At 65.0% G+C, this 57,671-nt stretch carries 44 protein-coding genes (1 of these 44 running past the window's edge); 34 read left to right on the forward strand and 10 right to left on the reverse strand.

Annotation, left to right across the window (positions count from 1 at the left end):
* On the forward strand, window positions 1-228 hold a 228-nt coding region (locus tag HNP02_RS42315; RefSeq protein ID WP_221318345.1), incomplete at its 5' end, for a hypothetical protein.
* A 44-nt stretch (window positions 229-272) separates the two neighbouring features.
* Window positions 273-1,658: a hypothetical protein gene (locus HNP02_RS33870; RefSeq protein WP_184445047.1), complete on the forward strand. Its 1,386-nt coding sequence runs from the start codon at window positions 273-275 to the stop codon at window positions 1,656-1,658.
* Between the two features lie 22 nt (window positions 1,659-1,680).
* Here HNP02_RS33870 and HNP02_RS33875 read toward each other — a convergent pair whose 3' ends face one another.
* On the reverse strand, window positions 1,681-2,421 hold the full coding sequence (locus tag HNP02_RS33875; RefSeq protein ID WP_184445048.1) for a hemolysin III family protein: 741 nt from the start codon (window positions 2,419-2,421) through the stop codon (window positions 1,681-1,683).
* Window positions 2,422-2,477: 56 nt separating this feature from the next.
* Here HNP02_RS33875 and HNP02_RS33880 point away from each other — a divergent pair, with 56 nt between their 5' ends.
* The 4 genes from HNP02_RS33880 to HNP02_RS33895 all read left to right on the forward strand — a co-directional run bounded on the left by HNP02_RS33880 (window position 2,478) and on the right by HNP02_RS33895 (window position 5,692).
* The gene (locus HNP02_RS33880; protein WP_184445049.1) at window positions 2,478-3,266 is read left to right on the forward strand and encodes a (2Z,6E)-farnesyl diphosphate synthase; all 789 of its coding nucleotides are present in this window, start codon (window positions 2,478-2,480) and stop codon (window positions 3,264-3,266) included.
* A 30-nt stretch (window positions 3,267-3,296) separates the two neighbouring features.
* Window positions 3,297-4,655, forward strand: a complete 1,359-nt coding sequence (locus HNP02_RS33885; RefSeq protein WP_184445050.1) for a hypothetical protein — start codon at window positions 3,297-3,299, stop codon at window positions 4,653-4,655.
* A gap of 119 nt (window positions 4,656-4,774) precedes the next feature.
* Window positions 4,775-5,185, forward strand: a complete 411-nt coding sequence (locus HNP02_RS33890) for a hypothetical protein (protein ID WP_184445051.1) — start codon at window positions 4,775-4,777, stop codon at window positions 5,183-5,185.
* A 99-nt stretch (window positions 5,186-5,284) separates the two neighbouring features.
* Window positions 5,285-5,692: a hypothetical protein gene (locus tag HNP02_RS33895; protein ID WP_184445052.1), complete on the forward strand. Its 408-nt coding sequence runs from the start codon at window positions 5,285-5,287 to the stop codon at window positions 5,690-5,692.
* Window positions 5,693-5,765: 73 nt separating this feature from the next.
* Here HNP02_RS33895 and coaA read toward each other — a convergent pair whose 3' ends face one another.
* Window positions 5,766-6,704 carry a type I pantothenate kinase gene (coaA, locus tag HNP02_RS33900; RefSeq protein WP_184445053.1) on the reverse strand — a complete coding sequence of 313 codons (939 nt, stop codon included), beginning with the start codon at window positions 6,702-6,704 and terminating at the stop codon, window positions 5,766-5,768.
* A gap of 30 nt (window positions 6,705-6,734) precedes the next feature.
* Between coaA and HNP02_RS33905 the strand changes: the two genes are divergently transcribed.
* From HNP02_RS33905 to HNP02_RS33940, 8 genes are all read left to right on the forward strand, one after another.
* Window positions 6,735-7,937 (forward strand): DUF885 domain-containing protein, encoded by a 1,203-nt coding sequence (locus HNP02_RS33905; RefSeq protein ID WP_184445054.1) that lies wholly within the window; start codon window positions 6,735-6,737, stop codon window positions 7,935-7,937.
* 37 nt (window positions 7,938-7,974) lie between these two features.
* Complete coding sequence (locus tag HNP02_RS33910; RefSeq protein WP_184445055.1) at window positions 7,975-9,435, forward strand: glycine hydroxymethyltransferase; 1,461 nt, start codon at window positions 7,975-7,977, stop codon at window positions 9,433-9,435.
* Window positions 9,436-9,510: 75 nt separating this feature from the next.
* On the forward strand, window positions 9,511-10,338 hold the full coding sequence (locus HNP02_RS33915; RefSeq protein ID WP_184445056.1) for an acyl-ACP desaturase: 828 nt from the start codon (window positions 9,511-9,513) through the stop codon (window positions 10,336-10,338).
* 204 nt (window positions 10,339-10,542) lie between these two features.
* Complete coding sequence (locus HNP02_RS33920; protein WP_184445057.1) at window positions 10,543-11,856, forward strand: PhoH family protein; 1,314 nt, start codon at window positions 10,543-10,545, stop codon at window positions 11,854-11,856.
* 86 nt (window positions 11,857-11,942) lie between these two features.
* Window positions 11,943-12,824, forward strand: a complete 882-nt coding sequence (locus tag HNP02_RS33925) for a polysaccharide deacetylase family protein (RefSeq protein WP_184445058.1) — start codon at window positions 11,943-11,945, stop codon at window positions 12,822-12,824.
* A gap of 593 nt (window positions 12,825-13,417) precedes the next feature.
* Entirely contained in the window at window positions 13,418-16,066 is a 2,649-nt protein-coding gene (locus HNP02_RS33930) for an AAA family ATPase (protein WP_255507285.1), read from the forward strand.
* A gap of 45 nt (window positions 16,067-16,111) precedes the next feature.
* The gene (locus tag HNP02_RS33935; RefSeq protein WP_184445060.1) at window positions 16,112-18,733 is read left to right on the forward strand and encodes an AAA family ATPase; all 2,622 of its coding nucleotides are present in this window, start codon (window positions 16,112-16,114) and stop codon (window positions 18,731-18,733) included.
* 214 nt (window positions 18,734-18,947) lie between these two features.
* A complete protein-coding gene (locus HNP02_RS33940; protein WP_184445061.1) occupies window positions 18,948-21,986 on the forward strand; it encodes a hypothetical protein in 3,039 nt (1,012 codons plus the stop codon).
* An 83-nt stretch (window positions 21,987-22,069) separates the two neighbouring features.
* On the opposite strand, the gene HNP02_RS33945 is transcribed toward HNP02_RS33940, so the two are convergent.
* Window positions 22,070-24,025 carry a sensor domain-containing protein gene (locus tag HNP02_RS33945; RefSeq protein WP_184445062.1) on the reverse strand — a complete coding sequence of 652 codons (1,956 nt, stop codon included), beginning with the start codon at window positions 24,023-24,025 and terminating at the stop codon, window positions 22,070-22,072.
* Between the two features lie 213 nt (window positions 24,026-24,238).
* Here HNP02_RS33945 and HNP02_RS33950 point away from each other — a divergent pair, with 213 nt between their 5' ends.
* Window positions 24,239-25,201, forward strand: a complete 963-nt coding sequence (locus HNP02_RS33950) for an NAD-dependent epimerase/dehydratase family protein (RefSeq protein WP_184445063.1) — start codon at window positions 24,239-24,241, stop codon at window positions 25,199-25,201.
* A gap of 38 nt (window positions 25,202-25,239) precedes the next feature.
* Here the strand turns inward: HNP02_RS33950 and HNP02_RS33955 are convergent, their stop codons facing one another.
* The gene (locus HNP02_RS33955; RefSeq protein ID WP_184445064.1) at window positions 25,240-25,632 is read right to left on the reverse strand and encodes a VOC family protein; all 393 of its coding nucleotides are present in this window, start codon (window positions 25,630-25,632) and stop codon (window positions 25,240-25,242) included.
* A gap of 194 nt (window positions 25,633-25,826) precedes the next feature.
* Between HNP02_RS33955 and HNP02_RS33960 the strand changes: the two genes are divergently transcribed.
* The 3 genes from HNP02_RS33960 to HNP02_RS33970 all read left to right on the forward strand — a co-directional run bounded on the left by HNP02_RS33960 (window position 25,827) and on the right by HNP02_RS33970 (window position 29,332).
* Window positions 25,827-26,453 carry a response regulator transcription factor gene (locus HNP02_RS33960; protein WP_184445065.1) on the forward strand — a complete coding sequence of 209 codons (627 nt, stop codon included), beginning with the start codon at window positions 25,827-25,829 and terminating at the stop codon, window positions 26,451-26,453.
* A gap of 87 nt (window positions 26,454-26,540) precedes the next feature.
* The gene (locus HNP02_RS33965; RefSeq protein WP_221318347.1) at window positions 26,541-27,293 is read left to right on the forward strand and encodes a DUF4255 domain-containing protein; all 753 of its coding nucleotides are present in this window, start codon (window positions 26,541-26,543) and stop codon (window positions 27,291-27,293) included.
* Entirely contained in the window at window positions 27,290-29,332 is a 2,043-nt protein-coding gene (locus HNP02_RS33970) for an ATP-binding protein (protein WP_309241792.1), read from the forward strand. Before HNP02_RS33965 ends, HNP02_RS33970 begins: the two co-directional genes overlap by 4 nt.
* Before the next feature lie 8 nt (window positions 29,333-29,340).
* On the opposite strand, the gene HNP02_RS33975 is transcribed toward HNP02_RS33970, so the two are convergent.
* From HNP02_RS33975 to HNP02_RS33985, 3 genes are all read right to left on the reverse strand, one after another.
* Window positions 29,341-29,730 (reverse strand): DUF4280 domain-containing protein, encoded by a 390-nt coding sequence (locus tag HNP02_RS33975; RefSeq protein ID WP_184445066.1) that lies wholly within the window; start codon window positions 29,728-29,730, stop codon window positions 29,341-29,343.
* A gap of 30 nt (window positions 29,731-29,760) precedes the next feature.
* Window positions 29,761-31,203: a hypothetical protein gene (locus HNP02_RS33980; protein WP_184445067.1), complete on the reverse strand. Its 1,443-nt coding sequence runs from the start codon at window positions 31,201-31,203 to the stop codon at window positions 29,761-29,763.
* Between the two features lie 669 nt (window positions 31,204-31,872).
* A complete protein-coding gene (locus tag HNP02_RS33985; protein WP_309241793.1) occupies window positions 31,873-32,595 on the reverse strand; it encodes a DUF4157 domain-containing protein in 723 nt (240 codons plus the stop codon).
* A gap of 284 nt (window positions 32,596-32,879) precedes the next feature.
* On the opposite strand from HNP02_RS33985, the gene HNP02_RS33990 reads away from it, so the two are divergent.
* The gene (locus HNP02_RS33990; RefSeq protein WP_375373743.1) at window positions 32,880-35,255 is read left to right on the forward strand and encodes an Hsp70 family protein; all 2,376 of its coding nucleotides are present in this window, start codon (window positions 32,880-32,882) and stop codon (window positions 35,253-35,255) included.
* 53 nt (window positions 35,256-35,308) lie between these two features.
* Here the strand turns inward: HNP02_RS33990 and HNP02_RS33995 are convergent, their stop codons facing one another.
* Window positions 35,309-38,242 (reverse strand): Ig-like domain-containing protein, encoded by a 2,934-nt coding sequence (locus HNP02_RS33995; protein ID WP_184445070.1) that lies wholly within the window; start codon window positions 38,240-38,242, stop codon window positions 35,309-35,311.
* A 555-nt stretch (window positions 38,243-38,797) separates the two neighbouring features.
* Between HNP02_RS33995 and HNP02_RS34000 the strand changes: the two genes are divergently transcribed.
* Window positions 38,798-41,152, forward strand: a complete 2,355-nt coding sequence (locus HNP02_RS34000; RefSeq protein ID WP_184445071.1) for an LpqN/LpqT family lipoprotein — start codon at window positions 38,798-38,800, stop codon at window positions 41,150-41,152.
* Window positions 41,153-41,678: 526 nt separating this feature from the next.
* Window positions 41,679-41,870 (forward strand): hypothetical protein, encoded by a 192-nt coding sequence (locus HNP02_RS34005; protein ID WP_184445072.1) that lies wholly within the window; start codon window positions 41,679-41,681, stop codon window positions 41,868-41,870.
* Window positions 41,871-41,952: 82 nt separating this feature from the next.
* Here HNP02_RS34005 and HNP02_RS34010 read toward each other — a convergent pair whose 3' ends face one another.
* Together HNP02_RS34010 and HNP02_RS34015 are read right to left on the reverse strand one after the other, a co-directional pair.
* Window positions 41,953-43,878, reverse strand: a complete 1,926-nt coding sequence (locus HNP02_RS34010; protein ID WP_255507290.1) for an Hsp70 family protein — start codon at window positions 43,876-43,878, stop codon at window positions 41,953-41,955.
* A 268-nt stretch (window positions 43,879-44,146) separates the two neighbouring features.
* On the reverse strand, window positions 44,147-45,457 hold the full coding sequence (locus HNP02_RS34015; protein WP_184445074.1) for a hypothetical protein: 1,311 nt from the start codon (window positions 45,455-45,457) through the stop codon (window positions 44,147-44,149).
* A 273-nt stretch (window positions 45,458-45,730) separates the two neighbouring features.
* On the opposite strand from HNP02_RS34015, the gene HNP02_RS34020 reads away from it, so the two are divergent.
* The 13 genes from HNP02_RS34020 to HNP02_RS34080 all read left to right on the forward strand — a co-directional run.
* Window positions 45,731-47,275, forward strand: a complete 1,545-nt coding sequence (locus HNP02_RS34020) for a phage tail sheath subtilisin-like domain-containing protein (RefSeq protein WP_184445075.1) — start codon at window positions 45,731-45,733, stop codon at window positions 47,273-47,275.
* Between the two features lie 47 nt (window positions 47,276-47,322).
* Window positions 47,323-47,772, forward strand: coding sequence for a phage tail protein (locus tag HNP02_RS34025; protein WP_184445076.1), 450 nt, complete (start codon window positions 47,323-47,325; stop codon window positions 47,770-47,772).
* Window positions 47,765-48,208, forward strand: coding sequence for a phage tail assembly protein (locus HNP02_RS34030; RefSeq protein ID WP_184445077.1), 444 nt, complete (start codon window positions 47,765-47,767; stop codon window positions 48,206-48,208). Before HNP02_RS34025 ends, HNP02_RS34030 begins: the two co-directional genes overlap by 8 nt.
* Window positions 48,205-48,363 carry a hypothetical protein gene (locus HNP02_RS34035; RefSeq protein WP_184445078.1) on the forward strand — a complete coding sequence of 53 codons (159 nt, stop codon included), beginning with the start codon at window positions 48,205-48,207 and terminating at the stop codon, window positions 48,361-48,363. Before HNP02_RS34030 ends, HNP02_RS34035 begins: the two co-directional genes overlap by 4 nt.
* 136 nt (window positions 48,364-48,499) lie before the next feature.
* The gene (locus tag HNP02_RS34040; protein WP_184445079.1) at window positions 48,500-50,482 is read left to right on the forward strand and encodes a hypothetical protein; all 1,983 of its coding nucleotides are present in this window, start codon (window positions 48,500-48,502) and stop codon (window positions 50,480-50,482) included.
* A 12-nt stretch (window positions 50,483-50,494) separates the two neighbouring features.
* Window positions 50,495-50,926 (forward strand): phage tail protein, encoded by a 432-nt coding sequence (locus HNP02_RS34045; protein WP_184445080.1) that lies wholly within the window; start codon window positions 50,495-50,497, stop codon window positions 50,924-50,926.
* Window positions 50,927-50,928: 2 nt separating this feature from the next.
* Window positions 50,929-51,690: a peptidase M23 gene (locus HNP02_RS34050; protein ID WP_184445081.1), complete on the forward strand. Its 762-nt coding sequence runs from the start codon at window positions 50,929-50,931 to the stop codon at window positions 51,688-51,690.
* A gap of 14 nt (window positions 51,691-51,704) precedes the next feature.
* On the forward strand, window positions 51,705-53,519 hold the full coding sequence (locus HNP02_RS34055; RefSeq protein WP_184445082.1) for a VgrG-related protein: 1,815 nt from the start codon (window positions 51,705-51,707) through the stop codon (window positions 53,517-53,519).
* Between the two features lie 12 nt (window positions 53,520-53,531).
* On the forward strand, window positions 53,532-53,978 hold the full coding sequence (locus tag HNP02_RS34060) for a GPW/gp25 family protein (RefSeq protein WP_184445083.1): 447 nt from the start codon (window positions 53,532-53,534) through the stop codon (window positions 53,976-53,978).
* A gap of 1 nt (window position 53,979) precedes the next feature.
* Window positions 53,980-55,938, forward strand: a complete 1,959-nt coding sequence (locus HNP02_RS34065) for a putative baseplate assembly protein (RefSeq protein ID WP_184445084.1) — start codon at window positions 53,980-53,982, stop codon at window positions 55,936-55,938.
* Window positions 55,935-56,483, forward strand: coding sequence for a phage tail protein (locus tag HNP02_RS34070; RefSeq protein WP_184445085.1), 549 nt, complete (start codon window positions 55,935-55,937; stop codon window positions 56,481-56,483). The genes HNP02_RS34065 and HNP02_RS34070 overlap by 4 nt, the downstream gene beginning before the upstream one ends.
* A 293-nt stretch (window positions 56,484-56,776) precedes the next feature.
* Window positions 56,777-57,499, forward strand: a complete 723-nt coding sequence (locus tag HNP02_RS34075; RefSeq protein WP_184445086.1) for a DUF4157 domain-containing protein — start codon at window positions 56,777-56,779, stop codon at window positions 57,497-57,499.
* Between the two features lie 5 nt (window positions 57,500-57,504).
* On the forward strand, window positions 57,505-57,671 hold the 5' portion of the coding sequence (locus HNP02_RS34080) for a hypothetical protein (RefSeq protein ID WP_221318349.1). 3,421 nt of this gene lie beyond the right edge of the window; 167 of the gene's 3,588 nt are visible here — the first part of the coding sequence; the start codon lies at window positions 57,505-57,507; the stop codon falls past the right edge of the window.

Below are 57,671 nucleotides of genomic sequence, written 5' to 3' on the forward strand. Positions count from 1 at the left end.
GTAGACCTGGCACAGGGGGCAAAGGTCCTGTTCTCGAGCCGCAGCCCGCACCTCCTGAGCCCGGCACCGTTCCAGCGGCCGCTGTCGGTAGACCTGGCACAGGGGGCAAAGGTCCTGTTCTCGAGCCGCAGCCCGCACCTCCTGAGCCCGGCACCGTTCCAGCGGCCGCTGTCGGTAGACCTGAGACAGGGGGCAAGGGCCCGGTGTACCAGCCCGCACCTGTCGTAGGAACACCTCCTACAGTCCAGGTTCCTGCTGCCAAAACTCCGATCGTGAACGTGCCTTCAGGCGGAACGCCCGGCCCGTCACCCGGAGGCTCGCCGGGCGTCCCAAGCATCGGTGGCTCGGGCGGTCCGTCTGGCGGCGGCGCACCAAGCCCATTGGGCAACACGTCATCGCCCTCGGTGTCGCCGGCCGCTTTCGACCCCACGCAAGCAGCGGCGGCTGGGCCCCAGACAGCGGGCGCCGTGCCGCAGACGCCCGCCCAGGCGTTTGGGCAGGGGCTTGCCGATGCCGCGGCAAATGGCAGTCCGACGGTGCAGGCCGCGTCGGCGCCACCGGTATCGCCGACGGCGCCGCCGGTGTCCGCGCCGATCACTGATCAGTCAGCCCCGGCTCCGCCGTCCGCTTTGCCGGGCACGCCCGGCGGTCCCGTCGGTGGCGGGCCAGCGGCGCCCGCGGCTCCGGTGGGCGGTGGCCCCATGATGGGCGGTCCGGTCGCGCCGTCGATGCCGTTGGGTGCGCCCGCCACGCCGCCGCCGGCCGCGCCGCTGCCGCCCGTGAATCCCGCGGGTCTCGGGCCGGTCGTGCCGCCGATTAACCCAAATGCCGGCGCCATCGCCGGTGCCGCGATACCGGTGTCCGTGGCACGCGCGGAGCGGGACGCGATTGCGAGGTCGATGCGGCGTGCTCCCGGCAACGATCCTGCGCAGGTCGCGCGGCGGATCGCTGCGGCGCTTAACGCGGAGCCGTCAGTCGATTTCGGGTTCTACTGGATGACGGCCTTGGCGGCGGACGGCACCATCGTCGTCGCCAATAGTTATGGCATCGGCTACATCCCGGAGGGGGTGAATCTGCCGGAGCAGGTGAAGGTGGCCTCGGCCGATGAGTCCATCTCGCCGGCGGATCGTGGTCGGTGGGCGACCTATCCGCTGTTGACGTTGCAGGGCTGGGCGCAGCATCACGCCGTGGGTCTGCGGCAGGTCATCGCGACCGAGGCGCAGTTCAAGGGATTCGACGCGGGGGCGGCTCGGATTACCTTGCAGCCGGACGACATTCCCGAGAGCGGGCAGATGCAGGGCCGGTCCCGGTTGGAGGTGATCGCTCCCGCGGCCGCGGCAACCTTGGCGGCGGTCAGTGATGCCCGGTTGTCCGAGGTGTTGCCGGTCGCTCAGACCGACGTGAACCCTCCTGCCGACGAGACCTTCACCAAGTGGTTCGAGGTGATGAAGCCGATGATGAGCGAATCCCCCGACCGTGGGCAAGCTCATCTGCGAGCGTTCGTCGACTACGCCGACCACGCGCAGGAGAAGTATCTCTTCATGGCGCACAACGCCATTGACGCCACCGCCCAACGCGCGGCCATCGCCGACTGGATCTATTGGCAGCACCTCAGCGTGCTCATGTCGGACGCATTGGTAGGGCTGCAGCCGGCGTGAGATTCTGCCAGCCCAACTAGCTCTAAAAGACCGCGAACCACATCGCGATGTAGTGACAGATCGCCGCCACCGCCGTGCAGGCGTGGAAGAACTCGTGATGCCCGAACGTCGTCGGCCACGGATTCGGCCACTTCAACCCGTAGAGCACGCCGCCGATGCTGTACAGCGCGCCACCGACGATCAGCAGCACCAGCGCTGCCACCCCGGCGCCATGCATGATCGGCACGATGAAGAACGCGGCGACCCAGCCCAACAGCAGATAGAGCGGAACACCGACCCAGGCCGGCGCCGACGGCCAGAACATCTTCAGGAACACGCCTGCGATCGCCCCGCCCCAGACGATCCAGAACAGCACCATGCCCTGGTTCGACGGCAGGGCCAGAAGGGCGAACGGCGTGTAGCTGCCCGCGATGAACACGAAGATCATCGAGTGATCGAGGCGCTTCATCCACTTGCGCTTGGTCGGTGACACCCAGGTCACCCGGTGATAGGTCGCACTGACGGCGAACATCGCCACGATCGTGAACGTGTAGAGCAGCGTGGCCAGCCCGGCGCGGGTGCCCTCGAGCGCCCACGACACCGACACCAGAGCGGCGCCTGCGATGAAGGCCACGACCGCCGAGTAGAGGTGAATCCAGCCCCGGGCGCGCGGCCTGCCGAGGAATTGGGCGACGCCGTCGGCCAATGCCTCCGGTAGGTCTTCGGCCTCTCCGCGCGACGAACCGGGACGCTCGGAGTCCGCGGTATCGATCGAAGTGGTCACAACACCTCCTCTGACTGCCAGGGGACTAACCGATTCCCACAGTAGTCTGGATCTTCGTGGACCTCATTCCCCCGCGACTCAAGGAACCGGCCTACCGGGTCTACGAGATGCGGCTGCGCCAGGAGCTGGCGCGCTCCCGAGCAGACCTACCTCGGCATGTCGCCGTTCTGTGTGACGGGAACCGGCGTTGGGCCCGTGACGAGGGTCACGACGACGTCAGCTACGGCTACCGCGTCGGGGCCGACAAGATCGCCGAGATGCTGCGGTGGTGCCAGGACGCCGGCGTCGAACTGGCCACGGTGTACCTGCTCTCCACCGAGAACCTGCAACGCGATCCGGCCGAGCTGGCAGCGCTCATCGAGATCATCACCGGCGTCGTCGAGGAGATCTGCGCACCCGCCAACCGGTGGAGCGTGCGCACCGTCGGCGACCTTGCGCTGCTCGGCGAGGAGCCGGCCCGCCGGTTGCGCGAAGCCGTCGACTCGACCACCAACAACGGCGGATTCCACGTCAACGTCGCGGTGGGCTACGGCGGACGCCAGGAGATCGCCGACGCCGTCCGCGCGCTGCTCGGCAAGGAACTCGCCAACGGCGCGACGGCCGAGCAACTCGTCGAAGCCGTCACCGTCGAGGCGATCTCCGAGAACCTCTACACCTCCGGGCAGCCCGACCCCGACCTGGTGATCAGGACCTCGGGGGAGCAGCGACTGTCGGGATTCCTGTTGTGGCAGAGCGCCTATTCGGAGATGTGGTTCACCGAGGCGCATTGGCCGGCCTTCCGGCGGGTCGACTTCCTCCGGGCCCTGCGCGATTACACCCGTCGGCACCGGCGTTACGGCGTGTAGGCCGAGCGGGCAACGTGTCAGACTGGTGACATGGCGGCGATGTCCGCAGTGGTCTTCGGTCTGAGCTGGTGGCTCGGGCTCTATCTGCTGGCCCGCGATCCGCGTAAACCCGTGCTGGTGCTGGCCGCGATCGGGCTGATGAGCTTCGCCGTCGTCGTCGCCCTCGACGCCGTTCGCGTCAGCAGAGGTCCGTACGCCGAACTGCTCAGCCGCATCGAGGTGTACATCGTCGTCGTGCCCGGCATCGCCTGGTTCGCCGTGCTGCTGGAGCTCTCCCGGCCCGGCGACACCTGGCGCAGCCGCGTCGGGGAACTGGGTGCGATCGCCGTCGTCGCGGCACTCGCCCTGACCGGCGCGACGCTGGCCGGTGGAGTGAATGGTCCACTGCGCCTTGGACATTGGGTGATGTTTGGGGTCACCTCCGTCTCGACTCTCGGTGCGATGGCCGTGGCGGTACGACGCCAGAGCAGGCCGCGGCGGGTGCGCCGGGTTGCCGTCGTAGCGACCCTGTTCTTTGCGCTCGGCAACGCGATCATCGTCATACCGCTCGGGTTGGTCCCCAGCTGGCTGGCGCTGGCGGGCACCGGTTTCGACCTGTTGCTTCTCGGCATCGCCGTCGCACTGTGGGACGCATTCGACGAAGGGCAGGCGCTGCGCGCCGACATGCGCCGGTCGTTCGTCGGCAGCGTCGTCGTCGCCGCGCTCTTCGGCGGACAGGCCCTGATCGGCATGGCGGTCACCGACGAGCACACCGCGCTGACGGTGCTGCTGTTCACCAGCCTGGCGATCGCCCTGTCGATCAACGTGCTTGCCGACCCGCTCGCCGGGGTGCTCGACCGACTGGCGTTCTCCCGCTCACCCGACCTGCGCGCCGACCGTGCCACGTTGCGTCGCACCGAATCTGCGCTGCCGCTGCGTTCGCAAAGCCCGCTCGACGGCATCGACGACGACACCTTCGTCCGACTGACGCGGCGCGCGCTCGGCCACTACGGCGATCTGTCCAAGCTCGTCGCGAGCCCGCTGACCGCGCTGCCCGTCATCGACGATCGGCTGGCCCAGCGTGGCGTGCCCGACCAGCCCCTCGAACGGGCCAACGAACTCAAGGCGCTGCTCGCCGACCGCATCGCGGCGCTCAAGCCGCGTGACGGCGGCGACTTCGGCACCACCGAGCAGTGGCGCCACTACAACTCGCTCTACTTCCCCTACGTCGTCGGCGTGCGGGCCTACGCGCAGAACGCGACGGCCGCCGGTCTGGACCCGGTGGCCCGCCGCGCCTGGCAGTGGTTCGTCACCGAGGTGCCGCAGCGCTCGCTGCACAACTGGCAGAACGCGGCAGCGCGCGTCATCGCCGCGGACCTGCGCGGGACCCCGGTACCCGCGACTTCGTAACCCCTCTGACCTGCGGCTGGCAGTGATTGGCAGCGTCAGGCGTCGATCTGGCAGTGGTTCCTGAGCAGTGTTCGTGGTGTCAGCAACACCAGCACAGCCTCACCGCCGAGGAGCCCACGATGACCGCCACGATCACCACCCGCCCCCTGTCCAGCAGTACCGATTCCCTGCTCCGATTCGCGATGCGCGCCGACGCCACCCTGTGCGCAGGCACGGGCCTGCTCATCGCCATCGCCGCCGACCCGCTGTCCCGATTGTCGGGACTGTCCGCCACGTCCGAGTGCATCGCGGGTGCCGCGCTCGTCGCCTACGGCGTGACGTTGTACGTGCTCGCCGCCGCACCGGCCATTCGGCGCATCGGCGCCGGCATCATCGCCGCGAACGTCGTGTTCGCCATCGTCGCGCTGGTGGTCCTGGCGGCCGGCGTGGTCCCGCTGACCGCCACGGGCGTCGCCATGATGCTCGCCACCATCGCGTCCACTCTCGGCTTCGCCTACCTGCAGTACCTCGGAGTGCGCCGTCTGGCGTGACTCCCTCCGAACCGGTGCGCGGCCGCCCGCCGCAAGAGGTTACGGCGTGCGGCCCGCACCGGCCTCTCCGCTCCACTCACCAAACTGAAGGGAAGTTCCATGACTGCCATCACCGTTCCAGCGACCACCACCCGCGACTCCTTCCTGCGATTCGCGCTACGCCTCGACGCCGTCGGCAGCGGCCTGATGGGCGTCGTGGGCCTCGCGTTCGGCCCGCAGATCGCCGAGTTGTCGGGCACCACCACGAGCTTCGAGTACACCGTCGGCGCGCTGTTCGTCGCCTACAGCGCTGCCGTGCTCTTCTTGTCCTCGCGGCCGTCGGTGCGCCAGACGGGCCGCGTGTGCGCCATCGGCAACCTCGTCTACAGCGTCGCCACGGTCGTCGCCGTGCTCGCCGGCGTCTTTCCGCTGACGACGGCGGGCATCGTGGGCACCGTGGGTAGCGGTGTCTTCACCCTGGTGATGGCCGACCTGCAGTACCTCGGCCTGCGCCGCCTGCGCGCCTGACCATGTGAGTTCGGCACGCTGGGTTGCGATGAGCGCAACCCAGCGTGCACAAATCGCGTGAGGGGTGGGGAGGTTAGAGCTTGCGGAGCCGCAGCCGGTTGATCGAGTGGTCGGCGTCCTTGCGCAGCACCAGCGTCGCGCGCGGCCGGGTCGGCAGGATGTTCTCGATCAGGTTGGGTCGGTTGATCGAATGCCAGATGTCGCGGGCGGCGAACACCGCCTGGTCGTCGGTCAGCGTGGAGTAGTGGTGGAAGTGCGACTGCGGATCGGCGAACGCGCCGGCGCGCATCGCCAGGAAGCGTGAGACGTACCAGCCCTCGATGTCCTCGATGCGGGCGTCGACGTAGACGGAGAAGTCGAACAGGTCGGACACCATCAGCGCTGGACCGGTTTGCAGGACGTTGAGGCCCTCCAGGATCAGGATGTCCGGATGCCGGACGCACGTCTGGTCGCCGGGCACGATGTCGTACAGCAGGTGCGAGTACACCGGCGCACACGCCTGATCGGAGCCCGACTTAACCGCGGTGACGAATCGCATCAGGCCGCGCCGGTCGTAACTTTCGGGGAAACCCTTGCGGTGCATCAGGTTTCGCCGCAAAAGCTCGGCGTTGGGGTACAGGAAGCCGTCGGTGGTGACCAGGTCGACGCGGGGGTGATGCTCCCAGCGGGCCAGCAGCGCCTGCAGCACGCGGGCGGTGGTCGACTTGCCCACCGCGACACTGCCCGCGACGCCGATCACGAACGGCACCGGGCGGTCCGGATTCTGCTGCGGCTCGCCGAGGAACTCAGCCGTCGTGGCGAACAGCCGTTGACGTGCCGCGACCTGCAGATGGATGAGCCGGGCCAACGGCAGGTAGACCTCTTCGACTTCGAGCAGGTCCAGCTGCTCACCGAGGCCGCGCAACCCCGTCAGGTCTTTCTCATTGAGCTTCAACGGAGTCGACATGCGCAGCGCCTGCCACTGACTGCGGTCGAACTCGACGTATGGACTCGGCTCGCTGGTCCGCGCCATGTGTTCAGTCTTGCATTTACGGTTGGGGGTATGGACTCCGCCACCCTCATCAATGAGTATCTGCTGCTCGGTCTGCGATTCGACCGGGTCGAGGAGGGATACGTCGACTCATTCACGGGAGATCCCGCGTTGCGCCGCGCGGTCGAGTCCGAGCCCGCGCCCGACCCGGCTGCTCTGGCGCGGACCGCCGAACGACTCTTGGCCGAGGTGCCCGGCGCCGACGGTCTCGACGCCCAGCGCGCCGACTACCTCGCTGCGCACCTCAAGGCGTTGGCGTGCGCGGGTCGCAGGTTCGCAGGCCAAGACGTCGGGTTCGTCGAGGAGGTCCGCGACTACTTCGACGTCGACATCGTCAAGGGCGATCCCGAGCGGTACCGCGAGGCGCACCGCAAGCTCGACGACGCGCTGGGCGGCAGCGGCCCGCTCGCCGAGCGGATGCAGGCCCACCGCGACAGCGAGGAGATTCCGCCGGAGCGGCTCGAGGAGTGCATCCACGCGTTCTCCAGCGCCCTGCGCGATCGGGTCCGCGCCGAGTACCCGCTGCCGGACACCGAGACGATCGTCTACGAGGTCGTCACCGACAAGCCGTGGTCGGGGTTCAACTACTACGAGGGCGACTACCGCTCCACCGTCGCCGTCAACGCCGACCTCAAACAGCAGATGTCCAACCTGCCGCGCCTCGTCGCGCACGAGTCCTATCCCGGTCACCACACCGAGCACTGCCGAAAAGAAGCCGGGCTCGTCGCACGGGATGGCCAGGCCGAGCAGACCATCTTCCTGGTCAACACCCCGCAGTGCCTGATGGCCGAGGGCCTGGCCGATCTCGCATTGCACGCCGCGATCGGGCCGAAGTGGGGCGCCTGGGCCTCCGAGATCTACGCCGACCTCGGCCTGCGCTTCGACGGTGAACGGGCCGAGGCGATCTCGGAGGCGTCCGCGGCGCTGGCCGACGTCCGTCAGGACGCCGCGCTGATGTTGCACGACGAGCACCGCCACGTCGACGACGTCGCCGTCTTCATGCAGCGCTGGCTGCTCACCAACGAGGTCAGGGCGCGGCAGTCGCTGCGGTTCCTGTCCTCACCGCTGTGGCGGGCCTACACCAGCACCTACGTCGAGGGGTACCGGCTGCTGCGTGGCTGGCTGGACGCGCGGCCCGCCGAGGTGACGCTGGGGGAGCGGTTCGGCCGGCTTCTCGACGAGCCGTTGATCCCCTCGAGTTTGCGGGCGGGCTGACCCCGACGGGCGCTTGCCGAGGATTAGGCTGGTCGGCATGACTGCTGACTCCGTGACTTCCTCCGCAGGCCTCGGTGCCGAGTACGCCGACACCGCGAGCGCCGCGTACCGCGCGGCGTTGGAGGTCATCGAATCCGTCGAACCCCGTATCGCGGCCGCGACGCGCAAGGAGCTTGCCGACCAACGGGATTCGCTCAAGCTGATCGCCAGCGAGAACTACGCCTCGCCCGCGGTGCTGCTGACCATGGGCACCTGGTTCTCCGACAAATACGCCGAGGGCACCATCGGGCACCGGTTCTACGCCGCCTGCCAGAACGTGGACACCGTCGAGGCGTTGGCCGCCGAGCATGCCCGCGAGTTGTTCGGCTCGCCGTACGCCTATGCACAGCCGCACTCCGGCATCGACGCCAACCTGGTCGCGTTCTGGGCCATCCTCGCCACCCGCATCGAAGCGCCGGGGCTGGCCGAGCTCGGCGCCAAGCACGTCAACGACCTCTCCGAGGCGGACTGGGAGACGCTGCGCGCCAAGCTGGGCAACCAGCGTCTGCTCGGCATGTCGCTGGACACCGGCGGACACCTCACCCACGGCTTCCGGCCCAACATCTCCGGAAAGATGTTCCACCAGCGCAGCTACGGCACCGACCCGGAGACCGGGCTGCTCGACTACGACGTCGTCGCCGCGGCCGCCCGCGAGTTCAAGCCGCTGATCCTGGTGGCGGGCTACTCGGCCTACCCGCGCCGGGTCAACTTCGCCAAGATGCGCGAGATCGCCGACGAGGTCGGCGCGACCCTCATGGTCGACATGGCGCACTTCGCCGGCCTGGTCGCGGGCAAGGTCTTCACCGGCGACGAGGACCCGGTGCCCCACGCCCACGTCACCACGACGACGACGCACAAGTCACTCCGCGGACCGCGCGGCGGGTTGGTGCTGGCCACCGAGGAGTACTCCGGCGCCGTCGACAAGGGCTGCCCGATGGTGCTCGGCGGACCGCTGAGCCACGTCATGGCCGCCAAGGCCGTCGCACTCGCCGAGGCCAGGCAGCCGTCGTTCCAGACCTACGCCCAGAACGTCGCCGACAACGCCAAGGCGCTGGCCGACGGGTTCCTCAAGCGCGACGCCCGGCTGGTCACCGGTGGCACCGACAACCACCTCGTGCTGCTCGACGTCACGTCGTTCGGGCTGACGGGCCGTCAGGCCGAGTCCGCGCTGCTGGACGCGGGCATCGTCACCAACCGCAACTCCATCCCCAACGACCCCAACGGCGCCTGGTACTCCAGCGGCATCCGGTTCGGCTCCCCCGCGCTGACCACCAGGGGCTTCGGCGCCGACGACTTCGACCGCGTTGCCGAGCTGGTGGTCGACGTGTTGAAGAACACCGAGCCGCACGCCACCTCGAAGGCCAAGTACACGCTGGCCGACGGAATGGCCGAGCGCGTGCATGCGGCGGCGGCCGAACTCCTGAACGCGAATCCCCTGTACCCGGGGTTGTCGCTGTAGGTCCTGCGATCGGGTCCGTTGACACGCGGTACCCAGATTTCCGGGAACATGTGAATCCGGGTTACAGTTACTTTCATGGCAGATAAACCGGTCGCCAACGCGCTGATCCTCGAGCTCGAGCCGGTCGTGGACGAGAACCTGGCCCGCCACCTCGCAACCGAGGAACTCTGGTACGCGCACGACTACGTGCCGTTCGACCAGGGTGAGAACTTCGCCTTCCTCGGCGGCACGGACTGGGATCCGTCCTCGGTGACGCTGCCCAAGCACATCACCGACGCCCTCGAGATCCTGCTCATCACCAAGGACAACCTCGCCGGGTACCACCGGGAGATCGTCGAGCACTTCATCCTCGACGGGCGATGGGCCCGCTGGATCGGACGCTGGACCGCCGAGGAGCACCTGCACGCCGTCGCGCTGCGCAACTACCTGGTCGTGACCCGCGAGATCGACCCGTCCGCCAACGAGGACGTCCGCGTCGCCCACGTGATGAAGGGCTATCGCGCCGACACCTACAGCCAGATCGAGACACTCGTCTTCATGGCGTTCTTCGAGCGTGCCCACGCCGTGTTCTGCCGCAATCTGCAGGCGCAGATCGAGGAGCCGGTGCTGGCGGCCATGGTCGGCCGGATCGCCCTCGACGAGGAACGCCACGAGGAGTTCTTCGCGAACCTGGTCGCCCACCTCGTCGCCAACGACCGCGACGTGACCGTCGCGGCGATCGCCAAGCGCGCCGCCGCCATCGAACCGATCGGCGCGGACATTGAGGCCTATCAGGACAAGGTCCAGCTGGTCGCCGAGAGCGGCATCTTCGACGCCGCCGCGCTGAAGAAAGTCCTCTCCGACCGCATTACCGCATGGGGCGTCGCGGACGCTCCCGAGCTCGCGAAATTCGTCACCACGTAGTTAACCGAGTGGACACATTTCGGCCACGGCGCGCCTGCGCGGCGCAATCCTCGCGTCGGGGGTAGCGTCGGTTTCGATGGCCGACATGCTCTGCTATCCGGGCGGTATCCGTCGTTTCGACGAAGACGGGACCGGCCCCGGTCCTGGTACCGCGGTAACCGCCGAGGGAGTTCGTGCGGTGCCGCACGGGCCTAGGAGCGCCACGTGACTGATTCGTCCGTTCGGACCTATGTGCTCGACACCTCCGTGCTGCTGTCCGATCCCTGGGCGTGCACTCGGTTCGCCGAACACGAAGTCATCGTTCCATTGGTAGTCATCAGCGAATTGGAGGCCAAACGCCATCATCACGAGCTGGGCTGGTTCGCCCGCCAGGCGTTGCGGATGTTCGACGATTTGCGATTGGAACACGGACGGCTAGATCAACCGATTCCCATTGGCACGCAAGGCGGTACGCTGCAGATCGAGTTGAATCACAGCGACCCGACGGTGCTGCCCCTCGGCTTCCGGACCGACACCAACGACGCGCGGATCCTGACCTGCGCGGCCAACCTCGCGGCCGAGGGCAAGCAGGTGACGTTGGTCAGCAAGGACATTCCGTTGCGGGTCAAGGCGGGTGCGGTCGGCTTGGCCGCCGACGAGTACCACGCCCAGGACGTCATCACGTCGGGCTGGACGGGGATGGCCGAGATCGACGTCGCCGCCGACGAGATCGACACGCTGTTCGCCGACGGTGAGATCGACCTGGCCGATGCACGTGATATGCCGTGCCACACGGGAATTCGCCTCCTAGGCGGAAATTCGCACGCACTGGGCCGGATCAACGCCGAGAAGAAGGTGCAGCTGGTCCGCGGTGATCGCGAGGTGTTCGGCCTCCGGGGAAGGTCAGCCGAACAACGCGTCGCCCTCGATCTGCTGCTCGACGAGTCGGTCGGCATCGTCTCGCTCGGCGGCAAGGCGGGCACCGGCAAGTCGGCGCTGGCGTTGTGCGCGGGCCTGGAAGCCGTGCTCGAACGCCGCACGCAGCGCAAGGTCGTCGTCTTCCGGCCGCTGTACGCCGTCGGCGGCCAGGACCTCGGCTACCTGCCAGGCAGCGAGAGCGAGAAGATGGGCCCGTGGGCTCAGGCCGTCTTCGACACCTTGGAGGGGCTGGCCAGCCCGGCCGTGCTCGAAGAGGTGCTCTCCCGCGGCATGCTGGAGGTACTGCCGCTGACGCACATCCGCGGCCGCTCCCTGCACGACTCCTTCGTCATCGTGGACGAGGCCCAGTCGCTGGAACGCAACGTGCTGCTGACGGTGCTGTCCCGACTCGGCGCCGGGTCCCGCGTGGTGCTCACCCACGACGTGGCGCAGCGTGACAACCTGCGGGTCGGCCGCCACGACGGTGTCGCGGCCGTCATCGAGAAGCTGAAGGGTCACCCGCTGTTCGCCCACATCACGCTGCTGCGCAGTGAGCGTTCGCCGATCGCGGCGCTGGTGACCGAGATGCTGGAGGAGTTCAGCCCCGGCGCATTGCCGTGATCTAAGCGGCTTGTGCACGCGCAGTTGCGTTCGCCGCGCTCGCCGCGACTGCGCGTGCACAAATCGCCAATCGGTAGGCTGCCAGTGTGCGAAAGCGGCCCGAAGGCGTGTCCTGGTCGTACTGGCGCATGCTGATCGGCGTGTGCGCGGGCATCGCCGTCGTGGTCATCGGCGGGTTCACGGGCCACGTCAAGCAAGCCAAGGCCGACGACGTCGACTGCGCACAGGTCAAGTGCATCGCGCTGACGTTCGACGACGGGCCGAGCCCGTACACCGATCGGCTGCTGCAGATCCTGAAGGACAACGACGCCAAGGCGACGTTCTTCCAGATCGGCAACAAGGTGGCCGCCAACCCGGAGGGGTCGAAGCGCGTCGTCGAAGCGGGCATGGAACTGGGCAACCACACGTGGGAACACCCGAACATGACGACCATTCCGCCCGAGGACATCCCCGCGCAGTTCAGCAAGGCCAGCGATGCGATCGAGGCGGCCACGGGTCAGCGGCCCAAGCTCGTTCGCACGGCCGGTGGCCTGATCAACGACCAGGTGCTATCCGAGGCCAAGAAGCAGGGCCTGGCCGACATCAACTGGGACGTCATCCCGTTCGACTGGGCCAACGACGCCAACACCGGCGCCACCCGCTTCATGTTGATGAGCCAGATCAAGCCGCACTCGGTGGTGCTGTTCCACGACACCTACTCGTCGACCGTCGACCTGGTGGAACAGTTCATCCCGGTGCTCAAGCACAACGGCTATCACCTGGTCACGGTCAGCCAGATGATCGGTCCGCGCGAGCCGGGCAGCAGCTACGGCAGCCGGGACAACGGGCCGGCGTCCAACGACCTGCTCGACATCCCACCCGCGGAGATCCCGTCGTTGCCGAACACGCCGTCGCCCGCGCCGATGCCGAACATCCCGATCACCGACATCCCTGGCGCGAATTCCGGCGGTGTCAACAACGGGGCCTGACGACCGCGTGACGACAACACCGCAGCTCGGATGCGTGCGATACCGACATTCGAGTAGCCCACTACTCTAGTCCGGGCGGGTCCACAGAGGTAACACTGGCGGCATGGCAACTCCACCGTGGCCGGGCACTCGTCGGCGACGGGTGTGCGACCACACCGATGTCGCGGGCTCCGCCATGCGCTCGACGTCGGTCCGTCGAAGTCCGTCCAGAACTGCGGTCTCCGGAAGCGGGCCCGGGAATTCTACGTCGTCATTCGTGCGAGTTACCTGTGTATTTGCTATGACTAAACAGGGCGGTTGGCTTGCGGGTGGCGTTCGCGTTGTGGCGAAAGGTCGGACAAACGGATGATTGCGCTGAGTTGCGACCGCAGGCAGATCTGTATGCGCCCGAAGCTGCGCGATGAACACGAACAGCGACCGTCAACGTGACCGCGTCAAGGGTCCTGTCGGCCTCGGCTGAGGGCATCACTTCACCGGATGATTCGGGTGGAGCAATCAGCTGCCGGCCGGTCTCACTCCGCGCGACGAAATCAATCGCACTCGGCACGTCGCACGCCGTACGCCGCATGCGGCGCCATGGTCAGCAGGTGCCGATGGACGCGGTTGCCGCGGGGTTGACCTCGCCGAGTACGAGTGGCCCACTCGTCGAGCGTGACGGAGTGTTGGCGGAGCTGGCCGAGTATGCCGACTCCGGTCTGTGGGGTGCCGGCCGTCTCGTCGTGATTCGAGGCGAGGCCGGGATCGGCAAATCGTCGGTGGTGCGCGCCTTCTGTGACGACTTCCGTAGTGGCACAGTAGCCGTCAGCCATTGCGATCCGGTGTCGGCGCCGGTTCCGCTTGGACCAATTCTTGGCTTGTGTGATTGCCTCGATCAGGACGTCCGCGCGCGGCTCGAGGGTGCGATCAGCGGCGAGGCGGGGGCGGGCGGTGTTCCGTACGCAGTCGCGTCGGCGCTCGCGGCCACCGCGCCACTGGTCTGGGTCATCGAGGACGTGCACTGGGCCGATAGCGCCACTCTGGACGTGCTGCGTTATGTGACACGGCGATTGGCCCGGATGCCGGTGTTGCTGGTGGTGACCTACCGCGACGACGAGGTCGGCCTGCGACATCCGCTGACGGTGGCGTTGGGTGACGTCGTCGGTTCGCAAGCCGTGGTGCGGATCGACCTGTCGCTGTTGAGTCTGTTCGGAGTACGCGCCCTCGCTGCGGCGCATCTGGACGTCGACGTTGCGGAGTTGCACCGGGTGACGGGAGGCAATCCGTTCCTGGTGACCGAGGCTCTGGCGGCTGGTTGGGCTAGCGATACGCCGGTAGCGGTTCGGTATTTGATGGGAGAACGACTGGCCCAGCTCAGCCCGAGCGGGCGGGCTGCAGCTAACGCGGTCGCAGTGCTGGGCCCCGACGCCACCGCGGATGTGGTTGACCGAGTGGCGCCGCATGAGGGTGACGGGGTTGCCGAGTGCGTGTCGGCCGGGATTTTGCATCTGGTCGGCGAACGTCTGGTGTTCCGTCACGAATTGGCCCGGCGTGCGGTATGTGGGGTTATTCCACCTGATCATCGCCGAGCGTTGCATGCAGCGGTGTTGGCCGCTCTGGAGTCGACATTGTCGGAGCGAGAAATCCTGCCGCAGTTGGCATTTCACGCTGAGGAAGCCGGCGACACAGCTGCGGTGTTGCGATATGCCCCTGCTGCGGCCGATCATGCCGCCGCGCTCGGTGCGCACCGCCAAGCCGTTGATCAGTACGCCCGGGCTCTGCGGCATGCCGGCGGTGTGTCGACGGAGGTCCGTGCCCAATGGTGGGAGGGCCGTAGCCACGCAGCGTACTTGTGCGGGTTGCGTGAACAGGCCGTTCAGTCGATGAGTGAAGCGGCCACATTACGCCGCGAGGTACGCGACGATCTGCGCGAAGGCGATGATTTACGCCTTCTTTCCCATCGGCTATATCCCCTCGGATCTGTTGCTGCGGTCCGAGAACTCGCCGACCGGGCGGTCGGGTTGCTGGAGCCGCTGGGAGCTACCCCTGAGTTGGCCTGGGCGTACGCCAACCGCGCACAGCTGGCATGCCTGACCTATGGTCATTCTGCGGTGGCCGACGATGCGCCGAAAGCGATACACCTCGGTCGCACGTCAGGTGCGTCGGTAGCGACGATGTGGGCCAAGGCATTCGAGGCCATCTCCATGGTTACCCGCTGCGCTGCCGATTGGTCGGCATTCGATGCGGTGTGGCAGGACGTGAAGTCGGATCCGGCGGCGGTCGAGGCCGCGGGTGTTACGGCCGTCATGGCGTCCTGGGTGGCCATGCAACATCATGATCGAGCCGCCGCCGAGCGGTATCTCCTCGACCCGACAGACTTTTTCGGCGAACACACCTTGCCAGGTTTTTGGCTGATCCGGCAGGGCACGCTCGCGCTTTTGGCACTCGATGCCGGGCAATGTGCGGAGGCCGAGACGTTGGCGGTCAACGTCCTCGACCGGGCCGACCTGACCCCGCTGCACTATCTGCAGGCCCAGGTGGCGGCCGCCACGGTGCGCGCACGCGCGGGACGCGGTGACGTATGGCCGCTGCTCGACCAGGCGCTGGCCAGTCATGATCGCGAAGACGTGATGCGCACCGGGATCATTTGGGCGGCGCGCATCGAGGCCGCGTGGCTCGCCGGTGACAAGGCATCCGCCCGGGTTGAAGCTGAGCGGGCGTTGTCGATGCTGACCGACGAGGTCGACCGCTGGGTGGTGGGTCGGATCGGCGCCTGGGCGCAGATCGTCGGTATCGAGCAGCCGGCCCTGCCGGCGCTCCCGGCAGGGCCGTACGCGCGTCAGCTCAGAGGTGACTGGCTGGGCGCGGCCACCGAATGGGACCGATTGGGCTGCCCCTACCAGGCGTCGATTGCGCGGCTGCACGCCGGCGCTAGCGACGTCGCCGAGGCCGGTCTCACGGCGCTCGAATCCCTCGGCGCACATGCTGCGGTGGCGATTGCTCGGGCCATGGTGCGGGCGCACGGTCGTCTGGCCCAACCCGGACTCGACGATTTCAAACTCAGCAGCCGGCAGTGGCAGGTTGCCGAGCTACTCGTCGCGCAGTGCACCGACCGGGAAATCGCCGACGCGTTGGGCATCACCCCCAAGACCGCTAGTCATCACGTGTCGGCGATTCTGGCCAAGCTCGGGGTGCGCACGCGTGCGGCGGCACGCCACCGGGTGCTGGAATCCCGCGACCGTCGGTACATGGTGGCGAGCGCGTGATCTGGCCGGACGTCCGTTGACCAGCACCCGGAATTCTTTGGCGCCATGGTATTTCCAGATCGACTGATCGAACGCGAAGAAGTACTCGGGTGGCTTGAGGGCCGGCTGAACGACGCGAAGGCCGGAGTCGGGCACGTCGCGGTCGTATCCGGGGAGGCGGGTATCGGTAAATCCGCGGTGGTGGCTGCGTTCCTGGCATCGCTGCCGATGGGCACCTCGGTGTTCAGCGGCGCGTGCGATCCGCTCGCTACTCCGGTACCGCTCGGTCCTGTGCTGGAGCTGCGCGACAGTCTGGCTCCAGACGTGGCAACGCACGTAACCGAGGCGCTGGACAACCCGCAGGGCTTGGCCGCTGTACCCGCCGCAGTCGTTGCGGCACTGGTTGATTCGAGTCCAGCGGTCTGGGTTATCGACGACGCGCAGTGGGCCGACCCCGCGACCTTGAATGTGCTGCGCTATCTGACCAACCGCATTGCGGGTATCCCAGTGCTGTTGGTATTGACCCATCGCATCGAGAACCTCGGCTCGGCGCACCCGTTCACTGCATTCCTCTCCGATGTCGCAAATAGTGAGGTGCTGTCGGGTGCCGATCTCGCACCGCTGACCCGTGACGGTGTGACAGCCCTCGCGGCCGTTCGGCCTGGCGTCGACATCGATCTGTTGTTTGAGGCCACCGGAGGGATTCCGTTATTCGTGGTCGAGTCGCTGGCGGCCGGACGCTATGATGTCGTGCCGCGCAACGTATCTGACCACGTGATCGGTCGGCTGGCCCGGCTCACCGCTGGAGCGCGCGCGGTGATCGACGCGGTTGCGGTGCTCGGACCTGACGCGACCGTCGACGTGCTTGCCGACATGGTCGCGGACGCGCAGTCGGAGCTGCCCGCAGGTGTGACGGCGGGGGTACTGCAGCACCGTGGGCAGGCCGTCGGGTTTCGGCACGAACTGACCCGCCAAGCTGTGCTCGAGGCGATCCCCGTCTTCGAGCGTCGTGCCCTGCACGCGTCCGTGCTAGCCGCACTGACGTCTGAGGGCCGCGAATGTACGTTGGCGCACTTGGCTTTACACGCCGAAGAAGCCGGCGACGGCGACGCAGTCCTGCGGTATGGGCCCCAGGCCGCAGAGCGGGCAATGGTTCTCGGGGCGTTCACCCAGGCCGCCGAACAGTACGCCCGCGTGGCCCGGCACAGTCTGGGACAACCCGCCGCGGTCCGGGCGTCGTGGCTGGAGAACCAGGCCCGAGCGGTGTACCTGTCCGGCCAGGTGGCGGCCGCGGCCGAGATCATCATCGAGGCCATCGAGCTTCGTCGCGAGGTCGGTGACTTGCTGCGAGAAGGTGACAACCATCGTTGGCTGTCACATTATCGGCTTTTCGCCGGGGCGCCGCTGGCGCAAGTCAGCGATGCCGCCGAGACCGCGGTCCGGATCCTCGAACCGTTGGGGCCGACGACGGAACTTGTTGGGGCATATGCGAATGCCGCACAGCTGTGCTTCGCCGTATTCGACCGTGACGGTGCGGTCGACTACGCGGCCAAAGCCGTGGCCATCGGGGCACAACTTGAGGCAGTTGCCGAGGTTACCTGGGCCCGGTTATTTGCCGAGCTGTCGGCCGTTCTCGCGGGTGAGGGCTGGGCCGCGTTCGACGCCGGCTGGGCGATCGCATGCGCGGACACGCGGACCGTGGAGGCCGCCGCGGTCGGGGGTGTGGTCGCCTGTTGGTTCGTCACCGCGAGTTACGATCTGGACCGGGCGGACCGCTACCTGACTGAGACTGCGGCTTTCTGTCATGACCACAATCTCACCGGTTTCGGGAGCCACACCCAGGGCATCAGCGCGACACTTTTGCTACACCGCGGCCGGTACGCGGAGGCTTCGGCTGCGGCGCAGGCGGTGCTGGCCAGGAGCGGACTGCCGTCGATGTTCCGGTTGCGCCCGTTGGTCACCCTCGCTCTGATCCACGCACGCACCGGAGACCACGACACCGTTTGGCCCATGCTCGACGAAGCGATCACCGGCCACGATGCCTCTTTCGTGTGTCTGACCGGAACGGTACTCGCGGCCCGTATCGAGGCCGCCTGGCTTGCCGGCGATCAGGACCGCGCACAGGCTGAGGCTCGCCAGGCACTGGCTGCCCTGCCCGCCGGTGTGGATGCGTGGACTCGCGGGCAGGTCACCGCTTGGGCCGCCATTGCCGGAGTATTCGCGGCACCGCTACCGCACAGTGACCATCCCCAGTACGCATTACAGGTGGATCAGCAGTGGGATGCCGCGGCCGCCGAATGGCGGCGACGGGGTTGTCCGTATGAGGCTGCCATCGCCGCGATCCACTCGAGCACCTCCGGGGTCGCTGCAGCCGCGGTAGGTGAGTTGCAGTCCCTCGGGGTGCACGCTGTGGTCGAACGCGCCCGCGACCTTGGTCGTCGCCGACATCAGCGTCGCTCGACTCAGGGCAATCCCTTCGGCCTCACCAACCGAGAGCGACAGGTCGCTGGTCTGCTCGCCGACCGGCACACGGACAAGGAGATCGCCGACATCCTCGTAATCAGCCAGAGAACCGTGAGCCACCATGTCGCGTCCGTTCTCGCCAAACTCGGCGTGACCAACCGTCATGCCGTCAGAGGTGTCTGGCGGCTTGACGCGGGAAGCGTTGTCCACCAATCGCTTCAGTGAGTTTCTGAGCTGTCGCCTCACCAGCTCACCTTGACCAACCCGTCGATGATCCAGACTTTGCCCGTCGGAGCACACGTCGGCGGGGAGTTCTGAGAGGTCGCCCGCTGGGTTGGTGCTGCGTAGTGCCCTTTGGGTTGCACTTTTGGGAAAGACCCAGCCAGAGGTTCCTGTCTAATCTGAGTAGGTGGAGCGAAGCCACGACGCCACAACTCCCGTGACCGCACCCGCCGCCCAGCGAGCAGCGAAATCCCGGGCTCCTGCGGCGGTGCTCGGTTTGCAACGGATGGCGGGCAACCGGGCCGTGTCGGCACTGATAACCGGCGGCCATCTGCCACCGTCGGGACGACCGCCGGTCGCATCGTCGTCGCCTCTGGTGAATGTGGCAGTGCAGCGGCAGAACAAACCTGATTCGAGCGCCCCGCCGGCGGATGCCCCCTCCGGGTCGAAATCTGGCGGCGCATTACGTGCCATTGGTATCAGTATGGCCGAGGCCGATCTGAAGAAGCTCGACGAGCAGTTTCCTGAAGGTGATTTCGTACTCAATCCGGTCAAAGTCGTGATCCACGGCCAGTATGGGTCCAACGCCGCGGCCGCGCGCCTCGAAATGCGGCAGATCGTCGGCAAGAACTACACACCGCGATCCGCCACATACCTCGTAGAGACCGGGGCGGGACGCGCGATCATCCTGGTCGGCGCCGACGGCGCGACGCGACTTTTCGACGCGGGAAACGTGGTCGGCTATACAGCAAGGGCAGTCAACGCCCTGCGCGCAGCCGGACTGGCGAAGACCCCTGAGATTGTGAAGATTTCGCACACCGATAGCGACCACCTGACAGATCTGGAGGCGGTGGTGAACGGCTGCGGCATGCCCAAGCCGTCGGTGGAGATCACGAAGCAGCAGTTGAATGATCCGGCGATCAAAGCTTTTGCGTCGATCCGGTTGACGGCCGTACGCAACCAGGTTGTGGAGATTGACGTCACCGGTGACGGACTCCATGTGCACCGCGAGGTGTCGGGCGCGCTGCAGGGGACCGACCTGCGGTGGGCCCCAGCCCATGCCGGGCTATCCGGAGGCGGCTCCAAACGGGCAACGAATGCCGGGAGTCCGGTGTCGATTGTGCGCGACCTGCTCACCGGCGAAGTGCGTGTCTACACGGCAGATTCCGAGCCAAGCACCGTTATGAAGATGTTCGACTACATCCATCCGTCGGCGATGCCCTACATATTCGGTGAAGGTCAGCTAAAGGAATTCGAGTTGCCTCACCACGGTGGTGCAAACACCGAGACGCGAAAAACCGAGGCGGGTCTAAATTACCTGAGATTCCTGCGACTGGCGTATGACGCCAGTGACGGCACATCCACCTTCTTCGCCCAGACGGAAACGGAGAAACTCGAACAGCAGACCAACCACGTGCGTTGCCTGCATGCGGCGGGGTTCCCGATCGAAACAGTGGTGCTGCCCAAAGCCGGCAGTTCCGGCATGAAGCAGGTCTCCGGCGGGGTCGCCAGTCCCTTGGCACTCACCCCTGAGGAACAGGCCGAGGTCGCAGCAAAAATCAAACCTGCCGAATCGGCACTGATGCAGTCCCGCAAGGCCGGTCACTCCGTACAGCAGATGCGAACGGCACTCGAGATCCAGATCGCGTCCGCTGAAGCCACCGGTTCCTCGGCGATCGCGACGTCGGCCCGAGCGACGCTTGCACAGTTGGAAAAGGAGGATGCGGCGCGCGTCGAGGCCACCAATTCGTGGTGGACCGCCGTCGCGGACGCCGTGAAAGCCAGCGGCGGATTCAACAAGAACTTCGACCCCTCCGGTGCGAGAGCGGCCGCGGACAAGCTCGGTGGGACCGAGATGATGAAGGCCGAGCGCCTCAACGAATTCGAGAGCTCGGTGAACTTCAACTCAGCGATGATGGAATCCGCCGGCCGGGTCTACGAACTCGCTTTGGGAATGACCGACGCGATGCTCAAGCAGGACCCAGTCACCATGACCAACCTGAAAACCCAGCAGGGCAACGCCTACCGCGAGGCGGTGCAACTCATGGGTTCGGCCAAGGTGCTGGAAACGGTTCGCGAGGCGTGGCGCACAGAAATGGCAAATCTGCAGAAGATGCAAGGCGAACTCATGAAGATGAGCGACGAAGCGGCTAGGGCCAAGCGGGACAACCGGATGGCGATGGCGTCGATGAGCGCGTTGGCCAAGCAGATGCAAGCCGAGGCGATGGTCAACGCCGCAAGCGAGGGTCGCGCCGGCATTCCGAAGGGGCCGGGCGGAGACATTCGGCAGGGCGCCCGAGTCGGAGCGGGTGCAATGGCCGCGTTGGAGGTCATCCGGATTGTCCTGGAGACGTGGGCCAACATCCGAAAAGGAATGGCTGCCGCAGAACTTCGGGCGGTCAAACGACAACTACGAGGGATGCAGAAGTTGCAGTGGTGGCTGGACGTCGGCGCCAGTCCTGGCGTCCAGCTCCTGGACGACGACGACAACCCACTGAACCCAGCGATTACGGATCTGGGTGTCATCAACAAGATCATGGCGGGAGAGAACATCGACAAGGTTGAGGTGTCGGCGCATCCACGAATCGTGATCGCTTCGCTCACCTCGGAAGACCAGCAGATGGCGGTGTCGAAGCTGATGTTCAATGCGGTGAATCTGAACGATTTTCACCAGCTGCTCTTCGACGCCCGGGCTCAGCAGGACGAGCAGAAACGGCCGCCCGTTGATGCAACGGACGACGGCAAGCAGTGGGGCGCCTACGTCTGGGACTTCAAGAAGAAGGACTACGTGCAGCAGGTCGATGCCAAGGCGTCGCAAATGTTTGCGAAGGTTTATCAGACCTGTTTCGACAACAGCGATGCCGAACTGAAACGGGACCAGAAGACCAGTGGTCGCGCCGCCGGCACTGTCGCGGTGAGTGGAATCTGGTTCAAGACGCGAGATTTCTACACCTTCTCTGGTGGTGGGCGACGGAAAAAGGAGTTTCCGTTCGAACCGGCCCTGTCCTTTCCGACGAAACGACCGAGCGGCGGGGACGTTCAGGCTAAAGCGGCCGACGCCACGACGTACGCGTACCTGCGCCAGTTCGACTGGCCGGTTTTGGGCGGGGGTGCCAAGGACATCCGCCCGGAAGGCTCGGGAAATGGTGGCGTCGAATTCCGGCCAAACGTCGACGGCTACTGCTTCGTGGACGCCTCGGACGTGGCGCTACGCCCCGAGCAGCCGGCGGAGACGAGCGCGGCCGCGCCAAAATAGCGCCCGAGCGGCGGACGACCAAACTACAAGAGGTGCTTGGCGTCGCGGGGACTTGCCGAGAATTCGATCGCGACCGATCGGTCCTATCTTGCCGCAGTGGCCAGGATCACGCGGACGACCGACCCGGCCTGGTCGTTGATCTTCCCGCCGGAACCGCATGCCAATGCTTCTGCGACGACATTGGACCAGACATTCATCGCATGCTGGCACTGATACCACTGCGGAACGTCGCCGGACACGTTGCGGAACTGCACGATCGTGGTGCCGAATTCCTGCACGTCCTGCAGTTCGGGGCGCCACGTGCCACCTGAGTCGGTCACGGATAGTTGTTGTCCGACACAGGTCTCCCACGTTTGTTTTGCGTCGGCCAACAATTTCTGTGCGGCCTCATCCGACGGCATGTGCGCGGTCGCTTGGCTGACCGAGAGATGATTCCCGGTTTCTCCCGACGCAGTCAGATCCAACTTCCGGAACGTCGTAAATCCACTCTGCTGATAGAGGCGACTCTCGCTGGCGAAGACTGCGTCGGCGCATTCGGGGTGGTTGACCAAATGCGATGAGTCGACCGGAGTTTCGGACGTCGATTCTTCGTGGACCGGTTCGCCGACGATCTTGCCTACCTCAGCGGCGGACGCCAGCAGTCCGCGGGATGGTCCCGAACCTGCCTGGGGTGACGGGGCGGGACTGACTGTCGACGGTGCCTGATTTGTCTCTTTCTGGCCTGACGGTGCGGTCAGTCGGGCTCCGAGGATTACCCCGCTAACGACGAGTGCGACGGTAGCGATGACACCGGCGCTGATTGACAGTGTCCGGCGCCGGCGTGCGGGGCTCGAATCAGGGGGTTCCGGTTCACCGGGGCCTGCGGACGGCGCTACGGTGTCGGGGGCAGGGGGACCCGCGTCGGCGGCGGCTGTGGGTTGGGGTGTGTTAATCGGTGGGGTCGTAGCACCCAGCGTGACAACGGTTTTCGGGTGATCCACGACATGGACCGGACTGTGGAGTTGGTTCAATACTGAGCCGATCAGCGAGGTTCGGGTCGCCCCGCCGATGCGGTAGATGCCCGCGAGTTGCTCAGGCGCCAGGCCTGCGCGGGCGATGGTGGCGTCGAGTTCGGCGAGTGTCGCCTCGAGGTCGGAGCGAATCAGATTCTCGAGTTCGGCCCGGGTCACGAGGACCGGCTGGGAGACCCGCACGCTGGTTTGCAGGACGGGCCGCCGATGTCCGCTGTCGTGGTCGCCAGGGTCGGTGGCCTGCACGGTCTGCGAGACCGACGGATTGGCCCTCTGGCCGTGGTGGTCGGCCAGATACGTGAACAGCCGATTGTCGAAGTCGTAGCCACCAAGTGGGTCGATACCGCCGGTAGCCAGAATTTCGAAGCCGGTATCGGTCCGGTGTAACACAGTCGCATCGAAAGTGCCTCCGCCCAAGTCGCATACGGCAAAGCAGGTTCCGTCGCCCAGGCCGCTTGTCGGACGATCCGAATTGTCCTCAGCGTCGGCCTGGGTGTCCTCGCGGCCTACGGTTGCGGCGGCACAGTGGGCGGCCGCTGCCACCGGTTCGGGCACGAATACGGGGTCAGGGAGTGAAATCCCGAGTCGAGAGCCGGCCAGCGTGGCGGCTTCGCGGAGTACGTCAATCCGAGCCTCGTTCCACGCCAGGGGATGGGTCAGCACCAACCTCGCCGGTGGGGTGCGGTTGTGTTGCCGGACAGCTTCGCCAATTACCACCGCGTAGATGGCTGCGATCAGTTCGGCGGGCCGAAACTCTTGGTCGCCGAGCAATATCCGCGAACGTCCCACTTGCCGCTTCGGGGTCGGTTCGTACCGGTCCTGGTCGTAGTCGGCGGCGTTGTCGGCATGTACGCCGACGATCAAGCCGGTGCTGTCGGCGAACACCGATGACGGCATGGTCGCGGCCCCGTTGGCCAGTATCAAACAGGAAACCGTGCCGTCGGGTTCCCGAACGGCGGCCGCCGTCGCGGCGGTACCGAAATCCACTGCAAGTACCCAGCCCGATGCGGGGGAAACCCAATCCGTCATCGCACCCTCCCCGCTGCGCCCCAGCGCGATGTGTTGAGGCACCTATTTGCTTGGTAAGCGTAGGGCTTCCACTCCTGCGGGCACGACCAATCCAGTCAATTCGATGTCGTCGCGCGATAAGTCCGAATTCCCCCAATTCGGAGCACTAATCTCTGTTAATCGCATACCGCAGATCCATCATCGTGAAAGGCCGACGCTGACGAAAGGTCTTCCATGCGTGTACTCGTGACCGGTGGCACCGGTTTCATCGCGGGATGGTGTATCGCTGCGCTCCTCGACCAAGGCCATGAGGTACGCGCTACCGTCCGCAACATCAGCGGCGAAGAGCACCTGCGGACCGTCTTCGCCGACCAATTGACGTTCGCCCATGCAGACCTGATCGCCGACGAGGGCTGGGCACCTGCGATGACGGGCATTGCCGGCCTGCTCCACGTCGCCTCGCCGTTGAAGGGCGACGACATGCTCACGCCCGCTCGCGACGGTACTCGGCGGGTCCTGGAAGCCGCTGCGGACGCGGGCGTTTCACGCGTTGTCGTGACATCGAGCAGTGCGGCAGCCACACCAAATCGTGGCGAGAGCGGGGTGTTTGACGAAACTCTCTGGACAAGCCCGCAGGCATCCGCCATCGACGCATACCGAGTCTCAAAGGTCCTCGCCGAGCGCGCAGCATGGGAAGTCGCCCACGCACGCGGACTCGCGCTCGCCACCGTTTTGCCCGGCGTCGTGTTCGGACCTCTGCTGTCGACGCGCAATATCGCATCCGTCGAAATCATCGACCGGATGCTCACCGGGATGCCGGGGGTGCCGAACATCGGGCTCAACATCGTAGATGTACGCGATGTCGCTGACCTGCACGTTCTCGCTCTCACCAACCCGCGGGCATTTGGTCAGCGGTACCTCGCGGTCTCCGAACTCATGTCGATGCCTGAGATCGCCGAGTACCTGCGAGCACAGTTGGGTAGTCGGGCCCCGCGCATTCCGACGCGCACCATCCCCAATTCCGTGATCAAGACTCTCGCCAAGGTAAGCCCCGAGATGCGGACGATTGCTCCCTTTCTTGATCGCAAATACACCTATTCGAACGCGAAGGCCCGCTCACTCGGCTGGGAGCCTCGGCCAGCCCGCGAAACCGTAATCGATTGCGCAGAGAGCCTGCTCGCGAACTCGTCGCTGTGATATCGCGACGTCCGTACCTGACGTCCGTGGCAGTACAACTAGCCGTCACTCGGCGACGCGACGGGCATGTGCGGCGCGCACACACAGAACTCGTTGCCGGCTGGGTCGAGCATGACCGCGAACGTATTGGTGAACCCGTGCGAGACCTCGTCATAGTCGCGCACCTTGGTGGCGCCGAGCGTCGTCACTCTATCGATCTCCGCGCCCAGCTCGTCGAGGTGATCGACATACAGATCGAGATGCCACCGGTTCTTTACTGTCTTCGGTTCTGGGACTGCAAGAAACGCGATGCGGGGCTGGACGCCGTCTGGGTCGATGATCAGGGACGGCAGCAACTTCACGTACCCCAAAGTGGCAGACCAGAACTCGGCGAGCACGTCCACCGTTTCAGCGCCGCAGTCGACCGTGATGCCCATCGACTCGAATGTCATGAAAGCCAAAGGTAGTGAACTGAACTGCCGCGGTCTATAGCCCGGCATCAACGGCTGACACGATGGGCGGGCGTGCCCCCGCGACCTGCATGTTGAGCGTTTGTTGAGCGAAGCTGGTCGGGCGTTGAGCCGCTGTTGAGCCGGCGGCGGATAGTGGTTGTCGACGCACGAACGCTCTAGTCGAAGGTTGATCGATGCAGCAGCGAGTTTGTACTTTTGTTTACGCCGACGATCCGATCCTGCAGGCTGGCGTGGTCAGCCAACTGCGCCTGCGCCCGGAGATCGACATCGTCGCAGCGAGCGAACTGAGCCGAGCCGACGTCGCGGTCGCCGTCGCGGACTCGCTCGATGGTGAGACGCTGCGGGTCCTTCAGGCCTTGCAGCGGGCGGACATTGAGCACACGGTTCTGGTTACCAGCGCCATCGATGACACCACAGTGGTCAGCGCGGCCGAGGTCGGCGTCAGTGGGCTGCTGCGGCGGGCGGACGCGACTCCCGATGTGCTCGTCCGGACCATCCAGCAGGTGGCCAACGGCGATGGCGTCCTCCCTTCGGACCTACTCGGGACATTGTTGGACCAGGTCGGCCGACTACAGCGGCAGCTGTTGTCGCCGCAGGGGTTGACGTTCGCGGGGTTGACCGATCGGGAGACCGCGGTGCTGCGCCTGATCGCAGATGGCCACGACACCAACGAGATCGCACAGCAGCTGTGCTACAGCCAGCGAACGGTGAAGAACGTGCTGCACGACGTGACGAGCCGCCTACAACTGCGCAACCGCTCGCATGCGGTTGCCTACGCCGTCAGAGCAGGGCTGATCTGAGCGCCGATCTGCCCGTTCGGGCAAAGTTTCCTGCCCTGATGGCGGGACGAGTGCTCGTTCCGCGTATCCCTCTTTCGAGCGACGGTGATGACTGTGATTTCCGATGTCGATGATGCGCTGAAGAAGTTGATCAGCCGCGAGGCGATCAACGACGGGGAGGTCGAAGTGGTATTCGACGCGCCGAACAAGGATTGGGCAGCGCGTCGCAGCGGGCCCACCATCGATGTCTACTTGTATGACATTCGCGAAGATCTCCGCCGTCGGCAGCGGGGCATGATCAACGAGTACCAGGACAGCTTCGTCGTCTCACGGCATCTTCCACCGAGGCATTTCAAGTTGTCCTATCTGGTCGCCGCGTGGACGCAGCGTCCCGAGGACGAGCATCGCCTTCTGGCTTCCCTGCTGCGCTGCTTTCTGCGCTACGAGGCGCTGCCCGAGGACGTATTGAGCGGGTCGCTCCAGGAGCTCGGCCTGCCGGTGCCGATGACCGTCGCGCTACCGCCCCCTGAGGATCGATCGTTCGCCGACGTGTGGACGGCATTGGGCGGGGAGCTGAAACCCTCGCTCGACGTCGTCGTGACGGCGCCGATCGACTCTGGCCGATCGTTCCCGGCAGGCCCGCCGGTCAAGTGGTCGCCCTCGCTCACATTGGAGGGCATTGCCGGCAGTGCGCCGGCCGAGACCTTGCAGCGCGGTCTCACCGAGGTGGCCTTCAACGCCTCTAACGGGACAAGTCACGCTGAAGGGCCGACCGGGGCATCGGCCGCATCGTCCGGGGGATCGGATACGTCGATCCGGATCCGCAAACGTCGTCCGAAATCTGGTGGGACGACGCAGTGACGCCACTGGCGCCCCCGGTCCTCGACAGCCGGGGATATCTGCTCGGACGCGCAGCCGTCGTAGAAGAGCGGGTCCGGACGCTGGTCGCGCACCGACGGAGCGTCGACCCGGCACCCGACGATCAGTTCCGTGGCCTGTATATCAGCGATGCTGCGGTCGATGCCCTGTTGGGTGAGCCGCAGGAACCGCCGCGATTCGACTCGGCACGTCGAAATATCTTGGAGGGCAACGCCGATGAGGCGGAGGCTGCGGGTACTGTCCTGCGGCTGCGGGCATTGACGCGCACTGCGGGACTGACAGCTGACGATGTCGATCTCTTGGTCATCGCGTTGCTTCCCGACTTGGACTCCCGATTCGAGCGTTTCTACGGGTATCTCAATGACGACGTGACGCGTCGGCGCGCGACCGTCGGGTTGGCACTCGAGTTGGCCGACGTCTCGCCGTTGGATGCATCGGCGCGTGCCCGATTGTCGCCGGGGGCGCCGCTGGTGGACCTCGCGTTGGTGCTGATCGAGGAACCGGACCGGCCGTTCCTCACCCGTGGTTTGCGTGTACCGGATCGGGTCACTGCGCACCTGCTGGGCGATGACAAGCCCGATCCGGCCCTGGCCGGATTGCTGACCGAACCGCACCGCACCGTCACCGAGCAATCGACCGCGCTCGCGAAGGCTCTTCTTGCCGGGCAACGGTTCTGCTACTTGCGAGAGACCGGAGGCTGCTCCGGGGCCGCCTTGGCCGCCGACGGTTTGCACAAAGCCTCTCGGCCGGTGCTGCTGTGCGACGCGAAACGCTTGGTCGCGGCCGGCGATCCCACACTGGCGGTCGCAGTGCTGGGTCGTGAGGCCGTGCTACTCGATGCGGGTCTGGTGATTTCGTCGGTCGAGGCGCTCTCGGAACACTCCGTACGGGTCATGCCGCTGTTGTCCCGACTGCCGGTGCCGGTGGTGCTCGTCGGGACGTCGGCGTGGGATCCAGCATGGTCCGACGACGTTCCGTTGGTTGTCGAGACCACTCGGCTGACCACCTCGGAACGTACGGACCTGTGGACGCGCCAACTCGGATCGCTCGCCGATACCGTCGATGTCGCGGATCTGGCGTCACAGTTCGCGTTTGGGCCGAAAGAGGTTGCAGCGGCGATAGATTCGGCGCGTGCTTCGGCGCGACTCGACGGTGGTACACCGATCGGCGCCGGGCTGCGCCGTGGCGCTCGGTTACAGAATGCGGCGGGCCTCGAGCGGCTCTCGCGGCGCGTGGCACCCGGCGTCTCGTGGGACGACCTGGTTCTGCCGGACGGCACGCTCGAACAACTTCAGGAGCTGACGGTTCGAGCACGGTATCGGGAACGGGTCCTGCGCGACTGGCGGATGCGCCCCGGCGGGGGCCGCGGCACTGGTGTCACGGCACTCTTCGCGGGTGACTCGGGCACCGGCAAGACGATGGCGGCCGAGGTCATTGCCGGTGACCTAGGCCTCGATCTGTATGCAGTCGATCTCGCAACCGTCGTCGACAAGTACATCGGTGAGACGGAAAAGAATTTGGAGCGGATCTTCACCGAAGCCTCCAACGTCTCGGCGGTGCTGCTGTTCGATGAGGCGGACGCCATCTTCGGCAAGCGCAGCGAGGTCCGCGACGCCCACGACCGGTACGCCAACATCGAGAGCGCCTACCTACTGCAACGCATGGAGTCCTTCGACGGCGTTGCCGTGCTGGCGACCAACCTGCGGGCCAATCTGGACGATGCGTTCACCCGCCGGCTCGACATGGTCGTTGACTTTCCGATGCCCGACGAGGAGGCCCGGCTGGCACTGTGGAAGCGCTGCCTGGACGGCCCGGTTCCGGCATCGACGGACTTGCAGCTCGACGTCTTCGCCGAGGCATTCCCGTTGGCGGGAGGCAACATTCGGTCTGCAGCGATCACCGCCGCCTACATGGCGGCAGGTTCCGGCCGGGACGTCGACGTGGAGCACCTGACCGCCGCGATACATCGTGAGTACCGCAAACAGGGGCGGCTGTTGCCGACAGACGCACGCCGAGGATAGGGCGCGCCTTACGCCTGCACCGTCATGTTTGGGTTGGCAGTCACCGAGATCACCCCGCCCCACGTGCACATGCACTGGGAGACGTTCGTCAATACCGGCTGACCACCTATCGTGACCGTCGGGGATCCGGGTGTCCACGGCGACGCGGTGGCGGGAATGCACGGCTGCGGCGTCAACACGCCCAAGGCGGCGGCGGTCGCGGCGGCTACCTGAGGATTTGACGGAGTCATGCATACGCCGAACGACTTGATGTTCGCCATGGGCTTTGAGTCCATGATCGTTGCCGCGGGTTGCGACGACGCCATCACCCTGGCGACCGGCAAGACGGTCAGCGGGGATGGCGCGGCGCCGAAGGTGCATTGCAACATCGCGCCGTTCACGACTATCTGGCCTGCCATGAAACCGACTCTCTGCTCACAACCGACTCCTCACTTGTTGGTGACGCGGGCCCACAACCCGCCGGCCAATCCGAAGGCCGCCCCGAATAGGACCAAGATGATTCCGTAGCTGGGGGCACCAATGGACACGTGCTGCCACGCCAGCGAAATGAGCAACAGCAGCCAGTAGCCGATTGCCGCCACCGCGATCAGGGCTGCTACTCGGATGCTCCATTTTCCCACGCTGACAAAGGCCGTCACGATCATTGCGATGGCCAGGACGAAAATCGAAATACGTTCGGGCGGTTGGGAAAACACGACAAACTGGTCGGGCGTTTGATGCCAGAGGAACATAACCCCGTACTGATTGAGCTTGTCGAGCAGTCCGGTATTGGCGGAGTTTGACCACCAATTCGATTCGAACAGCCATCTGGCGTTGAACAGCTTCGCGTTCGATGCCCACGGCTCTGCGGCGCCCCACATCGCTAGCACGCCACCGAAGACAATCAGCGCGGCCTGGACAATCGGAATCCAGTCCCAGCCGGCGTGGATGAAAGTTGCCTTCGTGGTCAGGGATTCGTGTTCGTCGGAGGCAGTGATCTCCAGCTGACGCGTCGCATCCTCGTCACGCTTGGCCGGGTTTGGCGCGGACACCGATACCAGACCCCATGCCACCCCGCCGGGCGGCACGTCGAAACCTGGTGGAGAAAACTCGAACTGCACGACACCTTCGAGGTCGGTCCCTGACATGCCGGCTTGCAGCCATTGCGACTCATGGCGGTTTTCGATGCAGAACTGTAGCTGTCCTTGACGATTATCGGACCGCAGGGTTTCCGGAGTCACCGTCAGGCGCGACACCGAATAGGCGGTTACCGACGTCGACTGCGCGAACTCGCCGGTGACCTCGACTTCGCCGTCGCCGTAGGTCGCCACCACCGAGAACGGCTTCAATGATTCCTTGCCCGACGGGGGCGGAGGTGCGCTGATGCGCACCGACGTGGTGACCGCGCGGTCCGCCGGCACCGACAGTGTGTGGTTGGCGAACGCGAAGCGCACCACGCCTTGGGGATCGCGTCCCTCGAACTGCACCGTGCGTGCTGTTGTCGGTCCGCGATTGTCGACGATCAGGGTGACCACCGTTGACTCGGAGTCTCGCACGTGCGGTGAACTGGGATCCATCCGCAGGCGAAGCGGCGCCGCAACCGTACGCTCCTGATTGACGATTACCGTCGCCTCGGCGGTGGTGTTGTCTTCGCTGGCGGTGATCGTCAGCTGGCGAATCTGTGTTTCCCCGGCCCGGACCTCGGGCACAGTGAATTCGGCCAGTGCCTTGGTGGTCTGACCAGGCTCGAGGACCAGCCACGGCGGCGAGAAGGTGAATGTGACCTTGCCTTCGGAGTCTGAGCCGGCGAGGGCCACGTTGTGTGGGTAGTTACTGCTGGTGTTGTCGAGCAGGACTTCGACGCTGCCGGTGTTCTGGTCGACCAGGCGCACGGCAGTCGGCCGCGTAGTCACCGTGACCGCGGAACCGGACGGCGGGACGGTCACCGAAACCGGGACTTCGGTGAACCGCGCCGCATCGCGCTGCGAACACACCCGCAGTCCGACGGTGATGGTCTGGGCGGGGATCAGAGCCCCCGAAGCCATGGCGAAGGTGGCGGTGATGAGTTCTGTCGTTCCCGGCATGAGCGTGACTTCGGGATGGCTCAGTGTTAGCCAGGGGGGCGCCGCGATAAGGGTCATCTCATAGGCATCGACGATGGTCGACGGGTTGCGGACCTGGACTCCGAGGCCGGCGTCCGGTTCGAGTATCGCCTCTGGGTGGGGGAGTTCCACCTCGGGAGCTTGCGCAGGGCTCCCGGTGCCGGTCGCTGTGCTTGTTGCCCCTCCGGCCGTTCGGCTGTGCGCGCCGACGGGCTCGGCCGGTATCGCGATCGTCTGATCCGGATCGGGCCTGTTGGCAGCCGAGTCCCAGCCGAGGTACTCGTCGCAGCCGACGCAGAAGCGCGCATCTACAGCGTTGGGCGTACCGCAGTCGTTACATACGTGTTCGGTCATAGCCCGTCCGCGAGGGTCGAAACGTCACCGTGGTCAGCGGGACTATATCCCGGGCTCCGGGGCCTCGGTGGGCATCCGCCATCACTAGCCGTTGCCTTGTCTTCGTTACGAATCGAGCTCGGCAAAGCCCTCGTGTCGCTGGACGAAGGTCTGAGCCGCGGCGGCGTTGTCAGGGTCTTCCTCCTCCTCTGCCTCCTCGCGCTGCACCATTGGCACGGTGCCATCGGCCGACCGCTGGACGTCATGAGTCGGGGGAGGGGCTGAGGCCATGACCCGGTCGGCATTGGCCACCGCATCGCGTTCGAACCGATCAGACGGATCGCTGACCTTCACCCCACCGCCGGCGTCGGTTCCGTCGACCGGCCCATTTCGCTGCTGCACGACATGGGTCAGTTCATGGGCGAGCATGTGTTGGCCGGATTGCGATCCGGGCTCGTACTTGCCCTGCTGAAAGACGATGTCCGAGCCGACGGTGTAGGCCTGCGCGTTCACGGATTTGGCCGAGTCGTGTGCCGCCGCGTCGGCATGAATCCTGACGTCGCCGAAATCATGGCCCAGTCGGCCTTCCATGTCAGCCCGGATCGTCGGCTCCATGGGGGAACCTCCGGACCCGATCACGTCGTGAACCGGGGAGCGTTCCTGCTCGATCAGTTCGGCGGTGCCTGCATTGCCGATCGCGCGCTGCAGTCCCATCACCCCGGACGTGCCTGCGGCGTCGAGGCGTCCCGACATGGCGGCTTTCAGGGCGACTGCCGATTCCGCCTCCTCGATCCGGGATGCCTTGGGACGCAGGCTTGATTCTTGGTCGAAGCCGTCATGGATGTGCACGCGGTACCTCGCTTGCCGTATTGGTCTGCTGTCCAGGATCCACCCTCGGTGCGGTCTGCGGAAGAGGCGAACGACTACGCATTCGGGCATGACACGTTGCCCTTTCGGGCAGAGCCAGTTTGGCGTCGGCGGTGATCCGGGGAGGGCTGGAGTTTCATCGATCAGGTAGCCCTGTCTGGTCACAGTCATTGCTAAGGTCGTCCGATATCGGTGGTCCGGCCGGGCGTCGGGCTGCTGGTTCATTGCGGTTGCTGCTACGGGTGATTGAGATGGCGGGGTCGGTGATGAGCGGTCGGGCGGACCTGGATTTGGTTTGGGTGCTGGCGGTCGACTTCGGTACCACGGCGACGGCGGCGGCGGTGCGCGAACCGGACGGCAGAGTTGCTGGTCTGGTTCTGCCTGACGGGACGTCGACGATGCCGTCATCGGTACTCGCCGACCCCAACGGTGTGCTGGTCGGTACCAAGGCCGACAGTGCGGCGGGATATAGCCTGGATCGCTACCAGCCGACCCCGAAGCGTGACATCGGGCGGGCCAGCGTGCTGCTGGGAGACGCAGAGTTTCGGCCGTGCACGCTGATCGCCGCGGTGTACGCGGCGATCATCCGTGAGGCGGTGCGTCAACACAATCACCGCCCGCCCGAGCAGTTGGTGTTGACCCATCCGGTCGACTGGTCAGACCGGCGCCTCGATGTTCTGCGCGAAGCGGTTTCGATGGCTGCTGATCAGCTCGAGATTTCGCTACCCGATCCGACGTTCATGCCGGAACCGGTCGCCGCGGCGACGCACTACGCGCAAGCCTCCGATCAGCCCACGGCCCGCATTATCACCACCTCCGCTGGTTCGGCTGTGGTGCCCTCTGAGGAGGTGGTCGGCGATGAGTACTTCGCCGTGTACGACCTCGGTGGGGGTACGTTCGATGTCACGGTGTTGTGCCGCTCGTCGGATGGGTTCGAAATCCTGGCTACTGGCGGGATCGATCCGTTGGGCGGCTTCGAGTTCGACAACCGGCTGTTCAACTACCTGGGGCAGACGCACTACAAGAAAGCCGACCCGAAACTGTGGCAGGCGCTTGACTACCCCGATCCCGAAGATCCTGACAGTGGCATGCGGCGGCGCATGCTCGACACGACGGTCCGTCAGGTCAAGGAAGAGTTGTCCGAGCACACCCAGCGCACGGTGCGTCTGCCCGGGTTGCCCGAACCGGTGCTGGTGACGCGCACCGAGTTCGAGAATCTCATCAGGACTGATCTCGATGCGACCATCGCCGAGTTTGAGGCGACGCTGGCCCGGGCCGGGTTGACACCAGATCAGTTGGCAGGGATCTATCGGATCGGTGGCGCCTCGCGGATTCCGTTGGTGGGCAGCCTGCTTGATCAAATTGAGCGTCCCGTTCATGTCGTTGATCATCCGAAGACGGTCGTTGCGCTCGGCGCTGTGGTCGATGCGGCGGAGTCCGTCGAGCCAGCGGTAGTGGACGAGCCGCCCACGGCTGAGCAACCAGAGACGCAGACGGAACTGCTTGCAACCGTGCCCGTTTCCGCCGACGGCGCGGGAGTGGCGAGGAAACGCCCACTGCGGCTGATCGGCGCTGTGGCGGCAGTCGTGTTGATCGCGGGCGCCGCCGTGACCGGTTGGCTGGTGTTCGGAAAGGCGAAGGAGGAACCGTCGGCGCCTTCTGCGGCGGCCGCGTCTGATTCGGGGGATAACCCTAATCATCTCAGCGATGCTGAGATCGATCTGCTCAAACTGTCTGACTGGCACTACAACCGGGCGTCATGTAAGCCAGCCCAAGGCGGCAGCTATGTGCAGGTGTCGATCGCGTGTGTGGGTAAGCCGGCCAGCGGTGCGCCGCCTGCACAGTTTTTCTCTTTCGCGTCGGTAGAGAACCTCCGTACTTTTGTCTCAGCCAAAACGAAACAGTTCGACTCGACGAATTGCCCGGGTGACCCGCCGGGGCAAGACGGGCCGGCCAGAAACAGAACGGGCACCGAGGTCGGCAGGCGCGCTTGCTACCTCGACAAGTCGACCGACCCGCCCACGCCGGTGACAATCGTCACCCACGAGAAGACGTTGGTCGCCGCCATCTACACCTGGAACGGGCCGGGCGGCGCCGCCGGTCTGAACGCCTGGTTCGGGCACGCACCCGATCCGACCTCCGGCGGGCTCACCGATGATCCGGTGGATCCCGATAACTTCACCCCCGCCGACCTCGACCTGATTGCCCGTGCGCTCAACAACAAAGATCCACAAGATTGCCGGCATCTGGAACCCCCCGGCGGAGACATCCAGGCGAACGTGGTCTGTGCGGGCGGCAACGTCAACGCCCCGACCATCATTCTCGCGGGGTTCACCACGAGTGCGCAGGCCCGGACCCAATGGGACAATGACTTCCGGCGATTCGGCGAAAGCTGTGACGGACAGGCGGACCCGACCAACGCTGCTTGGACGGTGCGGGGCTCAGACGTCGGCCGTTACACGTGCCTTACCGAGGATTCCGTCGGCACGCCCAGAGCCGCGATCCTTGCGGTCAACGAACAAAAGGCATTCGGAGCTGAGCTGGTCGTAGTGGCGCCGGATTGGCCGTACCCGACTCCGCGGAACCAGCCCGAACTCGTTGATTGGTTCATCAAGCAGAACGAGGGTTCGTTCTGGCGATAAATGTGTTTTACGGATGCTTGCGTTGACCGCTAAGCCCGTTCGAGCAGTTCAACTCATGGCGCGCCCGGCGTCGGTATCGGTGCATCGAGCGGGTCGGGCGGTGTGTTGGTTGGGGCCGTTGGATCTGTACGGCCGGGAAGATTGTTGTCGACGCTTAGTCCCAAGACAATGTCCAGCAAGCTGAAGATGTCAAATGGCTGTCCTTCGGCATGGGTGTCGGGATTTAGCGGGTCGAGTGTGGGGGTCAATGGGCTGCCGGGATCGGCGGGTTGGGGGATTGGCTGTTGGAGGTCGATGCCGAGTAACCAGGCGATGACGTCGAACGGTTGCGTTCGGGCGTGGGCATCGGACGGGTCGCTGTTGGCGGTGGGTTCGTGGACCGGTCCGTTGGCCGCGGCAGGCGTTGCTTCGGGACTGCCAGTGTGTGGGTTGTCCGGACTGTTGACGATCGGTTGGTCGGTGCAGCGGGAGTCGACCACATCGTGTTGGGTGCCGTCGGCTCCGTTGGTGCATGTTCCGGCGACAGCCGCCGGGGCGAGGGTAGTGCTGGGGATCGCGCCGCCCGACCAATTACCTGTCACGATCGGGCGCGTTGGGGGAGGTGGCGGAGGTGGCGGAGGTGGCGGAGGTGGCGGAGGTGGCGGAGGTGACGATGTGCCGATTACATAACTACTCTTGCTCGTCACGGCGGCGGTTCCAGAGGAGCTGCCCATTTTACATTGATTCAGGCGTTCTTCCCGGATAGGCAGAGCGTAATTCCACTCGCTCCCGGCCTTCTTGGCATTCACAATCACTTGCACCTGTGTGCTGTATGTGATGGTGGGGTCATCCGGGTCGGTTGCGGTCAGAGTGAAAGTATCGGTGCCGCCGGAGTCAGCCAGGGTTGTATTGGGGGTGTACGTAAAGGTGCCGGTGGTGGCATCGATGTTGACCGTGCTGCCGTTGCCGGTGATGGGAGCGGTGGCGCTGTAGATCCACTGGTTGCCTTGGCGCGAGACATACGCCTTCCCCGTTGCACCTCCAGCAGGGGTGGGCGTCGCTTTCGTGTAGTACAAATCGTACGGGCCGAATTCCGAGGTTGGCAGGTTAACAGTGATTGGGACACTGTTGTAAAGGGCGGAAGCGTTTGGGGCGGAGTCGTACGCGGTGATCGTGAATGTGTCGGTCGTTGGTCCGCCGTTAGATGCGGCTATTACGGCCTTGATGGTCGGGGTGTAGGTCCATTCGCCGGTGGCGGGATTGATTTCGACCTTGCCGTATGTGGGTTCGGTGGTAACGCTGTAGGCCACTGGAATCCCAGATGGGTCGGTATCCGTTGACAGAGTCCACTTCGACACCACCGTAAAGTCGCTGAAGGTGGGTATCGGGGTGACGGTCAAGTTGATCGTTGCGGGTGCTACTTGCGCTGTGATGGCGATGGTTGCTGTTGCGTTGGGGTTGGCGGTGGGGGCGACCGCGATGGTGAACGTATCAGTGGTGGGTCCGCCGGTGGCTGCGGACACCCGGGCGTCAGTGGTTGGGGTGTAGGTGAATTCCCCCGGTGTGGAGTCGGTGGTGACGGCGCCGGTCGCGGGTGCGGGTGGAGTCAGAACCCTGTAGGTGAAGGGCCGACCGAGTGGATCGGCGGCGACGATTTTCACGGTGACCGCTCCGCTGGAATTCGGGGAGCTGATGGAGACTGATTGCACGATGGGCGTCACCGCGGTGACGGTGACGTTCACCGCCGCGGGGGTGACGGCGTTGTTGGGTTCGAGGAAGAACAGGGGGCCGTGGAGATGGAAGGTAGGGTTGAGTAGCGGATAGGTGGATAGGTCTTGCAGGTTGAGGCCGTTGTCGCTGACGTCGACGGTGAAGGTGTCGGTGCCGCCGAAGGTGGCCGTTGTGAGGTCCGGGGTATACGTGTAGGTGCCGTCGGGGTGGATGGTGACCGTGCCGTGGGTGGGTTGTTGGGTGATGGTGTAGGTGAGGGGGTCGCCATCGGCGTCGAGGGCGCCCAGGGTTCCGGTGATGACGCCTGCGCTGTTTGTGGTGAGTTGTCGGGGGTTGAGGGTGGGGGCTTGGTTGAAGAAGGTGCGCCGGGTCCAGGCCAGGATGGTCCAGGCGAGCGGGTTGTCCAGGGGGGCGTTGGGCGCGGTGAGACCCATCGCGGCGGTCACGATGCCTCTGAGGAAGCCGTCGATGGCGGCAACGACGGCGCCGATCAGCGTTGGCGTGGGTGTGCTCGCGATGGCCGCGGGGGCCAGCGCGGCGACCTTATTGGTTGTCGCGGTGAGCGCAGTGCTCTTGGCCGCGACATTGGTTGCGGTCAGTGAAGTAGTCGGGTTGCTCGATGCCAATTGCAGTGCCTGGGCGGTGAGCGCGCTCGTGGTTCGTGGGTTGGTTACAGCGACGGGGTTGATGGTTGCCTGAGCGAGGGCGGCTGCGGTCGGGTTGCTGTTACCGGTCGGGTTCGCATTCTTGGCCGTCGGAGGTGGCGGGTCGGCCGCGGTCATGGCGTTTGGCGTGGGTGCTGCGGTGGCGCTTGGCGTCGGCGGGGTGTCTGTCGGCGTCGTTGGCGCGCTGCCCAATTCGGTGGCGGCGGAGGCGCCGGTAGCCGTTACTGGATCAACATTGGTGAGGGGTTCGACCTCGGGTGTCGATTGCGTGGTTTGTGGGGCGGTGTTGAGTGACCCGCCGTTGCTGCTGGCCTGGACTGAAGTGGCGGGCTGAGTCGGCGAGGTGTTGGTTCCGCTGGGGGCTGATGTATTGGTGGTGTTGTTGTTCGGGAGTTCCGTAGCTCCACTGGGCGAAGCGGTGGTGTCGGCGGGTGGGTTGGTGCCGGATGTCCCGGAGGGGCTGGAGGTGTTCGTGCTGTCGTTGGTTGGAGAGCTTTCGCTTCCGGTGTCCGCGTGGATCACGGCAGGGGTGGCGATGGTAAGCGCTATACCCACACCCAAGGCCGCTGCGAGCCCGCCGATCCGTCCCACGAAGTGCGCATACTCGGTCATGCCGAAATTCCCCCCGTCGCCACCAACGCGCCGTTGTGGCCATCGTCGCAGACCAGCGGGTGTGACCGCGTGGGGAGAAAATACCTACGTTCGGAACAGCGCATCTCGGGCTGCGCCTTTGCTGGCTGGTACTTTATTTCCGCTGCTGCGTAAACAGTTTCGCCGAAACAGATCGCTGCGTTCAGGACCGCTTTGGCCGCAAAAGATCCCGCCTGGAGAACATGACCGCGACGCTCGGCGGGGTGCCTTGCTGCTGGGTGTAGTTGAGATGTCGTCTTGGCAACCATCTGCTCATCCTTCGATCGCAGTCGTCTCGATACACGAAAGTGTGAGCTGAAGACGCAATGCGGGCATGAGTAGTTCACTACTCGACATCTGGCACATTCATACTGTGATATTGGTCTTCTGCGCGAAGCGCTGATCAATGTGGATCCGGCTATGCAGTGGCCAATGACCATAATTGCTAAGGTCGTCAGATATTGGCGTCCCGGCCGAGCGTGGGGGCGCCAGTCATGACGGTTGCTCTTGGGCGTTATCGAGATGGCGGGGTCGGCGATGAGCAGTCGGAGGATGCTGGCCGATGGCTGGGTGCTGGCAATCGACTTCGGCACCACTGCGACGGCGGCGGCGGTGCGCGAACCGGACGGGCGAGTTGCTGGTCTGGTTCTGTCTGACGGCACGGTGACGATGCCGTCGTCGGTACTGGCGGATCCCTCGGGTGTGCTGGTCGGTACCAAGGCCGACAGTGCGGCGGGGTATAGCCTGGATCGCTATCAGCCGACCCCGAAGCGGGATGTCGGCCGGGCCAGTGTGCTGTTGGGAGACTCGGAGTTTCGGCCGTGCGCGCTGATCGCCGCGGTGTACGCGGCGATCATCGGTGAGGCGGTGCGTCAACACAATCAGCGCCCGCCCGAGCAGTTGGTGTTGACGCATCCGGTTGACTGGTCAGACCGGCGCCTCGGTGTTCTGCGCGAAGCGGTTTCGTTGGCTGGCACTCAACTCGGGATTTCGCTACCCGATCCGACATTAATACCGGAACCGGTCGCCGCGGCCACGCACTACGCGCGTCTGGATCCATCCGACGACGCGCATACGGCGCGATCTGCCACCTTCACGGATTCGGCCGCCGCTGCATCGGGTGACCAGACAGACGATCAGTTTTTCGCGGTATACGACCTCGGTGGGGGCACTTTCGATGCCACTGTCCTGTGTCTCTCGTCGGACGGGTTCGAAGTCCTGGCTACCGGCGGGATTGACCCGTTGGGCGGCTTCGACTTCGACAACCGGCTGTTCAATTACTTTGGGCGGACGCACTACAGAAAGGCCGATCCGAAGCTGTGGCAGGCGCTTGCTCAACCTGATGCCGGAGACCCGGACAGTGGTATGCGGCGGCGTTTTCTCGATGCAACGGTCCGTCAGATCAAGGAAGAGTTGTCCGAGCACACGCAGCGCACGGTGCGTCTGCCCGGGTTGCCCGAACCGGTGCTGGTGACTCGCACCGAGTTTGAGAATCTCATCCGGAGTGATCTCGATGCGACCATCGCCGAGCTCGAGGCGACCCTGGCCAGGGCCGGGTTGACGGCGGACCAGTTAGCGGGGATCTATCGGATCGGTGGATCATCGCGGATTCCGTTGGTGGGCAGCCTGCTTGATCAATTCCAGCGTCCCGTGCACGTCGTTGATCACCCGAAGACGGTCGTTGCGCTTGGCGCCGCGGTCGGGTCGGGAGTTGCCGACGAGCCGCACGTGCCGACGGAACTGGAGACCACCGCGCCCGTTCCCGTGGGTGGCGCTGCTTCCGTCTCGCCCCGGCAGCTACTCGTCGACGAAGTGACCGCGTTGTACCGGTCGGAGAAGTGGCAGGAGGTCGTGGCGAAAGCAGATGAACTAGCCCGACTGAACCCTGGTGATCCGGATCCGGGCGGGATGGTCGCCGACGCGCGGGACAGGCTGCGTCAGGCCGACCTCGAGAATCGCTACGCCCGGGGAGTTGAATTGCTCCAGAAGGCTCAGTGGAGGGAAGCGATTGGTGCGTTTGCCGCGATCGAGCAAGAACAACCCGGCTACCGCGATACCTCTGCGTTGATCAGCGCGGCCCAAAAGCTGGATGAGACAACGGGAAGTGATCAAGTATCGACCGCCGAGCCGGCTGCTGAAATGTCACCACCACCACCGCCGATCGATTCGCCACCGCTCCTTGCGGGGTCTCGCAGGCGCAGAAGACCAAGCGCCGCGGTCGTCGCTGGGGTGGCCGGGGTCGTCGCTCTCGGCGCAGCAGTTGCGATCTTCGTAGGGATGCAGGATTCGGAGTCCTCGAAAACGTCAGCCCCGATTTCGTCGGTGACCACGTCGCCGTCTTCGCCGTCGCTGGGGGCGTCAGTTGAAGCGCCTCGGCCTATCACGACCATCGACGACTACATCAAGGCGAACAACATCCAGGCGACGACGGTCACTCCGTCGACGCCGGGCGCACCGAAGATCGATCTCCCTGTGCCGCCAGGCTGGACACGCACACCAGAAGGCCCGGGCAGCAACTACTTTGGGGTCGTCTTCGATGCGCCGACCATGCCTGCCGATGCCCCGCGGTTCATCGTGACCGTCGAGAAGCTGCTGGGCGTTGTCGACACGGAGAAACTTCTCGCTGTTGCAGCTGGTTCGGCTAAGCAGCTGCCAGGTTACGCGGGCGATCCTCCGGTGCAGGCCTCGTTGAGTGGCTTTCCCGGAGCGCGACTGGCCGGCACCTACACCGAGGACGGCGCGCCGCGGATGGTCATGCAGTACGTTGTCGCGATCCCAGGAGCGGACGGCACGTATCTGATGCGGATCAATGCTGACAGCCCGGACGGCGACGCCGACGCGGTGCGGGCGGCGGCCAAGGTGTTCGCGCAGAAAACCACTATCACGGTGTGAATGTGCCAGAACTCGAGTAGCGAACTACTCATGCCCGCATTGCATCTTCAGGTCACACTTTCATGTATCGAGACGACCGCGATCGAAGGATGAGCAGATGGATGCGAAGAGGACATCGTCGTGGTATCGGCGCCCCGGGGTTTTCGTTGCGAGCGCTGCGATTGCCGCTGGCGTGAGCATCGCGGTGCTCGGGCCCAGCGATCAGGATCCCGTGAAATTCGATGCGACTACGCCCCATCCCACGTGGTCGAAATTCGATGCGGCTACGCCCCATCCCACGTGGTCGATGGGATACATCCTCGTCACGGCAGATCCGTGGGCTCCTGAACCACAACCCGCTGCACCGCCGCCTCAGGCGCCCGCGGCGCCACCGGCGTACGAACCGCCGGCAACGAGGGAGTACGTGCCGGCATACGTACCACCGCCTCCGCCGCCACCGCAGGTGACGTTGAGGCTCGATAATCCGATAACGGCGGCCTTAGTGTCGATGACGAATGTCCCCAGCGGGTCTACGGTTGGATGCCACATGAACACTGTCGCGACTTCGGGTCTGGCCGCCTCGATCGGTGCCCGCGTGGACAACGACTTCACCTTGGTCGGCACGCAAGAGACGAGAGTCCCAGCCGGTAGCGCCAACGGACCCGCGACCGGTTCGGCATTCCATCTCACCGTGACGTGCGACAACGGAACCTCGACCAGCCTGGATGCGGTTTACTGACTGGCGTTCGACGCTGGACGACCAAGGTCATCGGCGCCTACCACCAGTTGTGGGCCCCGCTCGACGTCCCGAGCACGTCGCATTATCGACCTACCAACAACGACTCGAAGTCGGCCACCTGGCCACCGTACCGGCTGATGTATTCCTCGACCACGGCCTTCTTGAGCACGCCGACGTCGATGAGGTCGGCGCGATTGGGCGGCGGTGCACCAGCCAACACTTCGTAGCTGGAGACGATGGCGTCGATCGCTACGGGCTGACGTAGTCGCTGGGTGCCGATCACGTCCAGGAGTGCTTGGGCGACAGCCGGATACGGCGTGAACTCGGAATTGGCGAGGTACTCGCGCAGGTCATCGTTTCCGCGGGGCAACGTCGTGTCGATCCCTGCCGCGTTGAGTGTCCGGATGAGCTGGTCTGGGCCGCTGTCCGTTGAACCGGGATTCGTCGAAGCGGTGGGCGATGGCACGTCGGATGAACCGGTGGGCGGTGGCAGCTCGGATGAACCGGTGGGCCTGGCGGCTGGGGGCTGCCCAATCGGGCCGGAGACGCCCGAGTCCGGCTTCGAGGAGAGCATGACTACCAGAACGACGACGGCCACCACCACCGCCGCAGCGATCCCGCCGATGACGGCCAGCACCTTCTTGCTTGGCCCCGTGCGGGTCTTCTCCGACTGGTGCAACGCGGTCACTTCGTCGGCGAGTCGCTGCCGGGGCGAGACGGAAGCAGCGCCCTCGGCGGAAACAGGGACGGTTGCAAGCAGTTCCGTCTGCCCCTCTGGTTGCGCACCGGTGGGCAGCTCGTCCACTACCGCTGGCTCGACGGACTCCGCCGCATCGACCACAGCGCCGAGCGCAACGACCGTCTTCGGATGATCAACGACATGAACGGGACGCTCAATTTGATCAAGCAGGCTGCCCACCAACGGAATCCGCGATGCGCCACCGATCCGATAGATCCCCGCCAACTGATCTGGTGTCAACCCGGCCCGGGCCAGCGTCGCCTCAAACTCGGCGATGGTCGCATCGAGATCAGTCCTGATGAGGTTCTCGAACTCGGTGCGCGTCACCAGCACCGGTTCGGGCAACCCGGGCAGACGCACCGTGCGCTGGGTGTGCTCGGACAACTCTTCCTTGACCTGACGGACCGTCGTGTCGAGCATGCGCCGCCGCATGCCACTGTCAGGATCTTCGGGATCGGGGTAGTCAAGCGCCTGCCAAAGTTTCGGGTCGGCTTTCTTGTAGTGCGTCTGCCCCAGGTAGTTGAACAGCCGGTTGTCGAATTCGAAGCCGCCCAACGGATCGATCCCGCCAGTAGCCAGGATTTCGAACCCATCCGACGAGCGGCACAACACCGTGACATCGAACGTACCCCCACCGAGGTCGTACACGGCGAAGTACTCATCGCCGACCACGTCCTCAGAGGGCACCACAGCCGAACCAGCGGAGGTGGTGGTAATGCGGGCCGTGGGCTGATCGGAGGCTTGCGCGTAGTGCGTCGCCGCGGCGACCGGTTCCGGCATGAATGTCGGATCGGGTAGCGAAATCTCGAGCTGATCAGCAGCCATCGAAACCGCTTCGCGCAGAACATCGAGGCGCCGGTCTGACCAGTCGACCGGATGGGTCAACACCAACTGCTCGGGCGGGCGGTGATTGTGTTGACGCACCGCCTCACGGATGATCGCCGCGTACACCGCGGCGATCAGCGTGCACGGCCGAAACTCTGCGTCTCCCAGCAGCACGCTGGCCCGCCCGATGTCACGCTTCGGGGTCGGCTGGTAGCGATCCAGGCTATACCCCGCCGCACTGTCGGCCTTGGTACCGACCAGCACACCGTTGGGGTCGGCGAGTACCGATGACGGCATCGTCGACGTCCCGTCAGGCAGAACCAGACCAGCAACTCTGCCGTCCGGTTCGCGCACCGCCGCCGCCGTCGCCGTGGTACCGAAGTCGACCGCCAGCACCCAAACCAAATCCAGGTCCGCCCGACCGCTCATCACCGACCCCGCCATCTCGATCACACCCAGCAGCAACCATCAGCAACCAGCAGCCCAACGCCCGGCCCGTATCCAAACACACACGGCCAAGTTCTGTGAACGTAATCGCGACATTAAGGCGTGACCGCGATCGCTTCGTCCTGAGAATATCTAATTTCGATTACGACGCTTCTTTCATCAGCAATGAACGCGGTATTCGGCGAAGCAATGTCACGGCGGAACCGATACTCGGCGCTGCCGCAATCTGATTGACGAGTCCATTCGGCGTCACGTTTGGCCTTGATCATTTGTCGAGAAGGAAAATGGCACGCCAAACCTGGGGTAGAGCGGGATTTTCGGCTCGCGCCCCCACGATCAACTGTTGGTGGGGTTCCAGCGTCGACGTGATCTCTTCCGGTTTGGTCCTCCGGGACTTAGAAATATCGGCATTCAGCCGGCCCCCGGCACCGCCACGCGCTGCGAGCCCGATGTCCACGAGGTGGTTCGCTAGTACTGGCCTGCTCAGCACCGGTGTGATGAAGACATTGCGGATCGCCTCGCCGGACTGCTGAGCAATCCAGGGGATCCAGATGTCCTGTTCGCAGCGCATATCCGATGGCGGTTGCTTGCCGTTGTAAGCCGTTCGTAGAGCGTCGAACCGAGCCGCGACCGCGTCCACCTCGCGGTCGCTTTGGAAACTGGCAAGTTCGAAGCGCATCAGTTTCACGTGCTCCTGCTGAATCGCCGAATCGGTCATGCGGCGCTTGCCACCGGCTTCCCCGACCCGTAGGTCAGCCGAAATTCGCTCGGTGCCCACAATCGCATCGGTGTACACCTGCGAACCCGTCGCCATCGGAAGAACCGCCGCGCTGAGATCATCCAACTTTTGCAGCGTTTGGACTTGCCGTAACGCCGGGGAGAGCTCGGGTGCGATCTTGGGGACCGGCACGTCGAACTTCACGTTCGCGGAAATGCCGCCCTCGATGAATTCTCCGGCGACTTCGCCGATGGCCTCCAGCGATTTCTCCGCAGCGAGGCCGGCCTTGGCGGCTGCGGCGATCACGCCTTCGGCGGCCAGGCCGACGGCGATCCCGATCGCGGCGCCAGATGCGTAATCCAGCCAGGCTTGCTCGGTCTGTGCCTCGGCCGCCGCCTGCTTGATGACCAGATCGTAATGGTCGTAGCAACGCCGGTAGACCGCATTGACCCATTTGAAGTACTCGCGGAGTGCATTGATGTCCTGCGTGGCGTTCCTCGTGAACACCGACACATTCAGTTGCCGCGTCTTGAGTTTCGTGCCAAGTATCTCGATGTCATTCACCGACGGGACCAACGGCTTGGTCGGCGCGCGCTGAACGGTGGCGCGCTGAACATTGGGCGCCCCCGCGCCCGGGGTCGGTCGCAGCAGTCGCTGTGTTTCCCGGTTGCCGACCGTTCGCTGCAATTGGACGGCGAGTCTGGCCCCTGAACCCCGATCCCAGGTCGAAGCTCCTTCGCGAGGGGCGAATGCTGCGACGCCCGCTGTTTGGCTGGTTTGGGAGACCGGGGACCGTCCTCGTGGATCGCGCCCGGTCTTGCTGACGTCCTCATGCTGCGAAGCACGCAGGGTACCCATTGAAGGATCATGCCTGATACGGGCGAGCAGATGCCCCGTTCGATCGGGCAATTATTCGGGGTGGTCCTCCACGAGGGTTCCCCTGGTCAATGCCGAAGTCCATTGGCGTTATACGTCGGTTGACGACCATGAATGCTCCGAGTCTTTGGTTTTGCCCCAACGGGCACACATTGATGCCCGACCGGCAGTCCGAGCGTCCCTGCCGCGCACCTGTCGAATGGCGCAGCATCAACGCCAGCCCACGAATCTCACCGTGCCTACCGAGGAGGCCCCATGCCGACGTATCTGTCACCGGGTGTTTATGTCGAGGAGATCGATTCCGGGTCACGGCCGATCGAAGGCGTCGGAACCGCCGTGGCTGCCTTCATCGGTCTGGCCGGGAAGGGGCCGTTCAACCAGCCCACGCTGGTCAGCAACTGGACACAATTCACCACCACGTTCGGCGGGTTTATCGACGGCGCCTGCCTGGCGGAGTCGGTGTTCGCGTACTTCCAGAACGGTGGCGGTAACTCCTACATCGTTCGGATCGGCGATACGGCCGACAACAACGGAGCGCCGCCGAAGGCGATTCCAGCTGGGCCGCAAGGCGTCGTCGCCAACCTCCGGGTATTGGCGCTGGACTCGGGCGCCCCCGCTGACAGCATCAAAGTCGAGATCTTCGACTACCAGAAGGACGGCGGCGAGGGGCAGGAGCCCACAAAGGCCATCAAACTCGTGGTGTCGCGAGACGGGCAGGTCGTCGAGGAGCACCTCGACGTCACGACGGCGCGCGGCAAAACCAATGTCGTCAACGTCGTCAACGCCGACTCCCAGGTGATCAAACTCGAGCAGATCGCAGGGCGGCCAGCTCAGGATCTGCAACCCGGTACCGAGGTTGTGCTTGCGTCCCCCGCTGACGCGGAGGCAACTCCACCCGCGCGGCTGACCAGCGATGACTACATCGGCGACGCTGCCGATCGGACCGGCGTCTCAGGGCTCGAAGCCATCGACGAGATCACCATGGTTTGCATGCCAGACCTGATGACGGCCTACCAGCGTGGGGCCATCGACCTCGACACCGTGCAGTCGGTTCAGACGGCGATGATCGCCCACTGCGAACTCATGGGCGATCGGATGGCCATCCTCGACCCGCCGCCCGGCCTGAATGCGCAGCAGGTCAAGGAGTGGCGGGTCGACAAGGCCCGGTACGACTCCAAGTACGCCACGCTCTACTGGCCCTGGGTCAGCACCAAGGGAGGCGACAACTACCTCCCGCCGTCCGGGTTCGTGGCCGGCATCTGGGGTCGCAACGACGACACCCGCGGTGTCCACAAGGCCCCGGCGAACGAGATTGTTCGCGGCGCGATCGCGCTGGAGACACAGATCACCCGCAAGGAGCACGATCTGCTGAATCCGGTGGGTATCAACTGCATTCGGGCGTTCCCGGGACGTGGCATCCGGGTGTGGGGTGCGCGGACGATGTCCTCCGACCCGGCCTGGCGCTACGTCAACATCCGCCGGCTCTTCAACTATCTGGAGGAGTCGATCCTGCAGAACACCGACTGGGTGGTCTTCGAGCCGAATGATCAGGCGTTGTGGGCCAAGCTTCGTCGCACCATCAGCGCGTTCCTGGTGAACGAGTGGCGCAAGGGTGCGCTGTTCGGGCTGACCCCCGATGACGCGTTCTTCGTCAAATGCGATGACGAGACAAACCCGGCCGAGGGCATCGATGCCGGTGAAGTGTGCTGCTTCATCGGGGTCGCGCCGGTGAAGCCCGCCGAGTTCGTCATCTTCCGCTTGTCGCAGTTCTCCGGCGGCACCAGCTTGGTCGCCGAATAACACCACGAACACTCAGAAGGCACGAACACTCAGAAAGTAGGTAGGTCATGGCACTTCCCGAAAATGACAGCTCGGTCGGCCACTCATTCGGCCTGGAGTTCGACGGGCTCCAGATCAAGAGCATCACCGAGGTCAGCGGCCTGAAGATGGAGCAGGACGTCATCGAGTACAAATCCAACGGGCCCGACGGCAAATACACCATCAAGAAGCTGCCCGGCCGCTGGAAGGCGGGCGAGTGCACGCTCACCCGCCCGTTGACCGAGGACCATAGCTTCGACAAATGGGTCAAGGACTCGCAATTCGGCAAGATGGCCGACGTTCGCAAGGGCGGCGCGATCATCGTGTTCGACTACGAAGGCAAGCCCGTCAAGCGGTACAAGATCACTGCCGCTTGGCCGAAGAGCCTCGAGTTGAGCAGCCTCAAGGCCGGGGACACGAGCGTGCTCACCGAGAAGCTGACCCTCACCTACGAGCGGATCGAAGCCGAGGGTGCGTAGAGGTCATTCCAGCGGCTCGGCGGGCCTCGCCGACTCGCAGGATGACGACTCGTCACCGGCGCCGCGGCTGGAAACGGCGTTTCGGTTCGTTCTGCCGCGGGGCTACGTCGACTCGGCCGGCACGGTGCACCGCGAAGGCGTCATGCGTCTGGCGACTGCCCGTGACGAGCTCGTCTCGCAGCGCGATGATCGGGTGCGGGAGAACGCCGACTACCTGTCGGTGGTCCTCATCGGCCGGGTGGTGACTGAACTGGGCGGTCTCGAAGACATCCACGCCGGCGTCATCGAGAACCTGTTCGCCTCGGATCTTGCTTTCCTGCAAGACCTTTACCGTCGCATCAATCTCGACGGGCATACCCACGCGAGGGTTGCCTGCCCGAACTGCAGCAGTGAGTTCGCCGTCGACTTCGCCGGGAGTCGCCTGGGGGAATCATGACGTACGGGGCCGACCGTCTGCATGAAGAGGTCTCGTACTTGGCATTCCACCTGCACTGGTCGCTGAACGATCTGCTCGATCTAGAACACACCGATCGCCAACGTTATCTGCGTCTTGCCAAGGAGTTTGCGTTGGCGAGCGGAAGGGCTGGCTGAAACGATGCCGATCAACTGGCCGTGGAGCCGATCCCGTCCGGCGGTGGAGGAACAGCCCTCCGCGCAGGCGGGTCCGTCGGCACCCGTGGATCCCGGTTGGCGGGCTGTGCCCCCCATCCAGAGAACCATCGGCGCGATGGAACTGACTGCGCCTCCGCGCAGTTTCACCTCGTCGCTGGCCACTGCTCAGGATCCGGCGTTGATTTCGGAAAACCGCCCCGCATTGCTCACGACGGGTCCTCCGATCTCGGTGCTCGGGATGGCGCAGCAACCCAATTCCGGTGCTGCGCGAACCACGTCGTTCCCAGCGCCGCATTCGTCGCGGCAGTGGATGCCGCCGTTGAACGTGCAACGCGCAGCACTGGGCGCCGTCGCGTCGTCACCTCCGCCGACACTTCCGTTGATGTCGAGCGACGCGATCGAGCCCTACGTCGGTGGTGCGATGTCGTCAGGCTCCCTCGTCGAGGCCACGGATCCCGCACAGCCGCGGGTGGTTCCGATCGTTGACCACGTCGAGCCCAGTGGGCCGTCACCGGTAGTGGCCGAGGGACCCAGCGCGACCGCAGCACAGCGATCCGTTGAATCAGCCGCGCCAGCGCCATCCGCCCATCCGCACCTGGACGTAGCGTCAGTCCAGCCGATTGTCGAATCGTCTGGCGATGTACCAACCGAGGCGAGTGCGCTGCAGCGTTCGGCGGTGGACGGCACTGTCGTCCCAATCCCGGCTGCCTCCGCCGCGCCAAGGCCCGCTCTCGCTCGATCGGTCGTGAGCGCCGCGCAGCGTACCGCGCTCGACGCCACCACACCCGCCGCCGTCACCCCACACCACAACGCCCGGGCCACACCGCCGCTGCCCCTACCTGCCACCATCCCGCCTTCGATCCCCGCCGCGGTAGCGCCAAGTGCGCATACTGTCGTAAATACGCTGCAACGCAACGCTGTTGGTGATGTCGACGGGGTGGAGCCGACCGTGCGGCCGATCGACTCGCCCCCGACGCCCGCGCTGATGCAGCGTGTCGCCGCCGATGCGGATACAGCGAGCGCCGTGGGTGTGCAGCGGTCAGCGATAGCTGTGCCATTGGCTCCGCGCATTGGCGGCTCAGCTCGTGTGCAACCTCAACCGATCTCCGACGGACCTGCGGTAAGCGCAGTGCAGCGCTCCGTCGGTGGTCCTGCTGAGGCCGCGGCAGGCATCCGGGCGGCCACCGGAGCCGTGACCGGCGAAGTCCCGCGCACGGCGCTCACGACGTCCGAGGCCGGGGTGGAATTTCCCGCGTCGCCGGCCGGTTTCAGTGTGCCGGTCGAGGTCCAGCGGTCCACGGCCCACATCGACGCCGGCGACAGCACCCATCACACTTTCGCCACACCGGCTGGACGTTTGAGCACCACGAAGCCCCAACTGGCAGCGCAGACCGACAACCCCGCGTCTGCAGCTGTGACGGCCGCGCCGCTTAGTCAGCCAGACAGCACTGCGGTGCCCACCGCGCAGCGGAGTGCGGTACCGGAGAGCCGCAGTGCAAGTCTGGCGCAGCCGATTGCTGCGTTGCCGGTTCTCCAACGCGCCAAGGACGCTGAATCAGGCAACGCGCCAGTGTCAGTCAGTACGGCGATGACGACGTCCAGCGCGGGGGTGCCCACCGCGCCGCCCCCGGTCGACGGACCGTCATTGCCTGGCCGCATTGTGTTGCTGCCGCCGGTTCGCACCGAGACTCGTGAGGGGTTGGCCGACAGTGCGCAGCCAATGTCGTTGCAGCGTATGTTCGGTGACTTCGGTCAACCCGCGACCGACTCGCGCGTCGGGCGGCCGCGCGGGCACGACGAGCCTCCCACGGTGCCGACCATGACGCTCGATGCACCGACTGCGCAGCGGGAAGTCGAATCAGCTCCGGACCCAATCACCGTCGCGCAGAGAATATCCGAGCACTCATTGGCCGAGGAGGCAGCACCCGTACAGGCTGCGTCGGCACCCGCGCCAGCTCCTGCGCCTGCGCCGGCGCAAGCACCGACGAACGTGGATGAATTGGTTGGTCGACTGTACGAGCCGCTAGCCGCCCGGTTACGGGCCGAGCTGTGGCTGGACCGCGAGCGGGCCGGCGCTTTGATGAATCTGCACCGATGACTGGGGGAACCGATGGCCAATGACGATTCGCCGGTGGGAGTCGCTTTTTCCGTCGAGCTCGACAAGACCTCGATCGGCATGTTCAACAGCTGCGAGGGTTTGGGTCTGGAAGTGGTGCTTGAGCAGCGCGAAGAGGGCGGCAACAACATGATGGTCTGGCAGTTGCCGACCCGGATGAAGTACAGCAACATCAAGCTCACCCGGCCCGTCGGCCCTGACAGCCAAAAGTTGACGACCTGGATTACCAATGCGCTGCACAGCGTGCAGCCGATCACCGCAGTGATCTCGGCGTTGAGCGCCGACGGCAAACCGGTCGCCAAATGGTCCCTCAACGGAGTGGTGCCGGTCCGCTGGACCGGCCCGTCTCTGAATCTGGACTCGCCCAAGGTGTTTACCGAGACACTGGAAATCGCCCACCACGGATTTCTCCAAGGAGGCGCATAGACATGAGCACGGCAATTGCACTCACCAGCTCGGGCAGCCCCGCCGATCAGTCGTCCATGAGCATCCTCAACTCGGGAGCGGCGCACGACCATGCCTGCCTGGAAATGTACGAGCCGCAATCAGCCAAGGGCGGAAGCGCGACGGGATCGTCGTTGGGCAAGATCACCTTTCAGTTCAATCCCAAAGAAGTCACGATCAGCAAGTCTGCCAAGTGGGAGCGCCAGCCAGCCAAGGGCGCCAAGAAGTCCGGACCACCGGAGTACAAGGGTGCCGACCCCTGCAAGATGACGGTGGAGATGTTCTTCGATGCGGCTCTCAAAGCTGACCTGAGCGTCGTGGACGCGGTCGAGAAGTTGTTCAGTTGCTGCGTTCCGCTCGCGAAGACCGTTCCGAAGAGTCCGATGCCACCGATGGTCGTGTTCAAATGGGGCGGTGTCAGCAGCTTTCCGGCTGTCGTTACCCAGGTGAACGCCAAATACACGCGATTCGCCTCCAACGGCATCCCGATTCGCGCGGTGTGCACGGTGAACCTTGAGGAGATGCCGTCAGAGGCCGCCAAACAGAACCCGACGTCGGGCGTACTGGCGGTCGATCGGGCGCACACCATGATCGCCGGGGACACGTTGGCCCTGGTCGCCTACCGCGAGTATGGCGACTCCAAACTGTGGCGACCGCTGGCCACGTACAACAGCATTGATGATCCGATGCGTATCGCTAACGGCGCCCAAGTTCTGCTGCCCAACGTGGAAGTACTGCTGGGGTAGGCCCGGGAACTAGAATGCCAAGCAGCGCACATTTTCTCGTCAAGTTGAACGGCAGCGATCTGTCCGGTGACGCGGCAGCCCTGCTGGTTTCAGCGTACGTCGACTGCAGCCTGCGGCTGCCCGACGCGTTCATGCTGCGGTTCCGCGATCCCGGTCGCATCGTGGTGGAAAAGTCCGGGGTGACGATCGGTGCAAAACTCGAGATATCGGTGACGACCGATGCCAGCACGACGCCGGAGAAACTGATCTCGGCAGAGGTGACGTCATTGGAGGCCGAGGTCGACGGCACCGGATCGTTCACCATCATCAGGGGATACGATCCGGCGCATCGGTTGTTCCGCGGTCGGCATACCGAGTCCTACACCCAGGCAACGGCTTCCGACGCCGTCAAGAAGGTGGCCCAGCGGGTGGGCCTGTCGGCGGGCAACGTGAAGTCCAGTTCGACGGTGTACGACCACATCGGACAGTGCGGGCAGACCGACTGGGAGTTTCTCGATGGCATGGCCAAGCGCATCGGGTACGAGGTGGCCGTCCGAGATAACAAACTCGACTTCGGGCCGCGCAAGACGGCCGATACCGCGCCGTCGCCATCTGGTGATTCAGGTGCCAATCCTCTTGTACTGCAGGTCGGTGCGGATATCTTGCGGTTTCGTTCGGTGATCACCGCGGCTGAGCAAGTCGGTGGTGTCGAGGTCCGCGGCTGGGACATCAGCCAGAAACGAAAGATTGTCAGCAACGCACAGGCCGGCACCAAGAGTGTCCAGCTGGCCTCGGCAGATCCGGCTGCGATGGCCAAGCCGTTCGGCAACCCGACATACGTGGCCTCCGACGTGGCGTACCGAACGCAATCGGAGGCCGACTCCGCAGCTAAGGCGTTGGTTGAAGAGATCGGCAGCTCGTTCGCCGAAATCGACGCGGTCGCGCGGGGCAATCCGAAGCTCCGCCCCGATGTCGCGATCAGCATCGAGCACGCCGGCAAGCCATTCGACGGGAAGTACACGCTCACCACGGTGCGGCATCGTTACGAGCCGACCACTGGATACACCACCGCCTTCGCCGTCACCGGCCGGCAGGAACGCAGCTTGTACGGGCTGACCGCGGCGGCGGGCCGGGAGCGGATGGGCGGCGGGGTGGTCATCGCGCAGGTCAGTGACGTCAATGACCCTGAACATCAAGGGCGGGTGAAGTTGACCTTCCCGTGGCTGTCCGACGACTACGTCACTGATTGGGCACGCACGGTCCAGTCCGGAGCCGGTAAGAACCGTGGCGCGATGGTGGTGCCCGAAGTAGGGGACGAGGTACTGGTGGCTTTCGAGCAACAGGATCAGTTGCGGCCCTACGTTATTGGCGGGTTGTTCAACGGTATCGACAAACCCAAGAGTGACGGTATCGCTGTCGTCGACTCCGGGTCGGGCGCCATCAACCGCCGGTCGTTCATCTCACGCAACGGACACCGGATCGACGTCCTCGATGACACCGGCAAGACCGAGGGCATCGACGTGCAGACCGGGAACGGCAAACTGCGCGTCGCGCTGGACGCGGTCGGTACAAAGATCACGGTGCACAGTGACGGCACCGTGCAGATCGACGGGAAGAACGGCGTCGTCATCGAGTCGTCGTCGGGCAACTTGGAGCTGAAAGGCCGCCAGATCAAGATGACTGCGCAGCAGGGGGTCTCGGTGGAGGGCGGCACCGGACTTCTCGAGCTCAAGACCACGGGGCCGGTGACGGTGGAGGGCACCACCGTCAAAGTTTCCGCTACGACCTCGGCTCAGTTCCAGGCCAGCGGGCCCAACGTCATTACCGGTACGCCGGTCAAGATCAACTGAAGGGGGGCGAGTATGCCCGCGGATTTCATTGGAGCTGGGTGGAACTTTCCGTTGAGTGTCGACGCGACCAGTCGGGTAGCGCTGGCGACCCAAGCGCGAGACATCGAACAGGCCATCGAGATCATCCTGCGCACTTCGCCGGGCGAGCGGCCCATGCGCCCAGAATTCGGTTGCCGCGTACAGGATCATCTGTTTTCACCGACCAACGCCACAACGGCGGCAGCGATCGCGAGCGACGTCCGGGCCGCTCTGGACCGATGGGAACCACGCATCGACGTCGCGGACGTTCGGGTTGGGTTCGATCAGGCCGAACTGGGCACGTTCTACATCGACGTGGTCTATGTGATCCGCGGCGACAACGACGAGCGGAACCTCGTCTTCCCGTTCTACGTCATTCCCGACGAGCCCAAACAGATTGTTGCCGAGCATGTGTCGGCACTCAGCGGGGGAGGGCTCTGAGATGCTGGAAGCGCCGAATCTGGATGACCGCACGTTCCAGGGGCTCGTCGATGACGCTCGCAGGTTGGTGCGACTGCGCTGCCCCGAATGGTCTGATCACAACATCTCAGATCCTGGCATCACCTTGATCGAGACTTTCGCGATGATGGTCGACCAGCTGATCTATCGGCTGAACCGGGTGCCCGATCGGCACTACATCAAGTTCCTCGACCTGCTGGGCCTGCAATTGCGGCCGCCGGGAGCGGCTCAGGCCGAGGTGACGTTCTGGCTGTCGGCCCCGCAACCGCAAGCGGTGACTGTTCGCGCCGAAACTGAGGTAAGCACCGATCGCACCGATGTTGAAGAGCCCATTGTGTTTTCGACGACCGAACAATTGGACATCGTGCCGTGTTCTCTGGATTCGGGTAGGGTCGTAACGGTCGCGCAAGGCGGCCAACCCGAAGAACGTCGCAATGATGCCACCGGCCCGGCGTTCGCCAGTTTCTCGACGCTACCGACGCCCGGCGACGCGATGTGGGTCGGGCTGAGCGACGCGGTGCCGTCGTGCGTAGTGTTGCTGCGCTTTGACTGTCGGGTGTCGGGAGTCGGCGTCAATCCAGACAATCCGCCCTACGTGTGGGAGGCCTGGACCGGAGGATCAACCTGGGAGCCCTGCGAAGTCGAGCGCGACGAAACCCGCGCGTTCAACCGTCCGGGTGACGTCGTCCTCCACGTGCCGCGGGGGCATGGCCACGGCACGCCCGCCGGAATCAGCGGCCAGCCCAAGGGGTGGCTGCGGTGCCGGCTGCTGGACGCCACACCGGAGCGCCCGTCGTATCGGGAATCGCCGATCATCACGTCCATCACCGCATGCACGGTCGGCGGCACCGCGCGGATCATCCACGCGCGCGTCGTCCGTGACGAGGTAGTGGGCAGCTCGGACGGCACTCCGGGCCAACGCCTGGTCCTGCAGCAGCGGCCCGCCCTGCCCTGGACCGGAAACGTTTTGTCGGTGATCGACGGGAACACCATCACCGAGTGGCACCAGGTCGACAGCTTCGCGTCGGCCGACGAATCCACCCCGTGTTTCAACATCAACTCGGTCGCCGGCGAGGTGCATTTCGGACCTGCTATCCGGGAAAGTGACGGCGCGGTAAAGCAATACGGTGCCATCCCACCGAAATCGGCGATTCTGCGGATGTCGGCGTACCGGACCGGCGGTGGCCAGAAAGGCAATGTCAGCATCGGGCAGATCCGTGTGCTCAAGACCAGCGTGCCCTATGTGTCTCGGGTGCAAAATCGCCGGGCAGCGGTTGGTGGCGCCGACGCCGAGACTCTCGACGAGGTCAAGGCCCGCGGTCCGCTGTTGCTGCAGACTCGGGGAAAGGCAGTGACGGCAGAGGACTTTCAGCAACTGACCCTGCAGGTGGCCCCCGAGATCGGTCGCGCCGAGTGTCTGACTGCCGCCCATGAAAGTCACGCCGGGCTGGTTCGTGTGCTGGTCATTCCCAACGTCGCCAGCGACGATTTCGGGCAGGTGCGTCGTGAGGATCTGATCCCGCTAACGGATACCGTTGAGCGCATCGCCGAATACCTCGACCAACGCCGGGTCGTCGGCACGCGTGTCGTCGTGGAGCCCCCGGCCTACCGTGGCCTCAGAATCGCCGTCAGGTTGAGTGCGGTGCCAGGGTCTGACCGGGAGCAGCTGCGTAACAATGTTATCCGTGTCATGAACCTACTGTTCCATCCCCTCAAAGGAGGGCCCGACGGCCGAGGCTGGCCGCTCGGTCGGGCGGTCCAGCCGCACGAAGTGTCCGCTGCCCTGGCCTGGGTCGGCGGGGTCGACCTCAGTGAGGAAGTCGACATAAAACTGTTCGAAGTCGACGCTTCGGGCGTGGCGGCAAACCAGCCGGTGCCACGGCTGATGCTGCCCCGAAATGGCCTGGTGTTCTCCCTCAAACCGTCAGTGCGCATCGCATGAGTAACCCGTCAGCCTGCGTGGCTACCCCGCATCCGCTCGGCAGCACCCTGCCGGCGCTCTACCTCGGCGACGATTTCGCCCAACAGTTGTGCACCGCATTCGACGATGTCCTGGCGCCGATCTTCGCCATTCTGGATTGCTTTCCGGCTTACCTGGATGCGGGCACTGCACCGGTGGACATGCTCGACTGGCTGGCCGGCTGGATCGGGTTGACGTTGGACGATCAGGGTGGTGCGGCCCGCAAGCGCACGTCCATCGCGATCGGTGCCGCGGTGTTACCGGAGCGGGGTACCGCTCGCAGCATCCGAGAGGCGGTCAGAGCGGCATTCAACGTCGAGACCGAAATCGTGGAATCGGGTGCGACGTCGTGGTCCACCAACCCAGACTCCGCGCCACCGGGTGAGGAGGTTCCTGACCTGCTGGTCCTGGTGGTCACCGATGAGCCGGACGCCATTGACCGTCGTCGACTTGACGAGGTGATTCGCACCGCGAAGCCCGCACACGTCCCGCACCGGATCGAAATCGTCGCCGCACGGCGAACATGACCACCTAACGCTATGAGCTTCCATCTCAGCGGCGGGAACCAATTGACTGCACGAACAGCGGCGAATCTGATGGACACAGACAAATTGCGGGAGAGTCGAATGAATCGGGTGGGCCACAAATTCGCGCCGATAGCTGGGGCCAGATCACTTGAAACGCACAGGCGGCGGGCGGCGGGCGCGCTGGTGCCCTTTCGGGCAACATTTGTTGCCCGAACCGACACGCGCGGAGTCCTTCCATCTATGCTCTGCTCGATGGATCGTTGATCAAGTAACTCGATCAAGCGAGGCAGCTTATGTACGAGCATGACCACAATTACGACAGCGATGCCAGCTTGCGTCCGAAGTCATCGCGGCTCAACGACTCCGAATCCGCACTCGCGATGAACGCGGCGCTGTCCGGAAGGCTCGATGTCGCGGGTCCAGCTGGCGTCGTCGGTCTGCAGAGGGCAGCTGGAAATGCCGGAACGGCAGCCCTTTTGGAAGAGGTACGCTCGCCGGTGCACGACGTGGTGGGGTCGGGAGGTACGCCACTGGAAGCGGGGCTGCGAGCGGACATGGAAGGCCGGTTCGGCCACGATTTCGGCGATGTACGCATCCACAACGACGCCGCCGCGCACCACTCGGCTAAATCGGTGAACGCACAGGCCTTTACCGTGGGATCCGACATCGTCTTTCAAAGTGGCAATTACGACCCCGGCTCTGCTGCCGGCAAGCACATGCTTGCGCACGAACTCACGCACGTCGTGCAACAACGGAGCGGTCCTGTCGACGGTACGGACGCTGGTGGCGGGGTGAAGGTGAGCGATCCGTCTGACCGCTTCGAGCGTGAGGCAGTAGCCAATGCCGACCAGGTGATGTCTGCGCCTGCCCCGGCTCCGGCAGCCGCAACGGGCGTTCAGCGCATTGAAGGTGACGCCCCGGTGGCACAGCGAGAAGAAGCCGCCGAGGAAGAAGAAGAGACGGCACAGACGTTCGTGCAGCGCACCGACGAAGAGACCGAAGAAGAACAAGCGTAGGACGCATGTCCGAACCGACTCGCGCGGTCACACCGGCTACACCGTCTCCCAAACCGGTACGGTCGCCGTCACCACTTCGCGCAGGGCCGAACGCATTACAGCGCCTTCAGTCGTTGGCTGGAAACAGGGCCGTCACAGCACTTGTCGCCCAACGGCTCAACGCGGGCACCGG

It is taken from the genome of Mycobacterium sp. AZCC_0083 (assembly GCF_014202335.1).
GTDB lineage: Bacteria > Actinomycetota > Actinomycetes > Mycobacteriales > Mycobacteriaceae > Mycobacterium.

Bases quoted from the DNA above. Each gene is read 5' to 3' on its own strand.
- HNP02_RS33885 (WP_184445050.1), top strand. From the start codon at position 3,297: ATGGCGGCGATGTCCGCAGTGGTCTTCGGTCTGAGCTGGTGGCTCGGG.
- HNP02_RS33890 (WP_184445051.1), top strand. From the start codon at position 4,775: ATGACCGCCACGATCACCACCCGCCCCCTGTCCAGCAGTACCGATTCC.
- HNP02_RS33895 (WP_184445052.1), top strand. From the start codon at position 5,285: ATGACTGCCATCACCGTTCCAGCGACCACCACCCGCGACTCCTTCCTG.
- coaA (WP_184445053.1), bottom strand. From the start codon at position 6,704: ATGGCGCGGACCAGCGAGCCGAGTCCATACGTCGAGTTCGACCGCAGT.
- HNP02_RS33905 (WP_184445054.1), top strand. From the start codon at position 6,735: ATGGACTCCGCCACCCTCATCAATGAGTATCTGCTGCTCGGTCTGCGA.
- HNP02_RS33910 (WP_184445055.1), top strand. From the start codon at position 7,975: ATGACTGCTGACTCCGTGACTTCCTCCGCAGGCCTCGGTGCCGAGTAC.
- HNP02_RS33915 (WP_184445056.1), top strand. From the start codon at position 9,511: ATGGCAGATAAACCGGTCGCCAACGCGCTGATCCTCGAGCTCGAGCCG.
- HNP02_RS33930 (WP_255507285.1), top strand. From the start codon at position 13,418: ATGGACGCGGTTGCCGCGGGGTTGACCTCGCCGAGTACGAGTGGCCCA.
- HNP02_RS33935 (WP_184445060.1), top strand. From the start codon at position 16,112: ATGGTATTTCCAGATCGACTGATCGAACGCGAAGAAGTACTCGGGTGG.
- HNP02_RS33945 (WP_184445062.1), bottom strand. From the start codon at position 24,025: ATGACGGATTGGGTTTCCCCCGCATCGGGCTGGGTACTTGCAGTGGAT.
- HNP02_RS33950 (WP_184445063.1), top strand. From the start codon at position 24,239: ATGCGTGTACTCGTGACCGGTGGCACCGGTTTCATCGCGGGATGGTGT.
- HNP02_RS33955 (WP_184445064.1), bottom strand. From the start codon at position 25,632: ATGACATTCGAGTCGATGGGCATCACGGTCGACTGCGGCGCTGAAACG.
- HNP02_RS33960 (WP_184445065.1), top strand. From the start codon at position 25,827: ATGCAGCAGCGAGTTTGTACTTTTGTTTACGCCGACGATCCGATCCTG.
- HNP02_RS33965 (WP_221318347.1), top strand. From the start codon at position 26,541: ATGACTGTGATTTCCGATGTCGATGATGCGCTGAAGAAGTTGATCAGC.
- HNP02_RS33975 (WP_184445066.1), bottom strand. From the start codon at position 29,730: ATGGCAGGCCAGATAGTCGTGAACGGCGCGATGTTGCAATGCACCTTC.
- HNP02_RS33990 (WP_375373743.1), top strand. From the start codon at position 32,880: ATGAGCGGTCGGGCGGACCTGGATTTGGTTTGGGTGCTGGCGGTCGAC.
- HNP02_RS33995 (WP_184445070.1), bottom strand. From the start codon at position 38,242: ATGACCGAGTATGCGCACTTCGTGGGACGGATCGGCGGGCTCGCAGCG.
- HNP02_RS34000 (WP_184445071.1), top strand. From the start codon at position 38,798: ATGAGCAGTCGGAGGATGCTGGCCGATGGCTGGGTGCTGGCAATCGAC.
- HNP02_RS34005 (WP_184445072.1), top strand. From the start codon at position 41,679: ATGAACACTGTCGCGACTTCGGGTCTGGCCGCCTCGATCGGTGCCCGC.
- HNP02_RS34010 (WP_255507290.1), bottom strand. From the start codon at position 43,878: ATGGCGGGGTCGGTGATGAGCGGTCGGGCGGACCTGGATTTGGTTTGG.
- HNP02_RS34015 (WP_184445074.1), bottom strand. From the start codon at position 45,457: ATGGGTACCCTGCGTGCTTCGCAGCATGAGGACGTCAGCAAGACCGGG.
- HNP02_RS34020 (WP_184445075.1), top strand. From the start codon at position 45,731: ATGCCGACGTATCTGTCACCGGGTGTTTATGTCGAGGAGATCGATTCC.
- HNP02_RS34025 (WP_184445076.1), top strand. From the start codon at position 47,323: ATGGCACTTCCCGAAAATGACAGCTCGGTCGGCCACTCATTCGGCCTG.
- HNP02_RS34035 (WP_184445078.1), top strand. From the start codon at position 48,205: ATGACGTACGGGGCCGACCGTCTGCATGAAGAGGTCTCGTACTTGGCA.
- HNP02_RS34040 (WP_184445079.1), top strand. From the start codon at position 48,500: ATGGAACTGACTGCGCCTCCGCGCAGTTTCACCTCGTCGCTGGCCACT.
- HNP02_RS34045 (WP_184445080.1), top strand. From the start codon at position 50,495: ATGGCCAATGACGATTCGCCGGTGGGAGTCGCTTTTTCCGTCGAGCTC.
- HNP02_RS34050 (WP_184445081.1), top strand. From the start codon at position 50,929: ATGAGCACGGCAATTGCACTCACCAGCTCGGGCAGCCCCGCCGATCAG.
- HNP02_RS34055 (WP_184445082.1), top strand. From the start codon at position 51,705: ATGCCAAGCAGCGCACATTTTCTCGTCAAGTTGAACGGCAGCGATCTG.
- HNP02_RS34060 (WP_184445083.1), top strand. From the start codon at position 53,532: ATGCCCGCGGATTTCATTGGAGCTGGGTGGAACTTTCCGTTGAGTGTC.
- HNP02_RS34065 (WP_184445084.1), top strand. From the start codon at position 53,980: ATGCTGGAAGCGCCGAATCTGGATGACCGCACGTTCCAGGGGCTCGTC.
- HNP02_RS34070 (WP_184445085.1), top strand. From the start codon at position 55,935: ATGAGTAACCCGTCAGCCTGCGTGGCTACCCCGCATCCGCTCGGCAGC.
- HNP02_RS34075 (WP_184445086.1), top strand. From the start codon at position 56,777: ATGTACGAGCATGACCACAATTACGACAGCGATGCCAGCTTGCGTCCG.